Origin of the sequence: Desulfoluna spongiiphila, from assembly GCF_900101345.1 — a bacterium.
Classification (GTDB): Bacteria; Desulfobacterota; Desulfobacteria; order Desulfobacterales; family Desulfolunaceae; genus Desulfoluna; species Desulfoluna spongiiphila.
This window is the reverse complement of sequence record NZ_FMUX01000013.1, coordinates 57,672-115,342: the sequence shown is the minus strand read 5'-3', so window position 1 is coordinate 115,342 and position 57,671 is coordinate 57,672. Positions and strand designations below refer to the sequence as shown.

At 58.2% G+C, this 57,671-nt stretch carries 49 protein-coding genes (2 of these 49 cut by a window edge); 18 read left to right on the top strand and 31 right to left on the bottom strand.

The window, feature by feature from the left end; translation table 11 throughout:
- From BLQ12_RS17115 to BLQ12_RS17100, 5 genes are all read left to right on the top strand, one after another.
- Positions 1–340: the 3' portion of a hypothetical protein gene (locus tag BLQ12_RS17115; RefSeq protein WP_092212284.1), read on the top strand. It extends 200 nt beyond the left edge of the window; the window shows 340 of its 540 coding nt (coding positions 201–540); the start codon falls outside the window, past its left edge; its stop codon occupies positions 338–340.
- Positions 341–839: 499 nt separating this feature from the next.
- The gene (locus BLQ12_RS27510; protein ID WP_175469890.1) at positions 840–1,619 is read left to right on the top strand and encodes a hypothetical protein; all 780 of its coding nucleotides are present in this window, start codon (positions 840–842) and stop codon (positions 1,617–1,619) included.
- A 109-nt stretch (positions 1,620–1,728) separates the two neighbouring features.
- Positions 1,729–2,763, top strand: coding sequence for a DUF2860 family protein (locus BLQ12_RS17110; protein WP_175469889.1), 1,035 nt, complete (start codon positions 1,729–1,731; stop codon positions 2,761–2,763).
- A gap of 417 nt (positions 2,764–3,180) precedes the next feature.
- Positions 3,181–3,558: a pyridoxamine 5'-phosphate oxidase family protein gene (locus tag BLQ12_RS17105; RefSeq protein ID WP_092212280.1), complete on the top strand. Its 378-nt coding sequence runs from the start codon at positions 3,181–3,183 to the stop codon at positions 3,556–3,558.
- Positions 3,559–3,873: 315 nt separating this feature from the next.
- On the top strand, positions 3,874–4,647 hold the full coding sequence (locus BLQ12_RS17100; RefSeq protein WP_092212278.1) for a hypothetical protein: 774 nt from the start codon (positions 3,874–3,876) through the stop codon (positions 4,645–4,647).
- Here the strand turns inward: BLQ12_RS17100 and BLQ12_RS17095 are convergent.
- A complete protein-coding gene (locus BLQ12_RS17095; protein WP_302846795.1) occupies positions 4,599–5,207 on the bottom strand; it encodes a class I SAM-dependent methyltransferase in 609 nt (202 codons plus the stop codon). The genes BLQ12_RS17100 and BLQ12_RS17095 overlap by 49 nt on opposite strands.
- 942 nt (positions 5,208–6,149) lie before the next feature.
- Between BLQ12_RS17095 and BLQ12_RS17090 the strand changes: the two genes are divergently transcribed.
- From BLQ12_RS17090 to BLQ12_RS17080, 3 genes are all read left to right on the top strand, one after another.
- Positions 6,150–8,522, top strand: a complete 2,373-nt coding sequence (locus BLQ12_RS17090) for an ATP-binding protein (protein ID WP_175469888.1) — start codon at positions 6,150–6,152, stop codon at positions 8,520–8,522.
- A 115-nt stretch (positions 8,523–8,637) separates the two neighbouring features.
- Positions 8,638–9,159, top strand: a complete 522-nt coding sequence (locus tag BLQ12_RS17085; RefSeq protein ID WP_092212272.1) for a MarR family winged helix-turn-helix transcriptional regulator — start codon at positions 8,638–8,640, stop codon at positions 9,157–9,159.
- 536 nt (positions 9,160–9,695) lie between these two features.
- On the top strand, positions 9,696–10,691 hold the full coding sequence (locus BLQ12_RS17080) for an aldo/keto reductase (RefSeq protein ID WP_254782073.1): 996 nt from the start codon (positions 9,696–9,698) through the stop codon (positions 10,689–10,691).
- Positions 10,692–11,148: 457 nt separating this feature from the next.
- On the opposite strand, the gene pepN is transcribed toward BLQ12_RS17080, so the two are convergent.
- From pepN to BLQ12_RS17055, 5 genes are all read right to left on the bottom strand, one after another.
- Positions 11,149–13,776: an aminopeptidase N gene (gene pepN / locus BLQ12_RS17075; protein ID WP_092212270.1), complete on the bottom strand. Its 2,628-nt coding sequence runs from the start codon at positions 13,774–13,776 to the stop codon at positions 11,149–11,151.
- A gap of 450 nt (positions 13,777–14,226) precedes the next feature.
- Positions 14,227–15,867 carry a CTP synthase gene (pyrG, locus tag BLQ12_RS17070; RefSeq protein ID WP_092212268.1) on the bottom strand — a complete coding sequence of 547 codons (1,641 nt, stop codon included), beginning with the start codon at positions 15,865–15,867 and terminating at the stop codon, positions 14,227–14,229.
- Between the two features lie 375 nt (positions 15,868–16,242).
- Complete coding sequence (locus BLQ12_RS17065) at positions 16,243–17,109, bottom strand: hypothetical protein (RefSeq protein WP_092212266.1); 867 nt, start codon at positions 17,107–17,109, stop codon at positions 16,243–16,245.
- Between the two features lie 82 nt (positions 17,110–17,191).
- Entirely contained in the window at positions 17,192–18,463 is a 1,272-nt protein-coding gene (gene eno / locus BLQ12_RS17060) for a phosphopyruvate hydratase (RefSeq protein ID WP_092212264.1), read from the bottom strand.
- Positions 18,464–18,793: 330 nt separating this feature from the next.
- A complete protein-coding gene (locus tag BLQ12_RS17055) occupies positions 18,794–19,468 on the bottom strand; it encodes an NUDIX hydrolase (RefSeq protein ID WP_092212262.1) in 675 nt (224 codons plus the stop codon).
- 365 nt (positions 19,469–19,833) lie between these two features.
- Here BLQ12_RS17055 and BLQ12_RS17050 point away from each other — a divergent pair, with 365 nt between their 5' ends.
- Entirely contained in the window at positions 19,834–21,261 is a 1,428-nt protein-coding gene (locus BLQ12_RS17050; RefSeq protein ID WP_092212260.1) for a sigma-54-dependent transcriptional regulator, read from the top strand.
- A gap of 468 nt (positions 21,262–21,729) precedes the next feature.
- Positions 21,730–22,224: a permease gene (locus BLQ12_RS17045; protein ID WP_092212258.1), complete on the top strand. Its 495-nt coding sequence runs from the start codon at positions 21,730–21,732 to the stop codon at positions 22,222–22,224.
- A 98-nt stretch (positions 22,225–22,322) separates the two neighbouring features.
- On the opposite strand, the gene purB is transcribed toward BLQ12_RS17045, so the two are convergent.
- Together purB and BLQ12_RS17035 are read right to left on the bottom strand one after the other, a co-directional pair.
- Complete coding sequence (purB, locus tag BLQ12_RS17040) at positions 22,323–23,684, bottom strand: adenylosuccinate lyase (protein ID WP_092212383.1); 1,362 nt, start codon at positions 23,682–23,684, stop codon at positions 22,323–22,325.
- Between the two features lie 301 nt (positions 23,685–23,985).
- Entirely contained in the window at positions 23,986–24,303 is a 318-nt protein-coding gene (locus BLQ12_RS17035) for a hypothetical protein (RefSeq protein WP_092212256.1), read from the bottom strand.
- 260 nt (positions 24,304–24,563) lie between these two features.
- Here BLQ12_RS17035 and BLQ12_RS17030 point away from each other — a divergent pair, with 260 nt between their 5' ends.
- Together BLQ12_RS17030 and BLQ12_RS17025 are read left to right on the top strand one after the other, a co-directional pair.
- Positions 24,564–25,337 carry a type 2 periplasmic-binding domain-containing protein gene (locus BLQ12_RS17030; protein WP_092212254.1) on the top strand — a complete coding sequence of 258 codons (774 nt, stop codon included), beginning with the start codon at positions 24,564–24,566 and terminating at the stop codon, positions 25,335–25,337.
- 117 nt (positions 25,338–25,454) lie between these two features.
- A complete protein-coding gene (locus tag BLQ12_RS17025) occupies positions 25,455–26,861 on the top strand; it encodes an ABC transporter substrate-binding protein (protein WP_092212252.1) in 1,407 nt (468 codons plus the stop codon).
- A gap of 144 nt (positions 26,862–27,005) precedes the next feature.
- Here the strand turns inward: BLQ12_RS17025 and BLQ12_RS17020 are convergent, their stop codons facing one another.
- From BLQ12_RS17020 to BLQ12_RS17000, 5 genes are all read right to left on the bottom strand, one after another.
- A complete protein-coding gene (locus BLQ12_RS17020; protein WP_092212250.1) occupies positions 27,006–27,401 on the bottom strand; it encodes a response regulator in 396 nt (131 codons plus the stop codon).
- Between the two features lie 393 nt (positions 27,402–27,794).
- Complete coding sequence (locus tag BLQ12_RS17015) at positions 27,795–28,439, bottom strand: histidinol phosphate phosphatase domain-containing protein (RefSeq protein ID WP_092212248.1); 645 nt, start codon at positions 28,437–28,439, stop codon at positions 27,795–27,797.
- Positions 28,440–28,585: 146 nt separating this feature from the next.
- A complete protein-coding gene (locus BLQ12_RS17010; protein ID WP_092212246.1) occupies positions 28,586–29,083 on the bottom strand; it encodes a bifunctional nuclease family protein in 498 nt (165 codons plus the stop codon).
- Between the two features lie 140 nt (positions 29,084–29,223).
- A complete protein-coding gene (gene miaB / locus BLQ12_RS17005; protein ID WP_092212244.1) occupies positions 29,224–30,561 on the bottom strand; it encodes a tRNA (N6-isopentenyl adenosine(37)-C2)-methylthiotransferase MiaB in 1,338 nt (445 codons plus the stop codon).
- Between the two features lie 64 nt (positions 30,562–30,625).
- Positions 30,626–30,862: a DUF4911 domain-containing protein gene (locus BLQ12_RS17000; protein ID WP_092212242.1), complete on the bottom strand. Its 237-nt coding sequence runs from the start codon at positions 30,860–30,862 to the stop codon at positions 30,626–30,628.
- 273 nt (positions 30,863–31,135) lie between these two features.
- Here BLQ12_RS17000 and recJ point away from each other — a divergent pair, with 273 nt between their 5' ends.
- Together recJ and BLQ12_RS16990 are read left to right on the top strand one after the other, a co-directional pair.
- Positions 31,136–32,857: a single-stranded-DNA-specific exonuclease RecJ gene (recJ, locus tag BLQ12_RS16995; protein WP_175469887.1), complete on the top strand. Its 1,722-nt coding sequence runs from the start codon at positions 31,136–31,138 to the stop codon at positions 32,855–32,857.
- Between the two features lie 583 nt (positions 32,858–33,440).
- Positions 33,441–33,866, top strand: a complete 426-nt coding sequence (locus BLQ12_RS16990) for a hypothetical protein (protein WP_092212238.1) — start codon at positions 33,441–33,443, stop codon at positions 33,864–33,866.
- A 152-nt stretch (positions 33,867–34,018) separates the two neighbouring features.
- On the opposite strand, the gene BLQ12_RS16985 is transcribed toward BLQ12_RS16990, so the two are convergent.
- From BLQ12_RS16985 to BLQ12_RS16945, 9 genes are all read right to left on the bottom strand, one after another.
- A complete protein-coding gene (locus BLQ12_RS16985) occupies positions 34,019–35,332 on the bottom strand; it encodes a KamA family radical SAM protein (RefSeq protein WP_092212236.1) in 1,314 nt (437 codons plus the stop codon).
- Positions 35,333–35,831: 499 nt separating this feature from the next.
- Positions 35,832–37,226: a 23S rRNA (uracil(1939)-C(5))-methyltransferase RlmD gene (gene rlmD / locus BLQ12_RS16980; RefSeq protein ID WP_092212234.1), complete on the bottom strand. Its 1,395-nt coding sequence runs from the start codon at positions 37,224–37,226 to the stop codon at positions 35,832–35,834.
- Between the two features lie 223 nt (positions 37,227–37,449).
- Entirely contained in the window at positions 37,450–38,256 is an 807-nt protein-coding gene (gene thiD, locus BLQ12_RS16975) for a bifunctional hydroxymethylpyrimidine kinase/phosphomethylpyrimidine kinase (RefSeq protein WP_092212232.1), read from the bottom strand.
- Positions 38,253–38,642, bottom strand: coding sequence for a hypothetical protein (locus tag BLQ12_RS16970; protein ID WP_092212230.1), 390 nt, complete (start codon positions 38,640–38,642; stop codon positions 38,253–38,255). The genes thiD and BLQ12_RS16970 overlap by 4 nt, the downstream gene beginning before the upstream one ends.
- 88 nt (positions 38,643–38,730) lie before the next feature.
- Positions 38,731–39,582, bottom strand: a complete 852-nt coding sequence (gene hisG / locus BLQ12_RS16965) for an ATP phosphoribosyltransferase (RefSeq protein ID WP_092212228.1) — start codon at positions 39,580–39,582, stop codon at positions 38,731–38,733.
- Positions 39,583–39,636: 54 nt separating this feature from the next.
- Complete coding sequence (locus BLQ12_RS16960) at positions 39,637–39,900, bottom strand: phosphoribosyl-ATP diphosphatase (RefSeq protein WP_092212381.1); 264 nt, start codon at positions 39,898–39,900, stop codon at positions 39,637–39,639.
- A 279-nt stretch (positions 39,901–40,179) separates the two neighbouring features.
- Positions 40,180–40,704: a 3-isopropylmalate dehydratase small subunit gene (locus BLQ12_RS16955; RefSeq protein WP_092212226.1), complete on the bottom strand. Its 525-nt coding sequence runs from the start codon at positions 40,702–40,704 to the stop codon at positions 40,180–40,182.
- Positions 40,705–40,707: 3 nt separating this feature from the next.
- Complete coding sequence (locus BLQ12_RS16950) at positions 40,708–42,000, bottom strand: 3-isopropylmalate dehydratase large subunit (protein WP_092212224.1); 1,293 nt, start codon at positions 41,998–42,000, stop codon at positions 40,708–40,710.
- A 38-nt stretch (positions 42,001–42,038) separates the two neighbouring features.
- Entirely contained in the window at positions 42,039–42,623 is a 585-nt protein-coding gene (locus BLQ12_RS16945) for a helix-turn-helix domain-containing protein (RefSeq protein WP_217640338.1), read from the bottom strand.
- A gap of 558 nt (positions 42,624–43,181) precedes the next feature.
- Between BLQ12_RS16945 and BLQ12_RS16940 the strand changes: the two genes are divergently transcribed.
- Positions 43,182–43,808 (top strand): FmdE family protein, encoded by a 627-nt coding sequence (locus tag BLQ12_RS16940; RefSeq protein ID WP_092212222.1) that lies wholly within the window; start codon positions 43,182–43,184, stop codon positions 43,806–43,808.
- A 24-nt stretch (positions 43,809–43,832) separates the two neighbouring features.
- On the opposite strand, the gene BLQ12_RS16935 is transcribed toward BLQ12_RS16940, so the two are convergent.
- A complete protein-coding gene (locus BLQ12_RS16935) occupies positions 43,833–44,612 on the bottom strand; it encodes a histidine kinase dimerization/phospho-acceptor domain-containing protein (RefSeq protein WP_092212220.1) in 780 nt (259 codons plus the stop codon).
- Between the two features lie 247 nt (positions 44,613–44,859).
- Here BLQ12_RS16935 and BLQ12_RS16930 point away from each other — a divergent pair, with 247 nt between their 5' ends.
- Positions 44,860–45,756, top strand: a complete 897-nt coding sequence (locus tag BLQ12_RS16930; RefSeq protein WP_092212218.1) for a hypothetical protein — start codon at positions 44,860–44,862, stop codon at positions 45,754–45,756.
- 262 nt (positions 45,757–46,018) lie between these two features.
- Here the strand turns inward: BLQ12_RS16930 and BLQ12_RS16925 are convergent, their stop codons facing one another.
- Positions 46,019–46,918, bottom strand: coding sequence for a hypothetical protein (locus BLQ12_RS16925; RefSeq protein ID WP_139164014.1), 900 nt, complete (start codon positions 46,916–46,918; stop codon positions 46,019–46,021).
- Positions 46,919–47,370: 452 nt separating this feature from the next.
- On the opposite strand from BLQ12_RS16925, the gene BLQ12_RS16920 reads away from it, so the two are divergent.
- On the top strand, positions 47,371–48,063 hold the full coding sequence (locus tag BLQ12_RS16920; protein ID WP_175469886.1) for a transglutaminase-like domain-containing protein: 693 nt from the start codon (positions 47,371–47,373) through the stop codon (positions 48,061–48,063).
- 105 nt (positions 48,064–48,168) lie between these two features.
- Here BLQ12_RS16920 and BLQ12_RS27505 read toward each other — a convergent pair whose 3' ends face one another.
- Positions 48,169–48,342: a hypothetical protein gene (locus tag BLQ12_RS27505; RefSeq protein ID WP_175469877.1), complete on the bottom strand. Its 174-nt coding sequence runs from the start codon at positions 48,340–48,342 to the stop codon at positions 48,169–48,171.
- 27 nt (positions 48,343–48,369) lie between these two features.
- The gene (locus BLQ12_RS16915) at positions 48,370–49,767 is read right to left on the bottom strand and encodes a hypothetical protein (protein WP_092212212.1); all 1,398 of its coding nucleotides are present in this window, start codon (positions 49,765–49,767) and stop codon (positions 48,370–48,372) included.
- A gap of 437 nt (positions 49,768–50,204) precedes the next feature.
- Here BLQ12_RS16915 and BLQ12_RS16910 point away from each other — a divergent pair, with 437 nt between their 5' ends.
- Complete coding sequence (locus BLQ12_RS16910) at positions 50,205–51,008, top strand: MYG1 family protein (protein ID WP_175469885.1); 804 nt, start codon at positions 50,205–50,207, stop codon at positions 51,006–51,008.
- 67 nt (positions 51,009–51,075) lie between these two features.
- Here BLQ12_RS16910 and BLQ12_RS16905 read toward each other — a convergent pair whose 3' ends face one another.
- The 5 genes from BLQ12_RS16905 to BLQ12_RS16885 form a co-directional block, all read right to left on the bottom strand.
- On the bottom strand, positions 51,076–52,314 hold the full coding sequence (locus tag BLQ12_RS16905) for a DUF4857 domain-containing protein (protein ID WP_092212209.1): 1,239 nt from the start codon (positions 52,312–52,314) through the stop codon (positions 51,076–51,078).
- Positions 52,314–52,979 (bottom strand): hypothetical protein, encoded by a 666-nt coding sequence (locus BLQ12_RS16900; protein ID WP_092212207.1) that lies wholly within the window; start codon positions 52,977–52,979, stop codon positions 52,314–52,316. The genes BLQ12_RS16905 and BLQ12_RS16900 overlap by 1 nt, the downstream gene beginning before the upstream one ends.
- Before the next feature lie 454 nt (positions 52,980–53,433).
- Positions 53,434–54,342, bottom strand: a complete 909-nt coding sequence (locus BLQ12_RS16895; protein ID WP_217640337.1) for an ABC transporter ATP-binding protein — start codon at positions 54,340–54,342, stop codon at positions 53,434–53,436.
- A complete protein-coding gene (locus BLQ12_RS16890; RefSeq protein ID WP_139164013.1) occupies positions 54,342–56,978 on the bottom strand; it encodes a TonB-dependent receptor in 2,637 nt (878 codons plus the stop codon). The genes BLQ12_RS16895 and BLQ12_RS16890 overlap by 1 nt, the downstream gene beginning before the upstream one ends.
- A 124-nt stretch (positions 56,979–57,102) precedes the next feature.
- Positions 57,103–57,671, bottom strand: partial view of a hypothetical protein gene (locus tag BLQ12_RS16885; RefSeq protein WP_092212203.1) — the 3' portion only. 2,632 nt of this gene lie beyond the right edge of the window; 569 of the gene's 3,201 nt are visible here — the last part of the coding sequence; its start codon lies beyond the right edge, outside the window; it ends in the stop codon at positions 57,103–57,105.

The following is a 57,671-nucleotide window of genomic DNA, read 5'->3' as shown; positions in this document are numbered from 1 at the left end:
GGAGAACCTTGTGCCCCTTCCGGCCATTCCCCCTGTGAAAACCGTGGAGTACCGCATCGCCTACCTTGCCCTGTGCGTTGACAACACGGCCAGAGGAAAACAGCTCATAGAAGCCCTGGCCGTCCTTCCGACCCTTGACCCCGGCAACATCCAGTTTGGCTGCGCCGACTGGTTTTGGGAACGTCAGGTCAACTCCTATGCCCTGCAGGTAGAGCCCCACCGGTTCAGAAAGGAAGACAAGGCCGTGCTCCCCTACGGGGAAGCCCTTGCCATCGAAAGGACACGCGATGAGGTCTTTCGCCGATTGAACATGGACCTCGCAGGCCCCGTTTTCCTGTGATCTCATCTCAGCCGCCATGGTCCGCGGGTGCCTCGCAAGGTTGGCGGCAAAAGTCTCGCAAGCCATGGGACATACAGCCGTATCCAAATCAGCATCCTGAAGGCAGGTCAATTGACTTTGCAGGTAAAACATGAAATAATCGTTAAAATTCAACATATACAGACCTTTTTTTATCCGTATCCCCTCCATACCCAAATCAGCGTAACCTATACTCACACATCCGCCGGCACCATCCAGGGCCACAAGGCTCGGCATGGACCGTATTGAGATGAAGGGCACCGCCAAATCGCGAATTCGCGACATACGAGTAACCATCCACCACAATGGTGACCCTGTAATACGCAGGAAACATCTACACCAACATCATACCGGGGCTGTTGCTACGGACTGAGCCTTTGGGCCGGACCCAGCCCGTTTGACCATGACGGTATCACATCCGGGTATTTAAAGCCGGAATGAACCAGGCGGAAAAGAGCCCCCATGGTACGGGAAAGGGAATATGGCAAAAAATCGAGCATGCGTTCTGACACTTCTCCTTATAGGGTTCCTGATCCCGGTCACCGTTCCCCCTGCTGCCGCCCGGTGGGGTGGTTCCGTCGGGACAGGCTATTCCCGGACCCAGAGGAGCGGAGACCTGGGCCTTGGAACCCAGGGGTTCGGCCCTGTCCTTGTAGATGTGGACCTCTCCCCGAGTGATTTCGATGATGTGACAAACGCCTCCTTCGGCATCGACCTTGGCCTCACCGACGGCACATGGACCATAGATTTTTCACTGGACCTTCTGGAACTGGAAGACAACGCCCCGGAGCGCCTGGCAGACGGTATCACCGTCCGGTCCAAAATGGACTTTGACACGACCTCCGTGGAACTGACCGTGGGGCGCAGCGTTTACAAAACCCGATGGGTGACCCTGGGTCTCCATGGGGGCCTGCGCTACGATCGACAGAAACTCTCGGTTCATCTCTCCCAAGGGACCACCAGCGAGCAAACAGAGGTGGACGAAGCATGGCTGGATCTTCTCATGGGTGGATCGGCTGACGTGCCCTTTGCTGAAAAATGGCTCTGGAGCAACAAGACCAATGTGGGATTCGGGGGCTCCGAAGGGACCTGGTTTGCCTCCACCGCCGTCACCTGGCGCTTTCACCCGCACTGGTCCACCGAAATATATGGTGAATTCACGGCAGCAGACTATGAAAATGGCGGCGAGGAAGACACCGACTGGTACCGCTACGATGTGGACGAAACCATCTGGGGAGCCAACGTGCTTTTCCACTGGTAAGGCGTCCACTTACACATATACCGAAGAGGGGCCCACACGCCCCCCCTCTTTCTCAGGTGCTCATGATTCATACAGGCCCTCTCAACAACCAAGAAAAAAAGGTGAAAAAATGAAACGTTCATGGTTCCTGATCGCACTGGTATTTTTCCTGGCAGCCATCACCATGCCGGCCTACGCCATCCAGCCCATCCCGGAAGAAACCGGTTTCTCCGGGTTCGTCAACGTCGGTATCGGCGCCATGGAGTTCGAGACCAACATGATCGCCGGTAACTCCATGGGCGATACCGGAGACGATACCATCACCTCCCTTACGGACAGCCCCGACTCGGAAAGCAGTGCCACCCCGGTTCTGAACTTTGAAGCATCGTACACCTTCGCCGAAACCCGAACCCAGATCTTTGCGGGCAACAGACTCGAAGACCTGGTCCGGTACGACCTGTCCACCCTTGTCGGCATCCGGCAGGAACTGCCGCGCAAGAGTATTGTCAGCATCGCCTATGTTTTCACTTCCTTTCCCACCGAGGTGTGGGAGGACCCCTATGTAATCAACCAGAAACGGGAGAAGACCGACCGGACCTCCGACGGCCTTCGCCTGGGCTACGACAAGATCCTGGGCTCCAAATTCGAGGCGGAGTTCACCTGGCGCGATGTGAACCTGGACGACGAAACAAGCGGACAGACCCAGCTCATCAGCAGCGGGGACATCACCGCCAATGAAGCCAAACTCCTGGACCGCAACGGAGACGTCTATGTCGGAAAACTCTCCTACCCCTTCGTTCTGAGAGAAAAGCGCCACGTTATCGTTCCCACACTGGATTACACCATGTACGACCTTGATGGGGACGCCATGTCCTTCGACCGGTATGGCCTACTCCTCTCCTATCTTTTCAACACCGAAAAATTCAACCTCATCACCAACCTGTACCTCGGCCTGTCCGAGTTCGATGAAGAGAACCCCATCTACGACAAAACCCGGGAAGACGACGTTGCCGGCGCAACCTTTTCCGCCTTCTGGAAAAAATTCCTCGGGGTTCCCAAGATGAGCCTGGTCGGAACCATCGCATACTACAACAGCGACTCAGACATCGATTTTTACGATACCACCATCACCATGGGGACGGTATCGGTCCTCTACCGTTTTTAGGCAGATCTACACGGCTCACGGAATGTTGAAGATAAAGGAACAACACCCGCCTGTTCACCTACACGCACCGACCGGCATGAGATGTGGTCGGTGCCGCTCCCTTACCCGCAGGGTGCACGGAATGCACCCTGCGGGGCCTGCCGGTCATGCCGGTGCCCCAACCCATGAAACCCCAGGCATGCCGGCCCCCACAAACCACCCCCATCATCGTCTATTGCTTTAACCAAAAAACTATGCTTTGTTCCTGTAGAATTAATTGTCAACCCGGCGCATGTGCCCCGTCACCCCCCTGGGCCTGCTCCGGGATTCATCGGAGATGTGCATCATACAAGCCTTTTTTGTTTGTGCCAGGCCCCCAAAGGGCCGTCGATGTTGTGATGAATTGCCAAAACCATACATTTTATTTAAGGATACACCATGTCTGCTTTACCTGAAAAAGTCAGCAAAGCCTGGGACGAGCACCAGGGCCCCGTCATTTTAACCACCGTGGACGAAGCCGGAACCCCCAACGCCATCTACGCAACCTGCGTCTCAAAATATGACGAAGAGACCCTGGTTGTGGCCAACAACTACTTCTCCAAGACCCTTGAAAACATCCAGTCCGGAAGCAAAGGATCCCTTCTTTTCATCACCAAAGAGGGGGCAGCCTATCAGGTCAAGGGCGCCATCGAGTACCACACAGACGGTGCCGTCTTTGACGACATGAAGAACTGGAACCCTGAAAAGCACCCTGGCCATGCGGCAACGGCGCTCAAGGTGGAATCGGTGTATTCAGGTGCCGAAAAGCTCCTGTAAGACGAAAGACATACCGACCCAGCCACAAAAAAAGCCCCAACCGGCGACTGCATGTTGCCGTTGGGGCCCTTTATTAATAACCTCATCCCGGTGCTTTTCCTCCCCTTCCCGTCCCAACACACCACGCCGCCCGATGCGCTGATTCCCCATAAGGGATCCCAAGAAGGTTGCATGCCACGCCACGACCACGTATGAATGGCCCCTACAGACATGCGCGCCACGCACCTTGTGGGTGGCACTTCACTTCAACGACGCCATATCACGGGCCGCCGGACCGGCTCCCCGAAAGAGCGGCCCAACCCGGATACCAGCGCTATGATCCCCTTTGACATGAAGACGTCCATCTTCACCTACATCCTCGTCAACCACATTTACAGCATTGTGCTCGGGATTACCTGGTACCGGAACAGAACGCGCCGGTGGGGAATTGGCTTTTTTTTCGCCGATTTTGTCTTCAAGTCGGCGGGCATGACCCTGGCTTGCCTGCGGGGCGCGCTGCCCCCTGTCATCTCCATTGTTGCGGCAAACGTCCTTATGTTTTCCGGAACCCTCTTTATGCTCTTCGGCATGGCCCGGTTTCTTAAGGTCCGGCTGCGCCAAAGGCCCTACGGCCTGTACACTCTTTTATTCACAGTGCTCTACGCCATCTGTGCCCTGGTTTACCCGGATATCAGGGCCCGCATCGTGATCTTCTCGGGCATGCTCGCCCCTGTGGTGGCGCACACGGCCTGGCTTGTTTATACCTCCCCCCATAAGGACCTGAGAAGCCATGCTAGTCCGGCGGGGATTGCCTTTGCGCTGTTCGCCGTGGTCTTTGGAGTACGCGTTGCATGTGCCCTCACCGGAGACCCCATCGCCAGCTATTTTCATGCCCCCATCACGGACAGTTTTCTCACCATCCTCTGCCAGGTCCTCTCTGTGTACCTGGCCTACGCACTGCTGCTCATGATCAGCAACAGGATCGCCGACCTTCCGGACAGAGGGACGGTGCCACTCACACCGCAGGGGCCTGGGGCAGGTGCCCCGGGCCCCTGCGTCTGCTACCGCTTGTATCGTAAAATTTTTCCCCGAAAGGGGCTCTTCAGGTAGGACTCGGAATTGACGGGTTTGCTGTGGCTGTGGGAGTACCCCAAAAGGGCCATTTTTTTGCTGAACCGGCCCTGCTCGCCACGGCCCGGATCCACGAGGATCACCTCACAGTGCGGCTTGGCGTGCTGATCGATAAAACGGGACAACAGCTCGGCATGGTCTCGCTCATACAGGAGGTCGCTCCCGGCAATGAGGTCGAATGATCCCAGCCTCGTGTCGTTGTCCTCCCATCCCGTACGGACAAAGGGAATCTTTCGCCCCTTGTTGATTCTCACATTCTCCAGAAGGAAATCAGACACCTCAGGGTGGTAGTCCGTGGCGGTGATGTCCGCGTGACGATGGTTCAGCACCAGGCTCGTCAAGGCAATGCCGCAGCCCACCTCGAGAATACGCTTCCCTTCAATTTCAAAATCCTCCATGAAATGAGCAAGGACCTCACTGGAAGGCCAGATCACACCGAACAGTGGCCATGTGGCGGACGATATGCCCAAGTTTTCTGCGACTCCGCCGACATCTTCATATTGCTGTTTATCACGTAACGTCCGTATATGAATATCCATACCATCGAATTCCATGGTTTGATAACGAACACGTACCGAAGACATAAGGCTCCTACTATATGGATGATACGCAGCACGCTGATCTTGATCGCCGTTTGCTGCGCTTATGTCTACCCTACACCCATTGAAAGTATTTAGCCAATGAATAGCCAAAAGAATGCCCCGCCCGGTATCCGGGATAAATCCCGGCCCAGCCGCCCGAAAAAAACACGTACAGATACCTCACAACAACAAACAGTTACACACAATGCACCGCATATAAACGGCCGCAACACTGGTCCGAGGCTGTTTTCTGTCACCCCGGCGATCAATTACTGAATGTCAACAAACCAGGCACACGTACCATCGTCAAACAGCACACAAAAGCAAGTATTGTTAGACATCACACCGCCCAGGAAAGTCAGCCCCCCCCCCCATGGAATGGTCACACATTTTCTTTGAAAACGCGCAAAGGTTCGGGATCAGCCCCTCACACTGTTCCGCCGGGCCGCCATGAATTTTGCCGCCGGCTCTGTAAAACCGAAGCGGCCACGGCGCCTTTGGACTCCGCAGGGCGTTTCCTGCCCGGGATAAAAAAAGAAAAAAAGCGACCGGTAACACTCAATGCGGGTATGGCGGGGAAGCCCCTGCCTTTTCAAGGAGCTGCCACCGATCTTCCATGGGCCGGGCCTGTGCCCTTGACATCCTCACCTGCCGAGCTATAGTTTCCAAAAAATAGGAATCAAAAACACCAACGGCAGTGGTCGGGTAACGATTTTTCATGCAGACACATGGAGCTGCCGTATGAGCCCTCTTCACTACCAAAACCATACACCGGCCTCCAGGCAGTCCGGTCATTGAACCGTGCAAAGCCAGACTATGAAATACGTTGTTCGTACTGTGTATCTCCTTACTCTCCTGTTACTCCTCATGCCTTGTTCCGGATACGGTTCGGATCTCCCTGTGGCCTTACGCGTGGGGATCTGCGAGGCCCGCCCGTTTTGTTTTACAGATGCAGACGGCACCCCACGGGGCCTTTACCCTGACCTCATCAACCACATCGCCGCCCAGGAACAGTGGGACGTCACCTTTGTTTCCGGCACCTGGGAGCAAGGGCTGGAGCGATTGCAGAGGGAGGAGATCGACCTGATCACCGCCATTGCCTTTTCCCCCGAACGCAGCCTCACCATGGACTTCAACCGGGAATCGGTATTTGAAGAGTGGGGACAAGTCTTTGTAAAACAGGGCAGCCCCATCCGCTCCATTGAAGACCTCAAGGGAAAACGCGTGGGTGTCACGGCCAGGGATATCAGCGGCATCAACTTCCGAAAGACCGCCCAAAAACTGGGCATCACCTGCCATATCAAGGAGTACCCCTCCTCCACAGCGGTCTTTGCCGCAATAAGAGCAGGGCAGGTTTCTGCAGGGGTTGCCACGCAGCTTAACGGTCTCTACCGATCCCACGGGCCATCCCTGGCCCCGAGCCCCATCCAGTTTTCGCCATTTTCCATCGCCTTTGCCGCCAAAAGAGGCCTCCATGGCGACAGGCTTGCCACCCTTGACCGGTACCTGTCCCGCTGGAAAAAAAGGCCTGACTCCTACTACGACAAGCGCCTTGCACACTGGACAGGCCTGACGGCCTATGAAAAAACCGTCACCCCGCGCTGGCCATTCCTGGCGGTGGTGGTCATTGCCATGGGATCTGCCATGCTGGTCTACCTGAACAGGGCCCTGAAGCGTACGGTCCAACACCGTACCCGGGAGCTCCAGTACCGGAAAAAACAGTACAAGGACCTGGTTGAAAGCGCCAACAGCATCATTCTGAGGATGGACAAGTACGGCCGCGTCCTGTTCCTCAACCGATTCGGCCTGGACCTGTTCGGCTATTCCAGGGAAGAAATTTACGGACGCAATGTCCTGGGAACAATCCTCAGCCCGGAGGCGGCCCGGGCCCTTCATATCACCGGCCACGATACAGAAGCCTTCGACCTTCTGGAAACCCAGGCCCTCATTGAAAATGAAAACACCTGCAAAGACGGACGCACGGTCTACATCCAATGGAGCAACCGGGCCATCACCGATGACCTGGGCCGTTTCCAGGAGATCTTGAGCATCGGCATCGACATCAGCCAGCGCCGGCAGCTGGAAACCAGCCTGTACCAGGCCCAGAAGATGGAAGCCATCGGGACCCTTGCAGGGGGAATCGCCCACGACTTCAACAACATCCTGACGGTGATCTTCGGGTACACGGAGCTGGCGCAGTTGTATATCCACTCCCCCGAAAAGATAAAGGAGGCCCTGGAACAGATCTCACAGGGCGGAATCAGAGCCAAGGAGCTGGTCTCCCAGATCCTGACCTTCAGCCGGAAATCGGAACCGGAAAAACAGCCCCTCCAACCCCTTCTGATCATCAAAGAGACCGTCAAGCTGCTCAGGCCCTCCCTTCCGTCGACCATCAGGATAGAGAGCATCATCAAATCCAAGAGCATCATCCACGCAGACCCGACCCAGATCCACCAGGTCATCATGAACCTGTGCACCAACGCCTACCATGCCATGGAAACAACGGGCGGCACCCTGCGGGTCGCCCTGACGGACACCAGCATCAATGCCCCGGGTACCATGCCGGGAGAGCTTCCCCAGGTCCTTGGAGAGTACATCCTGCTTGAAGTCACCGATACCGGCTGCGGTATCGAACCGGGACTCATGCCGCATATATACGATCCGTACTTCACCACCAAGGAGAAGGGCAAAGGCACAGGCCTCGGGCTCTCTGTTGTCAAAGCCATTGTCAAAGAACATCAGGGACACATCTGCGCCAAAAGCCTTCCCGGCAAGGGAACCACCTTTAAGGTGTTCCTGCCCCGTTTCAAAAGCAAAGTAAAACCCATCCTTCCCGGTACACGCCGTGCCCAGGTCTCCGGGGACAATGAAACAATCCTGGTGGTGGACGATGAAAAAAAAATCACGGACAGCCTCTCGGACCTCTTGTCCCTTCACGGGTACACCCCCCGCCCCTTCACCGACGGGGCCAGCGCCCTGGCCTGTTTCAAGGAGGCCCCGGACACCATCGACCTGGTTCTCAGCGATGTCACCATGCCCGGCATGACCGGCACGGAGCTGACCAGGCAGATGACCGCCATCCGGCCGGAACTTCCCGTCCTCCTCTTCTCGGGTTACAGCGAGCCCATGGCTCGCGACGAACTGACGGACCTCGGCAATGCCGACTACCTTCAAAAACCCATGGACACCGACACCCTGCTGACTAAAATCAGGACGCAGCTGACCCGCGGAACGGACGCCACGGGCACGCCCCCCGTAAAAACGGCATCCTGACCACCCTCGGGCTCCACCCCTTTTCGGCAGCACAAGCCATACGACCTACTCCGTGGCATTGCCGATGGCGCAGAAAAGGATTGACTATGATTAGGGCCCTAACTACAATCACCCCATGTTTAACCTACGAGGCTTTCCCAACGACCAGATTTTTTCCCGGATGCAGCAGGACTACCCCCAACTGGACCCGGATGCCGTCTCGGCTTTTTTGCGCCTGCTCGTTGCAGGCAGCGACTTTCTGGGGCGTCTCGATGCCCTTCTTTCCGGTCACGGCATCATGCACGGAAGGTGGCTCGCCCTGATCCAGTTGCGACGCAGGACGATTCAACGCGCCCTCCCCTCGGAACTGGCCCAGGAGCAAGGTGTGACCCGTGCCACCATGTCCGGGCTCCTGCGTCAGCTTGATCGGGACGGACTCATCCGCCGACAGGAAGACCCCGCCGACGGACGAAAGGCCGCCGTGATCCTCACCGACAAGGGGGTGGCCCTTCTGGACCGCATCATGCCCGAGTACTACACCCTCGTAAAGGAACTCATGGCTCCCTTAAAGGCCCCTGAGAAAAAAGCCCTTGCGGGCATGCTGGACAAGCTGCTGATGCGCCCGGCATCCCCCTCCCCGACGGACCCGGCCACCTGAAACACGCCCTAACCCGAATATTTCATGAGAAAACGACCAAGCCAAGTCAACAAGATGTCATTACAAGTAATTATCTAAAAAAAAGCAGTAACTATTCAGCTCAAACAAGCCTCCGGCGGCCCTGTCGGGGGCCAAACGTTTAAAAAGTTTGACAAACAGGTCTTAAGCAAGCCTTTCCAGGCTCAGCCGAAATAATTTCCACTTTTTCGCATTAGAAACGTTTTTTGCGGAGCTTTTTTTCAAAAAAGCGACCCGCCGGAGGCAAGCTGAATAGTTACAAAAAGCAGGCATTTAAATAACACAAATGCCATTTGTCGGGCTAAGCGATATGGCAACACAGGGCCTTTGAATCACTCGACAGACCGCATTGGCTCTGGTCAGCATGGCCAAACCCGCATTTTTTCACTTTGATAGTTAGGGTCCTAATTACACAACCATCCATAGTCCAAACAGAAGCGCCCCCAAAGCGTTTCCGAACACCCTCAACCGGTGTGGTGACGGTCCCGTCCCCACACCCGAATCACAGGAGACTCACCATGATGACACAAGTTGCCTTAGGCAGGACACCCATCCGCGTATCCCGCATGGGACTCGGCTGCATGGGCATGTCCGAATTTTACGGGCCGTCTGACGACACCAACTCCCTTAACGTACTGGAGCGCGCCTTTGAACTCGGCGTAAATTTTTACGACACGGCCGACATGTACGGCCACGGCCACAACGAAAAGCTCATCGGCAGGTTTTTGAAGGGCAAACGAGACCGCATCGTCCTCGCCACCAAGTTCGGCATCGTCCGCAAGGAAAAAGGCACCTATGAACGCACCATCGACAACAGCCCCGCGTACCTGAAAAAGGCCTGCGAGGACTCCCTTGCGCGCCTGGGGGTCGACCACATCGACCTGTACTACGCCCACAGGCTCAACCCTGAGCAGGATTTGGATGCCATGATGGGGGAACTCTCCCGACTGGTGGAGGAGGGAAAAATCCGCGCCGTGGGCCTAAGCGAGGTCTCGGTCGAGCAATTGCGACGGGCCCACGCCATCCACCCGGTGGCGGCGGTGCAGAGCGAGTATTCCCTGTGGACCCGGGACATCGAAGAAAACGGCCTCCTTGCCACCTGCCGGGAATTAGGGGTGGGCTTTGTCCCTTACAGCCCCCTGGGACGCGGGTTCCTCACCGGGACCATCACCGACACCAAAGAGATGGACAGCGGAGATTTTCGGCGCATGTCCCCGCGCTTTGAAGAAGAAAACCTGGACCGCAATCTTGCCCTGGTGGCCTCGGTTCGGGAACTTGCCCGAGAGAAACAGTGCACACCGGCCCAGATTGCCCTGGCCTGGGTCATGGCCCGTGGCGAGGACATTGTCCCCATCCCCGGAACCCGCAGGACCCGCTACCTCGAAGACAACGCAGGTGCCCTTGAGATCATCCTCGAAGCCTCGGACCTCTCCTTTCTCGACGGAATTTTCGTCTCAGGCGCCGTTGCCGGAGAGCGGTACCCCCAGGAGGGGATGAAGGGCCTCTCCTCCTGAATTGTAACCATTCAGCCTGCCGTTGCCTCCGGCGGCCCTTCCGGGGGCCAAACGTTTAAAAAGTGTGACAAACAGGTCTTAAGCAAGCCTTTCCAGGCTCCGCCGAAATAATTTCCACTTTTTCACATTAGAAACGTTTTTTGCGGAGCTTTTTTTCAAAAAAGCGACCCGCCGGAGGCAAGCTGAACAGTTACTAATTATTCAGAATTTCTTCCTTTTCTGCAAAACTGAGTCTACCCTCCATACACGAAAGGCCGTTGCAAACCGCAACGGCCTTTCGTACACAAAATATCCTGATTGTTGACTCAAACCCGTTGGGACGAGCTGAATCGTTACACCACCATCGTCATGAATGGCCGCAGCCCATCAGCACATGTGACGACCCTGAGAAACGAAGGGGCGGAGCATGTGCGAACCTGGGTTCCAAGGGCTCAGCCCTTGACCGTCGGGGGCACCCTTAAGCCAGGGCTTTGGAGACAATTTCAAAAACACCGTTGGCAAGGTTTTCGGTCCCTTTGATCCGCTCCAGTCTTGCCTTCATGAGACCCTGGCGTTTTTCATCGTAGCGTTTCCAGCGGTTGAAGCCGGAGGCCATGCGGGCGGCGATGCTGGGGTTGATGGTGTTTAAGGCGATGACCGTATCGGCGAGGAGGTCATAGCCTTTGCCGTCCAGGCGATGAAAATGCCAGGGGTTGGCCTGGCAGAAAGCGCCGATGAGGGCGCGCACCTTGTTGGGATTTTTGATGTCGAAATCGGGATGTTCCATGAGGGATGCCACCCGCTCCAGGGTCCCGGGACGGTTGGAGAGGGCCTGGGCGGTGAACCATTTGTCCAGGACCAGGGTGTCCCCTTTCCACGCCCCGTAGAACCGGTCCATGGCCTCGTCGCTCTCCGGGGAGTCCATACCGACAAGAACCGTCAGGGCAGCCAGCTCGTCCGTCATGTTGGCGGCCGAGGCAAAGGCGTCCATGACAAAGGCCGGGGACTCCACCCGGGAGAGGTAAGACAGGCAAAGACCCTTGAGGCGGCGCTTGGCCATGGACTGGGTGTCCGGGCGATAGGGGCCGACCTCTTTGCACGCCTCGTACACAGACCGCCAGCTCTCCTTGAGGGCCACGGCCAGGGTGTCTGCCACAAACTCGCGGGCCGCGTGGATCCCGTCCACGTCGATCTCGGCCATGCGGTCCCCCAGCTCGGTTTCCGACGGCAGGGTCAGGGCCTGGGCGATGAGGGCCTTGTCCAGAGTCGGATGCGTGAGGGTCGTTTGGACAGCTGCCACCAGGTCGGTGCTCAGGGCCAGGGGCTCCCCTTTTTTCAGCTCAGCCACCATACCCAGAATGGTATTGGCATAGAGCTGCTGGGCAGCATCCCATCGGTTGAAGGAGTCCGTATCGTGGGCCATGAGGAAAATCAGCTCGGCCTCGGTCAAATCCGTGACCTGGTTAATGGGAGCGGAAAATCCCCTGAACAGGGAAGGCACCGGTTCTTTCTCCACCCCGGTAAAGGTGAAGGATTCCAAATCCGAGGAGAGGCTCAGGACGCGCTCCAAGGGACCGAGAGAGGTTTCCCCTTCAAGGGTGAGGGAGACAGGGGCCCCGTCGTCGCCCAGAAGCCCCATCCTCACAGGGATCTGCATGGCTTTCTTGTTGGCCTGACCAGGGGTATCGGGCACCTTCTGGGAAAAGGTGAGGGTGTAGCGGGAGGTCTCCGCGTCGAAGGCGCGGGTGACGGTCACCTTGGGGGTACCGGCCTGGCTGTACCAGAGACGGAAACGGGAAAGGTCCACACCCGAGGCATCCTCCATGGCCGCGATGAAATCCTCGCAGGCCACGGCGCTGCCGTCGTGGCGGGCCACGTAGAGGTCCATGCCCTTGCGGAAGCCCTCGGGCCCAAGGAAGGTATGGATCATGCGGATCACCTCGGCCCCTTTGTTGTACACCGTGGCTGTGTAGAAGTTGTTCATCTCGATGTAGGACTCGGGCCGAATGGGGTGGGCCATGGGCCCGGCGTCTTCGGCAAACTGGGAGGCCCGCAGTCCCCGGACGTCTGCGATGCGCTTCACCGCCCGGGACCCCATGTCCGAGGAGAACTCCTGGTCCCGGAACACGGTGAGCCCCTCTTTGAGGGAGAGCTGGAACCAGTTGCACAGGGTCACCCGGTTGCCCGTCCAGTTGTGGAAATACTCGTGGCCGATGACCCCTTCGATGCCCTGGAAATCCATGTCCGTTGCCGTCTCGGGCTTTGCCAGCACGTACTTGGAGTTAAAGACGTTGAGCCCCTTGTTCTCCATGGCCCCGGCGTTGAAGCTGTGGGTGGCCACCACCATGTAGGTGTCCAGGTCATACTCCAGGCCGAAGGTCTTTTCATCCCAGGCCATGGACTTTTTCAGGGACTCTATGGCGTGCCCGCACTTGTCTGCGTCCTGGTGGTCCACATAAAACTTCAGGGCCACCTCTCGCCCTGAGGCCGTGGTAAAGGTATCCTCCCGGCAGGCCAGATCCCCCGCCACCATGGCAAAGAGATAACTCGGCTTTTTATGGGGGTCTTCCCAGGTTGCAAAATGACGCCCGCCGGAAAGCTCCCCTTCGTCCACCAGGTTGCCGTTGGCCAGGAGCACCGGGTATGTCCCTTTGTCTGCCGAAACGGTACAGCGATAGCTGCCCATCACGTCCGGCCGGTCCGGGAAAAAGGTAATGCGGCGAAAGCCCTCGGCCTCGCACTGGGTCAGGAAGGTGCCGTCGGCAAAGTAAAGCCCCTCAAGGGAGGTGTTGGTCTCGGGGTGGATCTTCACCTTTGTCGTGAGGACAAAGGCATCGGGAGCCGCCGGCAGGGTCAGGACTTCCCCTTCAAGGGTGTACTCACCGTCGGTAAGAACGCGGCCATCCAGCTCAATGGAGACCAGGTCAAGCTCCCTGCCGTCCAAAAGTAAAGACACGCCGTCTGCTGCCTCGGGACTTTTCCTGACGCCCAGGCTGGCGGTCACAAAGGTTTCGGTTTCGAATATATCCGCATGGAGTTCAACGGTCTCCACATTAAAATCAGGGCGCTTGTAGTCCTTAAGATGGGTTTCGACAGGTTCGGTCATGGGGGTTCCCTTTCGATGGGCAATGAATCATCAGCACACGGGCCTGAAAGGCGGATACGCCCTTCACGGCCTTCAATGATCCAAAGATAAGGAGATTCCGTTAAAAATTCAAGGCTCAGAGAAAAAAACCAAACCATGCTTTCTATGGCTAAAGTGGGACAGGAAAAGCAAGCCTCCGGCGGCGAGGTGAGCCACCTTGAAAGCATATTGCCATTGCAGCTCAGCCTTTCCAGCATGAAACGATATGACGCTGGGGTGATAGTCTCAGGTAGGAGGGATTGTATCAGGAGTGGAGGAAAACCTCCTTGAGACGTCCCCAGGCAGAGCCCGGGGACGAGAGACAAGTAGCCTTCTGGCTGAACGAAATCGTGTAGAAGACCTCAACGGTCCCCCACGGGCGCAACCTGGGGTCCAGGGGCTGTAGCCCCTGGCTGGCTTTTCCTGCCCTTTCTACTTTTTGGCGTTCTTCAACGACGCCCGGATGAAATCCACGAAGAGGGGGTGGGGTTCCATGGGGCGGGACTTGAATTCGGGGTGAAACTGGCAGCCCACGAACCAGGGGTGGTCGGGGACTTCCACGATCTCCACGAGCTCGCCGTTGGGGGAGGTTCCTGAGAGGATGAGCCCCTTGTCGGTGAGGGCCTTTTTGAACTCGTTGTTGAACTCGTAGCGGTGGCGGTGGCGCTCGGAGATGGCCTCGGTGCCGTAGGCGTCCCGGGCGTGTGTTCCCTCTGCAAGGGTGCAGGGGTAGGCCCCGAGGCGCAGGGTGCCGCCCTTTTCGGAGTTCACGTCCCGTTTTTCCATCTCGCCGGTGCGCTCATTGACCCACTCGGTCATGAGGTAGATGACGGGGTGGCCGGTCTTGGCGTCGAACTCGGCACTGTTGGCGTCATCCATGCCGGCCACATGGCGGGCGTATTCGATGACGGCGATCTGCATGCCAAGGCAGATGCCGAAGTACGGCACCTTGTTCTCACGGGCGTAGCGCGCGGCAGCCACCTTGCCTTCGGTGCCCCGGGAGCCGAAGCCGCCGGGAATGAGGATACCGTCGGCATGGCCGAGGAGCGAGGCAGCGTTGGCGTCGTCCACGGTCTCGGAATCGACGAAATCCAGGTCCACACCGCAGTTGTTGGGAACCCCGGCATGGTAGAGGGCCTCGTTGAGGCTTTTATAGGACTCGGTGAGATCCACGTACTTGCCCACGATGGCGATGGTGATGCGCTTTTTGGGGTTCTTGAAGCGGTGGGTGAACTCTTCCCAGTTCTCCAGGCGGGGGGCCCGGGTCCAGATCTGGAGGTATTTGATGATCTTCTCGTCCAGGCCCTCTTCGTGGTAGACCTGGGGCAGCTCATAGATGCAGTCCACGTCCCGGGCGGTGATGACCGCGTCGTCGTCCACGTTGCAAAACAGGGAGATCTTCTTCTTGAGCTCTTTGGGGATCTCGCGATCGGAACGACAGATAAGGATGTTGGGCTGAATGCCGATGCTCCGGAGCTCTTTGACGTTCTGCTGGGTGGGCTTGGTCTTGAGCTCGCCTGCGGCGGCGATGTAGGGCACCAGGGTGAGGTGAACGTACAGGACGTTCTCCTTGCCGAGGTCGGCCCGCAGCTGGCGGATCGCCTCCAGGAAGGGAAGGCTCTCGATATCGCCGATGGTGCCGCCGATCTCAATGAGGGCCACGTCCACGTCGTCCCCCACCAGAAGGATGCTGCGCTTGATCTCATCGGTGATGTGGGGGATCACCTGCACGGTGCCGCCCAGGTACTCTCCGCGGCGCTCCTTGGTGATGACGGAGTTGTAGATCTTGCCGGTGGTGAAGTTGTTGTTCCGGCCCATGCGGGCCGTGGTGAAGCGCTCGTAATGGCCGAGGTCGAGGTCGGTCTCGGCGCCGTCGTCGGTCACGAACACCTCACCGTGCTGAAAGGGGCTCATGGTACCCGGGTCGACGTTGATGTACGGGTCCAGTTTCTGGATCGTGACCTTCAGGCCACGTGCTTCGAGAAGTGCTCCGATCACTGCGGAGGCGAGCCCCTTGCCCAGTGATGAAACAACCCCGCCGGTCACAAAAATATACTTGGTGTTATGCCCCATGAAGTTACCTCTAAAAATCGCACGAGATGCGTTGGATATGGATTATACGAACAGAAACCCGACCCGTCAGACCGACGGGCCCGGAACATCGTGTATACCGCATGCCGGATGCATCAAAAAAAAAGATAAGCCACGGGCGGATCACCATCACCTGCTTATCTTTTATCACAACGGAAAAGGGGTCCGCCATGGATATCACCCGGCTTGTTTTGTTGCACCGGATAGTATCCAATCACCTGGCCGAACGCAAGGTTTGAAAGTCCAAGCCCGTGATTTCCCGCATGATTTTCAGGACAACTCGAAAAAGTACACCAAACTTCAGTTTAAACCAACCCCCCGACCCCATTTGACTCGCCACCGGGAGGCCCTGTCCCTTTAAAACGCCAGGGGGTCGTTGGAAAGAATCCGCTCCAGCTCTTCCATCTGGCGCTGCTTCTCTGTGGCCTCGGGGGTTGCGGTCTCCTCCCTGGGCAGCTCTTTTTTCTTCTCCGCATACCGGGCCGGCTCAAAAAGCTTGGCGGCCATGGACTTGCCGGCAGACACGCCCTTGACGCGGATCTCCCGGAACAGCCTGCCGTCGGCGTAGAACTCAATGCGTGCAGGGTACATGGCCTTTCCCTGCTTGAACCAGTCGTGGTACCAGATCTCCACCCGGTGCGCCCCTTCCTTCTCAAAAAGGATCCAGCGCATGGGCAGGAAACTCTCCTTGTCCACCCAGAACTGGGGCCGGACAGAACCGTCCGTGGACTTGGCACCCATCACCCAGGCGATGCGCCCTGCGTGGCGATTCAGGGAAGTCACCGACAGATCCACGCCGGCTTCGGTAAGGCGCTTTGCCATCAACGAGTCACGGCGGAACTGCAGGGGATCCCGATAGCGATCCGCCGCCCGCTCAGGCCCCTTGTCCAGCACCCCGTCCACCACGCGGAACCAGGTATCAAAGGTGGAAAACTGCTCCACCTTCTTCTGCCCTGCCGTCACCACGGAGTGAAAGCGATCGGGCACGGAAAGGGTCACGACCTCGTCAAAGACCAGGTTCTCCTCCTCGGAGGCCTCGGTGGCCGCGCTGCGGAAAAAAAGCTCTTTCTGCTGAAGGGTCGCCGTCACGGGCTTGCCCAGCTTTTTCACCATTTGGCGGGTAATCTGCGAAGAGGAGAGAAGGTAGGCCTCGGCCGAGCCGGCACAGGCCAGTAGAAAAAGAAGAACAAAGGAGAGAACTCGCCTGTGTGTCACTTGCGTCATCACGGCACCTTTATAAAAAAGCCCTGCGCCCTAAAAGAAGGTCCGCAGGGCTCGATATGTCGCTTAAAAATCAGGCAGTTTCCTACCCGAAGATACGTCCGTTGTAACGTGCGGCAGCCCCCAGCTCTTCCTCGATACGGATCAGCTGGTTGTATTTGGAGACGCGATCGCTTCGGGAGATGGAGCCGGTCTTGATCTGCCCGGCGTTGACGGCCACGGCGAGGTCGGCGATGAAGGTGTCGGCGGTCTCACCTGAACGGTGGGAGATCACCGTGGTAAACCCGGCCTGGGCGGCCATTTCGATGGCATCCAGGGTCTCGGAGACGGTGCCGATCTGGTTCAGCTTGATAAGGATGGAGTTGGCTGCAGAATCAATGATGCCCTTCTCCAGGATGGCGGGGTTGGTGACAAAAACGTCGTCGCCCACAAGCTGAACGCGATCCCCGAGGAGTTCGGTCATTCGGATCCAGCCTTCCCAGTCGCCTTCGGCGAGGCCGTCCTCGATGGAGACCACGGGGTAGTTCTCAATGAGGGACGCATAATAATCGACCATCTCATCGGCGGTGAGGCTGCGGCCTTCGCTCTGGAGCTGGTATTTTCCGTCTTCGAAGAATTCGCTGGCTGCGGCGTCCAGGGCCAGGGCGATGTCTTCGCCGGGGACGTACCCTGCCATCTCAATGGCCTTCATGATGAGCTGGATGGCCTCTTCGTTGGAGCCGAGGTCCGGGGCAAAGCCCCCCTCGTCGCCCACACCGGTGGTGAGGCCTTTGTCCTTGAGGATCTTCTTGAGGTTGTGGAAGGTCTCGGCGCCCATGCGAACGGCCTCGGCAACGGTGGAGGCGCTCACGGGAATGATCATGAACTCCTGGATGTCGAGGTTGTTGGTGGCGTGGGAACCGCCGTTGATGATGTTCATCATGGGAACGGGCATGTTCCGGGCATTGACCCCGCCCAGGTACTTGTACAGGGGCAGGCTGAAAGCGTTGGCGGCGGCGCGTGCGGCAGCCATGGAGACGCCGAGCATGGCGTTGGCGCCCAGGGCCGACTTGTTTTCGGTGCCGTCGATTTCGATCATGTGGCGGTCAAGGCCGGCCTGATCGGCGGCGTCCATGCCCATCACTTCGGGGGAGATCTTCTCCATGATGTTGGCAACGGCCTTGGTGACCCCTTTGCCGAGGTAGCGCCCCTTGTCCCCGTCCCTTAATTCCAGGGCTTCACGGGTGCCGGTGGAGGCACCGGAAGGAACAGCCGCACGCCCCATGGCGCCGCAAGCCAGGGTTACATCCACTTCCACGGTGGGGTTGCCACGTGAATCCAGAATCTCTCGTGCCTTCACATCAACAATAGCGGTCATCTTTTCCTCCAGAAATAGCCCCTTCATCCGTTGGAAGGGGCAGATAAACCTCGTGCACGCACCCGGAGACCGGGTCGGCCGATGTAGTAAAAAAACCTGAACGTTAACACGGGCCTCGAACCATTGGGTTCAAGGCATATCAGCGGTCCCCGCAATCAAGCCGGGCTGGGTGGCGCACCACCTGATGCCAGGCGCATAGGGGACCGACGTTGTTACGTATGCATCTTGGTTGCGGGTGATGATCTCCCGGCGGGACGTCTGATGATGGTTCCGTTCGCATCAAAGGCCCTGAACGGACCAAAAGTAACCTACAACTCCCCTTACGCTCTGTCAAGTCGCCTCGTCCGTTGCCCCTGGGGTTCGCATGATCAGCTCGCGCACCAGCTCTGCGGTGATGCCCCAAAGGGTCCCGTGGGACGTCTCCCAGAGGTACACCTCACGGGTCAGGCCGCCCCAGGGCTTGTGGTACCGTTTCGGCAGGCCCAGGGCCTCAGCAGGAAGCAGGGTGACACGCCCTTTTTTCGGGTGGTCGTAGTGGGGCTCCACCATCAGGCGCACATGATGAATCACCGGGTCCGTCTCCCTGAAAAAGGAGAGAGGCAGGGTAAACCAGCCCGCGACCTCGTCTTCATTGACGGTCATGGTCTCCAGGATGCCGTCTTCAAGCACCCCCACGTAGCACGACACCGTCACGCCCACCGAGGTAATAAGGGTGTCCAGCTCCCCGATCACCGTCACCTTGTCCGGTGCGATGCCCATCTCCTCGCAACACTCCCGCAGGGCCGTGGCCCGGAGGTCCTCATCCTGAGAGGGGTCGAATCCGCCCCCGGGAAAAGAAATCTCACCGCCCTGGCGGATCCCCTCGGTGCGTGTCTGGAAGAGGAGGTGAAGCTCCCCGTCCACCCTCACCACCGGGGCCAGAACCGCGGAATGAATGAAACGGTCCCACCCCAACACCCCGGGGCGACCGGAAAGAGCCTGTCTCAACTGGTCAACGGCATCCATGAACCTTTTTGTCTCCAAGCCTAAATAGTGGTACCGGAAGGGTTTATAAAGCCACCCGGCATGTCTCGTTTACCTATAGGGATGCCTACGTCCTCACCCTTGGATCTGTCAACACAAAACCCGCACCCGACGTTGCGTCGCCCGGCCTGCCGTTCCTCCCCCCCTCCCTTTTTTCCCATTGCCATCTGACGGCACTCTGTGTATTTTTTATCAGATTAATCCAGTAAAAAAGACAGTTCATTCCTTGACAGCCAAGGCTTTCCGGTGTCATGCACGCCTGTTTTGCGCCCTGTCCCGCAAGGAACCATCACGGTACCGTCACCGTGGGCATTTTTTTTATGGGGATGACAGCCGGCAGGAGACACATGGACGTTCAAGAGCAAGCCCTGATCCTCGTGGTCGACGACGACCACCTCTTTTTTGAAAGCATGAAAAGCCTCATCACCCGTATGGGGCACCGGACCCTGGGAGCAGGCTGCCTGGCCGAAGCCCATGCCTGCCTGGACAAAGAAGCCGTGGACATCGTCCTGCTGGACCTCTTCCTCCCCGACGGCCTGGGGGTCGACCACATCGAACGCCTCAGGCAAAGCGCCTCAAACCCCGAGCTCATCATGATCACCGGCAAAGGAGACCCCGATTCCGCCGGACAAGCCATCAAAAAAGGGGCCCTGGACTACCTCGTCAAGCCCTCGTCGGTGCAGGCCACCCGATCGGCCATCACCCGGGCCCTGACCCATCGAAAGGCCATCCGGGATTACCGCAGGCCCAGCCTCTGCCTGGATGCCATCATCGGGCAAAGCGCGCCCATCCGGCGCTGCTTCGACATGGTGGCCCGTGCCGCCGGATGCCACTCCGGGGTACTCATCACCGGGGAAACAGGCACCGGCAAAGAGCTGTTTGCCCGCACCATCCATGAGAACAGCCCGAGAAAGGTCCACCAGTTTATTACCGTGGACTGTGCGGCCCTCACCGAAACCCTGGTGGAAAGTACCCTCTTCGGCCACAGCAAAGGCGCCTTTACCAGCGCAGACCAGGACCGCACCGGCCTGGTCAAGGCCGCCGACAAAGGCACCCTCTTCCTGGATGAGATCGGCGAGATGCCCCTGGCCCTCCAAAAGAACTTCCTGCGGGTACTCCAGGAGAAACGCTTCCGGCCCGTGGGCAGCACAACGGAGGTGGAGAGCGATTTCCGGGTCATCGCCGCCACCAACCGGAACCTCCCCCGCATGGTGGAGGAGGGCCGGTTTCGGCGGGACCTTCTTTTTCGCCTCCGCGCCTTCACCCTAAAACTCCCCCCCCTCCACAAACGCAAAGGGGATCTCATGCCCCTTGCCGTCCATCACGCCCGGGGGCTCGCCGCCCGCTACGGCATGGCCGAAAAACAGTTTGAGCCCGGGTTCTTCGACCAGCTTTCCCGCTGTGTCTGGCCGGGCAACGTCCGGGAACTCTTCAACGTCATTGAGCACGCCTTCTTCGCCGCCGGAGAGTGCCCCATCCTCCGCATCATGGACCTGCCCGAGGAGATCCGCATCGAACTAGCCCAGCTCGCCGTCACCCAAGGCCAGGCCACCGAAGCCGAAGGAGAACCCCACGACAGCCTCAGCCACTTCTTCGCCCAGGGCGAACCCTCCATCAAAGAGGCAAAAAGCCGCCTGGAACAACGCTATCTGGAAGAGCTGATCCAGTACACCCAAGGGGATGTCCAGCGCATGCTCGATATCTCGGGACTCTCACGCTCCCACCTCTACGCCATGTTCAAACGCTTCGAACTCACCCAGTATTTGAAAAAATAAACAGAGAAAAGCCAAAAAGATGCCTTCTATGGTTAAAGTCCGGTGAACCACAGGGCCAGGGATAAAAAACAAAAGCGATGCCTCCGGCGGCGAGGTGTGTCACCTCGAAAGCAAGTTGCGAATGCGCTTTCCCCTTCGTTCCTCAGGGAAAATCACATTCGCTATTGATTCAGATTAAACCGAATCTGTTTTCTAAAACTTGTTTATTAAACTATTTAAAAGTTTAGCCCCCGGCAGGGCCGCCGGAGGTATCTTTAACCGCACTGCCTCCGGCGGTCGGGGATGATCCCCTGAACCCCAGGTTGCGAATGATTATCGCAAAACTAACCACGACCTGTTTGTCTAACGTTTCAAAAGCATGATTCGAATGGCCTTGCCCTCTTTACTCTGCTATTGGTTTGATAGTACTTGTGGTATGTCTATATAAATATATTTTCAAAGCCAACCACAAACAAAGATGAAGGCACAATGACTGCACCGACAATCATCATGGGCATCCTCGCCATATGCCTCGTAAGCTATGGATACACAACGGGAGCGCATATTGAAGGTATGAAAAACACCTTCAACATGTCTATTCAGATTATTCCCCTTCTGTTTTTTTCATTTACCATTGCAGGCATGATGCAGGTGTTGGTTTCCACTGACGGCCTGACCAAATGGGTAGGTCCGGAATCGGGATTCAAAGGAATTTTAATCGGCACACTCGTGGGCGGCCTGACACCGGGCGGACCCTTTGTCAGCCTCCCCATCGTTGCAGGATTCATTCATTCAGGGGCAGGAATCGGAACCGTTGTGGCCTTCATGACATCGTGGTCCATCTGGGCGGTCATGAGGCTCCCGCTGGAAATAGGCATCCTGGGTTGGAAGTTTACTATCGTCAGACTGGCTTCAAGCGCCATACTTCCGATACTGGCCGGTGTTATCGCAAACGTGTTCTTTTCATGGGTTCACATCAACTAAAAACGGACTATTTTTCTTTGTGCATTTCACAAAAAAAGCCCCCACATCATTTGATGCGGGGGCTTTTTCATGTCGACGCAGGACACACACGATGTGTTCTATCCAGCAAAGTAGTGATCCACCTGCTCGGCGGCAAGCCCAACATACCGGGCGGGGGTCAGGGCCTTTAAGCGGGCCTTGGCCTCGGCCGGGACCTTTTCCAGGGAGTCGATGAAGGCGCCGAGTTCGGCTTCGGTGATGCGCACACCGCGGGTGAGGGCTTTGAGCTTTTCATAAGGGTTTTCTTCCCCGTAGACCCGCATGACGGTCTGGATGGGCTCGGCGAGAAGCTCCTGGTTGGCATCGAGGTCTGCCAGCATGGCCGCTTCGTTGAGCTCCATCTTGCCCAGGCCCTTGATGGTGTTCTTCAGGCCGATGATCACATACCCGAAAAGGGCGCCCATGTTGCGAAGGACCGTGCTGTCGGTCAAGTCCCTCTGGAACCGGGAGTTAAGAAGCTTCACGGCAAGGTGGTCCATCATGGAGATGGCGACGCCCAGGTTGCCTTCGCTGTTTTCAAAGTCGATGGGGTTGACCTTGTGGGGCATGGTGGAAGATCCCACCTCGCCTGCCACGGTCTTCTGCTTGAAGTAGCCAAGGGAGACGTACCCCCACATGTCGCGATCCAGGTCAATGATGATGGAGGCGGCACGCACCATGGAGTGAAGGGCCTCGGCAATGTAGCTGTTGGGGTTGATCTGGGTGGTGTAGTACAGGGGGCTGATCTTCAGGTAATCGCGCACGAAGCGTTCCCCGGCGGCAATCCAGTCCACCTCGGGAAAAGCCGCGGTGTGGGCGTTGTAGCCGCCCGTGGCGCCGTTCATCTTGGCACCGATGTCCACGGAGGCGAGATGGTTCATCTCACGACGGATACGCCAGGCAAAGTTCACCAGCTCTTTTCCCACGGTGGTGGGGGTGGCGGGCTGCCCGTGGGTGCGGGACATCATGGGCTTGTCGCGCCAGTTTCTGGCCATGGCCTCCACATCGGAGAGGAGGTCTTTCATCACGGCAAGGACCTCTTCGCGCCCCTTTTCGATCATCAGGGCGTAGGCGGTGTTGTTGATGTCATCGGAGGTACAGGCAAAATGGGTCCACTCACGGATATCGGCAAGGCCCTTTTCGGCCAGCTTCTCCTTGATATAGTACTCAACGGCCTTCACGTCATGGTTGGTGGTGCGCTCAATTTCTTTAACGCGCAGGGCACCCTCTTCGCTAAAGGTATCGGTGATCTCCCGAACCGCTGCCTTCCACTCCCCTTCGGGGGCGGCAAATTTCAGGTCATCGATGATGAATTCCAGCCACCTGGCCTCCACCAGCACGCGATGACGAATCAGTCCGTACTCCGAAAAAATGTCCCGAAGCGATTCGGTGAGCCTTCTGTACCTGCCGTCTAGAACGGTCAATGCCTTCACTTGATCCATGGTGCCTTGTCCTGTTGTGGTTTTGTTATTGGAAGTGTCCGATCCATTCATGGCAACCATGGGGCGGGCCATGGAACCTTTCCGCGATGACAGGGCGATGGTTTTCGAGCCTGCTGCCGGGTGTATGTTTTACGCCTGAAGCTTTAACCCGGATATTTCACATAACAATCTGTAATAATCTTTTTTATTACTTTGCCTTGATCGGTTTTTCATGAAATATCCGGGTTAAGGATTACGCGGGATGTCGTATCACAAGATGCGGGGAAGAGACAACCGGTTTCAAAAACATAGCCGGAGGGCATCACCCGTCCAGGCAGCTCTTCTTGAGCTCCCGCCAGAAACGGCGGCTGCGAAGGGCCAGCTCGTCTTTGTCCCGGCAGAGATGGGGCAGGCCGAGCTCCACGGTGACGGAGCAGTCCACCCAGACGGAGAGATCCACCTGAAAGACAAGCTCGCCGTTATGGGCGGCAATGCCCACGTCCTCCACGTCAAAGGACCGAAGGGACAGGCCGTGGGCCAGGAGCCCCTGCAGTGCGTCTCCGTCCAGCCCTTCCCGGACCCGTTCGATCATGGCCTCTTCGCCGATTTTTATCTCAGCAGGATCTGCTGCTGCGATCATGCCCCCCTCCTTGACTCTCCGGGCAGCCCCCCGGCAACGGTGTGCGTAACAGCGACGGGCTGCACCACAGCCCGGGCAAAAAATCCCGCAAAAAAGTTCCGGGGCAGCTGCATCAAAAGCATCTGACCTCCGGACATCTTCCTTGGAGACTCCCCCACAAAACCACACTTGAAAAATGAGGTCAACTCTGTTAGCCCTTTCCAGTGAAAGGCCCGTCACCCTATCCGATTCCAAATTTTCAGCAACCGGGAGAAAGAGCAGTGCTTCACATCGGATACCTCAACCTCTCCTCCCACACGGATCTGCTGGAGATGACCCGCAACAACCCCTTCCTCGCCAGCCACATGCGCCCCATCAAGTCCGGCAGTACCCGGCGCATCGCCAGGGGCATCCTCAAGGGCTGGCTCGACGGTGGGCTGCTCCCCCTTCCCTTTGCCCACGTGCTGGCACGCTGGCAAAAAGGGATCTGCGTCCTTGCCGCCGTCCAGAACACGGGAAGCGCCCTTGTCACCCCCGGAGCTGAACCCCTTGAAGATTTCCGCGATCTTGCCGGCACCCGCATGCTTTTTTCCTGCATCGGATCCATGGAGTACCTCCTGGCCCATCGCCTCTTCCGGGAATGCGGCCTTGCTTTAAGCCCCGATGCCGGCCCCGACGGAATCCTTGCCGAACAGATGGCCCCGGAGATGATCCCCGAGGCCCTGCGGGTCAACCCGGACGGATCCATCGGCGCTGCCGTCCTGGAAGAACCGGCCCTGTCGGCCATGCTTGACGAAGGCACCACCTCCCAGCTCATTCACTGCCGGGACCTCTGGCCCGAGTACACGGGTGCCGTGCTTGTGGTACGAAACACCGAAGGGCCCGCCCGGGCGAAACTCCTCGACAACCTGGCAAGGGCTCTTATCACCACCGGGCCCGCCCCGACAGCACCCAACGCCCCCAAACTCATCCCCCCCTGCCGTGCAGATTTTCTGACAACAGGACGTTACCTGGACGATGAACAACTCTCACCCATGATCGCCTCCCTCCTCTGACGGTGTTTTTTCCCGACGCTTTTTTTGTCCCGACCTTTAAAAAAGGCTTAAATATTCCCAAAAAAGTGACGATGGTATAGAAAAGTTGACGTGGTTTGGTTGGAAAAGGAGACATAAATGTCTATCGACATGGATATGAACATATTGGCAGTGGACGACTCCGGAACGATGCGCGTGATGTTCCGGCAGTACCTCGAAAAAGCGGGTTTCACTAAAATTTCACTGGCGGTTAACGGAGTGGATGCCCTCAAAAAACTCGAGGCAGAGGGTCCCTTTGATCTCATCATCAGTGACTGGAACATGCCCACGATGGACGGCCTGGAACTTCTCCAGGAGGTCCGCAAACGCGAGGCGCTGAAAAAAATCCCCTTTATCATGGCAACAGCCCAGGGGGACAAAACACAGCAGGAGATCGCCCGAAACGCCGGAAGCAACGGCCACGTGCCCAAGCCCTTCGATGAGGTGGAACTCAAAACCGCCATCGAAAAAGCCTTCGCGCCCACCGAAGAGGCAACCTCGGCAGAAAAACACACCCCGGAAGTCCGGGACGGCAAGGTGGTGATCCGCCTGGGTCACATCCAGATCACCGACCACCTGGCCCTGGGGATTCTAAAGCACTGGATCGACAAGGGCGAGGTCAGCCCCGAGCGTTTCATCCTGGAGACCGATCGCCTCCCCGGCTGGAACCCCGTGCAGGAAAAGCTCGAAAACGGCGAAGTGTCCGGCGCCATGGTGCTGGCCCCCATCGCCATGGACCTTTTTGCCTACAACGTCCCCATCCGACTGGTTCTCTTCGCTCATAAAAACGGCAGCGGGTTTGTCCGCAGCTCCCGGTACGAAGAGGGCCCCTTCAGCGACAAGGCGGACTTCTACAAATACAAGGTGGTGAACATCCCCCACAAGATGTCCATCCACAACATGCTGGCCCACCAGTACCTCACAGGCCTGGGCCTCAAACCCGGCGTGCCCGGCCAGAAGGCCATCAACGTCCGCTTTGAGGTGGTCCCGCCGGTGAAAATGCCCCCCATCATGAAAGAAGACGACTCTGTCGGCGGCTTCATCGTGGCCGAGCCCATCTGTACCCGGGCCGCCTCGTCAGGCCTCGGCTCCATGGAGTTTGTCTCCGGAGGCATGTGGCCCGACCACCCCTGCTGCGTGGTGGCCCTGCGACAGGAGCTTATCGAATCAGCCCCGGAGGCGGTTCAGGAGCTGACGGACCTCCTGGTGAAAGCCGGACGCTTCGTGTCGGAGAACAAAAAAGGCGCCGCCGAGATCGCCCTCTCTTTCCTCGACCCTGAAGGGAAAATGGGCCTTTCTCTGCCCGTCCTCCTCCAGGTCCTCGGCCAGAAAAACGGCATCACCATGGACGACCTCTACCCCTCCGTCGAAGACCTCGATAAAATCCAGAACTACATGTACCACGACATGGGGATCGGCAAGCTCATCGATCTCAACAAATTCGTGGACCTCCGGTTTGCCGACAAGGCCACAGGGCGAGGAGACGCCGCCTCCGGCGCCGCCTGATCCCAGACACCAAATACAAAAAGCCCCGCACCTTTCGGTTGCGGGGCCTGTCATTATCAGGTTCACCCTCTAAAACGGGGCCTCGGACGCGGATGCACACCGCGGAAGATGCCCTGTTTTTTTATGTCCTCTCTTTGGCCGGCCTCAACTCCGAAGGACGCCACCGGAGCGTTGCGCCACCTCCCCTTCCAGGGGCGGTCCCACGAGGAGCCGGATGCTGGAGACAAGGTCCTTCATGGACACCGGCTTTTCCATGACGGCGTCAAAATGCCGGGCATCGGCCTGCCAGGGCGTACCCGACACCCCGATGATGGGGATCACACCCTTTTCCGACCGGCGTATGTACTCTGCCACGCCGTTGCCGCTCATCCCCCCCATGACCAGGTCTGTGATCACCAGGGCGTAGTCGCCGTTTTCGAACATGCGGATACCGGTCTCACCGCTGGCCGCCGTATGGACTCGGTATCCCTGACGCTTAAGCATCAGGCGATACAGGTTCAAGAGGGCCTCGTCATCATCAATCACAAGAAGTGATACCATGCTCACCCCGTTCCAAGGAACAACGTAGAACAACCGTTTATATTATAAACTGAATACCACTCACGAAATCAATGTTTACGAATTACTTCCCAAATATCTCACAGATTCCTGCTAAAATCAAAAGAAATATTCACCCCGCCCCTGGGAAAGGGGTATCGTTGACGGTACGACACGTCTTGAAAACAAGTGTAACTCATGGAGCCACTCCTTAAAAAGCATCGTGTCCAAACCGCTTGCCATGGATGAGTAAGGGCTATGACAAAAATAAAATATACACGTATTGGCGTGTATAGCATTCCATGAATGCCTTACCGATCAGTAAACTCCCGCCACCGACCAAACGGACAACATGTCAGGATGTATAATCATTTTACGGCCGAGCCCTAAACGCCATCAACCCCGCGTCAGAAAAGCCCTTGCATTGGCCTGCATGGTCTCAAAGGCCGACTCGGGAAGGCCCGCCCCTGCGATCACCTTGCGGGCAAAGGCCTCGTCGATGAGGTCCCCCGGGTCGTGGGTGTCGGTATCAATCACCATGGATGCACCGGCCTTGAGCGCCGCCTTGCCCACATGGCCGTTGGTGAGGCTGTGGCCGCCGCGGGCCGTGATCTCCAGAAGCACCCCGTTGGCTGCGGCCAGGGCTGCCTCCTCGTCGGTGATCAGGCCGGGATGAGCCAGTATGTCCACCTTCGCTTCGATGGCGGCCCGGTTGGTCCCCGGGGCCACGGGCTCCACCACGGTCTCCCCGTGGACAATGACGACACGGGCACCCAGGCTGCGTGCCAGGGCCGCCCCTTCGGCGATATGGGCCGGGGGCACATGGGTCAGCTCGATGCCGGGAACCACCTCAAGGCCCATCACCTCGTTGAGCTTGTCGGCCACGGCCACAATGCGGGGAACGATGAAATCGATGTTGGACAGGTCACCGTGATCGGTGAGGCCCAGGGCGGTGAGCCCTTTGGCTTCGGCCCGCCGGGCGAGTTCCGAGGCCACCAGGACACCGTCGCTGAAAAAAGTATGGGCGTGAAGATCAATCATGGTCGCAAGGCTCCTTCTCGTGGAAATGGGGTCCACCCCGCCCTTGCTTAAGGGCCGGGAATACGGGTTACCCATACCACGTCAGGGGGGCCATTTCATGGAAAAAATAGCCCCATGTCCCGCTGCCGAATCAAAACAGGGGGGCCTCACACCTTGTATTTCCCGAAATCTTCCGGGGACAAGCCTTCCAGGTATTCCGCCCAGCGCTTGCCTTCGCTGCTGTCATCGGCCACCTCCACAGAGTCCGCCTCCCTGCGTGCCTCCTCAAGGACATGGTCCTCAACGAAGATGGGGGCGCGAAAGCGAACCGCCATGGCAATGGCGTCACTGGGGCGGGAATCCAGCTCAAAACGCTGCTCCCCTGCGGTAAAGACAATGCGGGCATGGTAGGTATTCTCAACGAGATCGGACACCACCACACGTTCGACAGCGGTGTCGGTCCGGCCCAGGTACTGACAGAAAAGATCGTGGGTGAGGGGACGCTGGCTGGGGGTCTCCTGGAGACCAAAAACGATGGATGAGGCCTCGAGAAGGCCGATCCAGATGGGAAGAAGCCGTCCATCCTTCTCGGACTTGAGCACCAGGACCGGGGTCCTGGTGGTCTTGTCCATCGAGATGGAGGCAATGGTCATTTCATGTGTCATGGTTCACCTCCCTTGGGCGAAACGCGTTGCCTTGTTTCGCTTCGGATGCCGCCGTAATAAACTGGCGACGGGGGTTGGACCCGACAACATCACTCATGGCCGGGTCAGATGCCATGCACCGATAACCGCACGTAAAACGCTTAGACCAGCACCCCCCTTAATGAGTGCGGCAGTCCCACTTCAATATAAACCGGAACCACTTTTCCCACAAGGTTTGCATCGGAGGCCTTGTCCCCTTCGGTAAAGTTCACCACCCGGTTGCAGGAGGAGCGGCCCGTCCACTGAAGGACCCCTTTCACCTCTTTGCGCCCCTCCACAAGAACCTCCACGGTGGTCCCCGCATAGGAGAGGTTGCGCTTTTCCGAGAGCTCCTTTTCAAGATCCAGAAGCGACGCCAGGCGGCGGCTCTTGTCCTCTTCGGAGACCTTGCCCTCATACCCCACGGCAGGGGCATTGGGACGATCGGAGTATTTAAAGGCAAAAATTCCGGAAAAGCCCACAGCCTTGACCAACTCCAGGGTTTCGGCGAAATCCTCGTCGGTCTCCCCGGGAAAGCCCACAATCATGTCCGAGGTCAGGGCGATATCCGGGCGCACCTCTTTCAAGCGATCAATGCGCTGCATGTAGTCTTCGCGGGTGTATTTCCGATTCATCTTCTTGAGCACGGCATTGGAGCCGGACTGCACGGGAAGGTGAATGTGGTTGCAGAGCTTGGGCAGGTCCCGGTAGGCCTCCACCAGGCCGGGTGAGAGGTCCTTGGGGTGGGAGGTGGCAAACCGGATACGTTCCAGACCCTCCACCTCGCTGACACGCCGGAGCAGCTCGGGAAAATCGCAAAGGTCCTCTTTCTTGCCGTAGGAGTTGACGTTCTGGCCCAAAAGGGTCACCTCCCGTGCGCCTCGCGCCACAAGTTCTTTCACCTCCTGCACAATGGCATCGGGATCCCGGCTCTCTTCACGACCCCGGACGTAAGGAACGATGCAGTAGGAGCAGAAGTTGTCGCACCCCCGCATGATGGTGACGAACCGTGAGACCTCCACCTCGGCGTCCATGGCAGGGGTCGGGATCTCATCGGCAACGCCCATGGTCATCTCCACATCCACCACGGGGACCCGGTCGTATTCAAAGGTCTTCACCATGGCCGCAAGGCGGGCATAGGCCCGCGTACCGAAGACGAGGTCCACATAGGGCATGCGCCGGAGAATGGCGGCGCCTTCCTGCTGGGCCACGCACCCCCCGATGGCCACAATGAGCTCCGGGTTCTTCTTTTTCAGGGCACGCATCCGGCCCAGGAAGCTGAAGGCCTTCTCTTCGGCTTTTTTTCGAACGGTGCAGGTATTGACGATCACCAGGTCGGCATCCTCCACCTCATCGGTGGGAATGTAGCCCAGGGGCCTCAGCACTTTTTTGAACATCTCGGAATCGTAGACGTTCATCTGGCAACCGATGGTGTATATATAAACGCACTTCATATTCATCTGACTTATTTACCTCTTGTGGACGCTCCCTTGCGGGGCTCCTTGCTCACGTCGCCTTGCAGGCTCAACGGCTCTCATGAAAATCCGGGGCCTCAATCTCTTCCAGGCAGACCGTGCCCTCAAAACTTTCAAGGACCCTTTCCACCTCATCTTCACACCCCGGCGCAATGCGAAGCACGATGATATCCCGGTCCCTGTTGACGGTGGTCACCACCAGCAGGTTGTCCAGGGCCTCAAAGGTGTACTTCACAAAGACGATATCCCCACGCCTGAGCTTGAAATATCTTTCGATGCACCCCACTTGCGCTCCTTACGTTTCATGACGGGCTCTTCATGGCCCCCGACCCCTGCGGACCGACAGACCAAACCATTGGAAAACGTTATCCTTTACCACATCGTCTTGCCCGGCACCACCCCTTTGTCCCCCTGCCCCCGCCTTCCGAAACCCTTTGAACCCTCCCGGTGGATGGTGTATGGTCTCCCCAACCCGTTACAACGCAACGGCATGCTCGGCTTATGCCAGGCCGCCGCTCCATTCGATCCGGATACTTCCGATTCATCAGAGACACGATTTATGCACACAGACTGGACCACCACCGACATTGACGACTCCCGTGCCAGGGAGCTGGGCACCACCCTCGGCGTCTCACCCGTCACGGCGAGCCTCCTCATGGCAAGGGGTCACGAGACCCCGGAATCCGCCCGGGCGTTTCTCACCCCCACCCTTGCAGGGCTCCGTCCGCCCCAGCGGTTGTTCGGCATGGACACCGCCGTTAAGCGGCTGGTCCGCGCCATCACCGAAGGCGAAGTGATTTTTATCTGCGGGGACTACGATGCCGACGGCATCACCTCCACGGCCCTTCTCGTCACCTTTTTAAGAAGCGCCGGGGCCCATGTGGCCTGGCACCTGCCACACCGGGTAGAAGACGGATACGGGTTCCACGCCTCCCAGGTCACCGACCGCGCCGTTCCGGCACAGGCCAGGGTCATTGTCACCGTAGACTGCGGCTCCACCTCCTTTGAGGCTGTCAACGCAGCCAAGACCTGCGGCATCGATGTCATCATCACCGACCACCACACCACCGGAGACACCCTCCCCGATGCCCTGGCCGTCATCAACCCCAAGCAGCCGGCCTGCGAGTCCGGCATGGAGAACCTGGCCGGGGTGGGCGTTGCGTTTTACCTGGCTGCGGCCCTTCGCACCGCCCTTCGCGACATCGGCCACTGGAAAAAGGGGGGAGAACCCAACCTGAAAGCCCTGTGCGACATCGTGGCCCTGGGCACTGTTGCGGACATCGTGCCGTTAACCGCAGAAAACCGAATCCTTACGCGGGCAGGCCTTGAGATGATCAACCGGGACACACGGCCCGGCATCGCCTCCCTGCTCACCGCGGCCAAGGCGAATAAAGAGAGCGTGGACTCCGAGGACATCGCCTTTCGCCTGGCTCCGCGCATCAACGCCGCCGGTCGCATGGACCACGCCCAGGTGGGCCTGGACCTGATGCTGGCCCCCAGCAAGGCCCAAGCCGCCCCCATCGCCACCGAGCTCTGCCGCCTCAACAGCCATCGCCAGGAGACCGAAGCCCGCATCTTCGATGAGATCGTCACCTACATCGAGGAGAGCCCGGCCATGCTGGACCGGAAATCCCTGGTCCTGGCCAGAAACGGCTGGCACCCCGGCGTGTTGGGAATCGTCGCATCCCGGGTGGTGAGGGAGTACGGCAAACCGGCCTTTGTCATCTCCGTGGACGAACGGGGAATCGCCAAAGGCTCCGGCCGAAGCATCCCCGGCGTGGACCTCTACAAGGCCCTTTCCGCCACCTCAGACACCCTGGAACGTTTCGGGGGGCATCGCCAGGCCGCAGGCCTTCAGCTCCGGGCAGACCGCATCGTGGACTTTCACAGGGAGCTGGAGTCGCACCTGACCGAAACCACCACCCAGGAAGACTACCTGACGGCCATCCCCGCCGACGCCCGCCTGCCCCTCTCCGAGATCAGCCCGGCCCTCATCGACGAACTGGAGACCCTGGCCCCCTTTGGCGAAGGTAACCGGGAACCCCTGTTCATCGCCGAGGACATCCAGGTCCTCTCCTCCACGGAGGTGGGACGGGGACACCGGCGATACATCCTGGCCGCAAAGGGAAACCCCCACCTGGCCAAGTGCATGGCCATCCGCTTCAACCATCCCGGGGGACCACCGGAAAAACGCATCGCGCGATGCCTCTTCTCCCTTCGCTGGAACCGATGGAACGGCGGCAAGAGCCCCCAGATGCAGATCCACGACATGGAAACCTGAGGCAAAAAAAGGAACTATTCAGCTCCAGAAAGCGGCCTTCGGCGGCAAGGTGTGCCACCTTGCAAGCAGGTTGCGAATGTGCTTTCCCCTCGTTCCTCGGGGAAAATCCCATTCGCCTTTAATTTGGAATGACCTGAATCTGTTTTCTAAAACCAGTTTATTAAACGTTTTAAAAGTTTAGCCCCCGGCAGAGCCGCCGAAGGCATAAGCTGAATGGTTACGCAAAAAACGCCCTTCACAAACGTTCGAAATGGCGCTGTTTTCAGGCCTTGCGCCCCTTCAGACCCCCTTTGGAACGGCCCGACAATTCCCTTGATTTCTTCAAGGAGGAAAGCTATGATCCTTGTGCCGAATCCAGAGGAGCCCCAGCCCTATCGGGCCCTTGGACCAAGCCCGCCTGGATGCCGGAACGGGTTGCTGCGAGCACCACGCATCACGGCTTCGCAGGTCCCTTGAAAGGGCCCCGCACCCGTCAGCATCTGCAACACAGTAAATTCATGATGGCTCCGCGCCCCCGGTCAGCGTGCCGTCGCCCGCGACATCAATACCCCATCGGATCCATCAACCATAGACAGGAGGGTGAATGGGAAAAGTATTCCGTACAAACAACAAGGAGTCCATGCTCCTTTCGCGCATAGAGTCGTCCAAGGAGAAAGAGCGCCGCGTTTCCATCGAAACCGCCCGCGACAACCTTGAACCCATGAGCAATGCCATTTCCCAGAAACTCGTGGAAAACAGCCTTGTGGAGACCACAAGCAAAAACTCCCTTCAGGACCAGATCGAAAAGAAGCTTGAAAAGCTGGTCAAACTCGATGACTTTGAGATCGATTACCAGATCGCCCCCTTTCGTGAGCTGGTGCAGAACCCCAATGTCATCAGCCTGGTGGTGACGGCTTTTGTCCTTGAAACCCTCATCGACCACAAGGATGTCATCGACATCTACGGCTCCGACGATGAAATCTACAACTGCATCAACACCCAGGTGCAAAAGTTCATGCCCCCCATGTAATACGGGGAAAAGCCCCTGGACCGGTGCGGTGCAGCACCCCCATTTAAAGCGCACAAAAAAAAAGCCGACCTCCATCGATTAAGGATGGGGACCGGCTTTTTGTTTTTTTGCCTGTGGCAGCCCTTTTTGCAGGGCCGTAAGGGGTCTTTTCGCTACCCCTGTCTTTCGAAAAAGAAACGATCCTCTCCGAAGGCGGGCTTGAGCCCATCCAGCCAGACGGCCTTTTCGTCGTATTCAGCAAAAAAAAGTTTGTTGACCCAGTCAGGATTCCGAGCCTGGATAAACTTCAAGGCCATCACCTTCTCACCGCCCACCTCAGCGATGCCGTCCACCAGCACCTTGCCGGGGGTCGCGCTCATGGAAGGGCCCCGAACGGTCCGGGCAAGCCCCGACACCCTGCTGTACGCCTCGGTGAAGATCCGATAGGCCTCGACCAGGGGCACGCTGAAGTACTCCTTGGGACCGGTATCACGCTCCACAAACATGTAATAGGGAATGGCCCCTAAGGCGACCTGTTTCTCCCACATGATGCGCCACACCTCGGGGTCGTCGTTGATGTGACGAATCAGCGGTGCCTGGCAACGGATGTTGGCCCCGGTTGACAGGATCCGGGAAATCGCGGCCTGCACGGCGTCTGTCTCAAGTTCCCTGGGGTGGCTGAAGTGACTCATGACGGCCAGATGAAACCCGGCGGCAACAATCTCATCGAAAAGCCCCATCAAATCATCGGCATCCTTGTCCGTCAGGAACCGGTAAGGCCAGTAGGCCAGAACCTTGGTGCCGAAACGGATGGACCGGACGTTGCCGGGTCGCTTTTCAAGAATAGGTTCCACATAACGGCGAAGGATCCGGCTCGTCATGATCATGGGATCCCCCCCGGTGAAGAGGACGTTAGTCACCTCGGGATGTGCTTCGAGATAGTCCACCAGGGCCTGGGGATCGCCACAGGCAAACTTCAGGTCGTCGACACCCACAAACTGGGCCCAGCGAAAACAATAGGTGCAATAGGCATGGCACACCTGCCCCTGGGTGGGGAAAAAGAGAACCGTCTCTTTGTATTTGTGCTGGATTCCGTTGATGGACTGACCATGATCGCATTTGGGAACATTAAGCTCCATCTGTCCCGCAGGATGGGGGTTCATCTTCAGCTGAATGTCCCGTGCGGCCGCCTGGAGGGCCGCCTCGGGTTCACCGGCGGCAAATTTCGCAGCAAGGGCATCGTAATCCTCCACACCCATCATCCCCTTCTGGGGGAAAATAAGCTTGAAGATCGGGTCCCCTTCGGGGTTGCTCCAGTCGATGAGCTCATCGATGACGTAGTTGTTTGCCCGGAAGGGCATCACGCGCGAAACGATTTGAATGGCGTCGTGAATCTCGGAGGGAAGCGCTTCAAACTGCGGAATGGTATCAATGTTACGGGTTGTAAACGCTTTATAGTTCTTGGGTTTTATGTTGAATTTACTCAATAGACCTCCTTATGCCTACTCTATTCCTGCGGAAGTACGGAAGGTTACCCTCCTTTTATCTGTGTGTTAACGGAAATTAAACATAGTCGATCAATGACTATCCCCCGTCACCCCGCAATTCATTTTATATTTTCTCTTAAACGCCGTAATATAATAAATTTTAAGGAATTTGTCAATTCCTCCGGTCTCCGATTCACAGACAGCGGAGACCTTTGCTATGGCGCGATTCCTTTCTTCGCAAACCGTCACCCCAAGCGCCTGCCCTGCCACGTCGCAAGCACCAACAGACACAGCTTTACACTGCGGCTTCCCGGTAAAACAAAGGCATACACCTCCACCGGGGGTCGTTACGGGCGATGGTCACGCACCATACGAATTGTCTATATCTTGTTCCTGCAAAAAAACGGGCAGCCCCTGTGATGATGGCAGGCGCCGTCGGCGCCTGCCTCTGGAAAGGGCCCTGCAACGTGAAGGGTGGGCACGCATCCCGGTTTTCCGGCTAATCCCGGCGTTTTTCCAGTCGGGCCACCGCTTCGATATGAAAGGTGTGGGGAAACATGTCAACGGGCTGCACTTCACAGATCTCGTACTGCGCCTTGAGCATCTCAAGGTCCCGGGCCAGGGTGGCCGGGTTGCAGGAGACATAGACGATGCGATCCGGGCTCAGCTCCGCGACCCGCTCGACCACCTCTTTGTGCATGCCGGCACGGGGAGGGTCGATGATCATCACGTCGGGCTTGACGTCTACCCCCGGAAGGGCTTCCCGGATATCCCCCAGCACAAACCGGCAGTTCTCCACCCCGTTTCGGCGGCAGTTCTCGTTGGCGTCTTCGATGGCGCTGGGCACAATCTCAAGGCCCGTGATCTCAGAGGCCCCCTTGGAGAGCCAGATGGGAATGGTGCCCGTGCCGCTGTATAAATCGATGACCCGCTCGGTCCCCGTAAGGCCTGCAAACTTTTCCACCGTGGTGTAAAGGGCCTCGGCACCGGGGGTGTTGGTCTGGAAAAAGGAGTTGGCTGAAATGTTAAACGTGTAATCCCCCAGGCGATCGGTGATGAAGGGCTCACCTGCCAGGCATTTTTCACTCTCCCCAACGGCCACCCCGGCCTTGCGGCTGGTGATGTTGTTGACCACGGATGCCACCTCGGGAAAAGCGGCCACAAGCTCGTCGGCCAGGGGCTGGACCACGTCGGGCCGATCTTCGGCCGTGACGATATTCACCATCCAGCGGTCTTCATGGTAGGAGTGCCTCAGCATGACGAACCGCCAGAAGCCTTCGTGGCTCCTCAGGCCGTACACGGGAAGATCCGACGCCTTGATGTACTCCCGGACCTTTTCCAGGAGGCGGTTCCCCGTCTCCGGCTGGATATGGCACTGCTTGATGTCGATGACCTTGCTGAAGGTGCCGGGGACATGCAGCCCGATGCCCAGCCCTTTTTCAATCTCGGGGTCGTTGAGTTCATGGGGCAGGAGCCAGCGGCTGTCCGAGCAGGAGAACTCCATCTTGTTCCGGTACCCGAACAGATGCGTGGACGGCAGGGTCGGATGAACCGTCACCCCATGGATGTTCCCGATGTGCCCGAGGGACTCCACCACGTGGTCGCGCTTGTACGCAAGCTGCGTCTCGTAATCCAGGAACTGCCATTTGCAGCCGCCGCACCAGGATGCATACTCGCACCGGGGCGCAACGCGGTTTTCCGACGGCTCCAGAAGCTCCAGCGTCCGCGCTTCGGCAAAACTCTTTTTCTTTTTAAAGACCCGCGCCCGAACCGTATCCCCGGCCACGGCGCCGTCAATAAAAAGAGCCATGCCGTCTACCCTGGCAAGGCCGCGCCCACCGAAAGCCATATCGGTGACCGCTATGTCGACCACTTCACCTTTTTTTACCGCCATAATACAAAACTACCCTTTTTGGCTTTCACAAAGCCCTGATGATTCCGATACTCAGACCGGCCCGCAGTGATTTTCGGGCACACGTCACCCCTTTCGTACCGAGTGCGAAGCTGATTATACTATCCGATGTATACAAATCTTGGCAAGGTTTTTCGATCCGGAAAGGACCGGAATGGGAACATCCGACAAGGAGAGGGGCCGTATGGCCCCTTTAAGGAAAGACTCAGAGCAGCCCGGAATGAAAGTGGGCAAGGGGCCCGTGGCCCGAGCCCAGCTGCTGGGATACGGCGCCTTGAAGCGCCCCTGAAGTATACGTTTTGGCCTGTCGGGCCGCCTCGCAAAGGGAGAGACCCCGCGCAAGGTACGCGGCCAGGGCCGAGGCCAGGGTGCACCCGGTGCCGTGATCGTTTCGGGTCTCGATGCGGGGCGCGGCAAAACGGGTGAGCTGCCCCGTCTCCCCTTCAAAAAGAAGGTCCGGGCAGTCGTGCCCGCCAAAGTGCCCCCCCTTAAGGAGCACATTGGAACACCCCATGGCCACCAGGCGCCGGGCCGCGGCTTCCATGCCGTCCAACGAGGCGACGACAAGGCCGGTGAGTTTTTCCGCCTCGGGAATGTTGGGGGTCATCACCGTTACCCGGGGCATCACATGGGCCAAAAGAGCCCGTGGTGTCTCTTCGGCGTTCAGCCCGTCTCCGCTCTGGGCGGCCATGACGGGATCCAGAACCACCGGGACCCCCTTAAGGGTTCCCAGGATCTCACCAACGGCTTCGGCGTTTTCAGGAGAACCCAGCATCCCGATCTTCACGGCATCTGCCCCGATATCTTCAAGGACCGCCTCCATCTGGGCCCGGACCATGTCCGGGGGCACCGGCATCACCCGGCTTACGCCCCGGGTGTTCTGGGCCGTCACCGCGGTCACGGCGGTCATGCCGTAACAGCCCAGGGAGGCCAGGGTCTTCAGGTCGGCCTGAAGACCGGCCCCTGCGCAGCTGTCGGAGCCCGCAACGGCAAGAACCCTGGGCGGCGTCATGGCAGCCGGTTCCCGGCAGCATCGATGATGCGGGCCTGCTTTTCGTTTTCACGACGAAGTTTATCGATCACTTTCTCATTTTCCGTCACCTGGTGCATGTACCCGTTGGTCTTCTCTTCGAGTTCTTTGACCTGGCGATCCAGGGTGTCGATCTCACGGGTGAGGGATTCACACTTCTTCTCCAGGAGCTTTTCCCGGTCTTTTTTCTTTTCCAGGAGTCCCATGTATCGGATGCGTGTGTTCTCTTCGGCCTTGCGCACCACCCGGGCGGAAACCACCAGGTTCACCACCTCCATGGAGATCCCGAGGATAAACCCGTAGATCAGGCCTTGCCGTCCGAAGTTCGACGCCACGAGGAGGGCCAGCATTGTCGAGATAAAGACCATTGCTCACGTCCTGTCTGCTTGTACATGAGAATCGTGTCCGGCCCCCACCACCCATGAGCGGCACCCACGAAGTGTTGAATAGCGAACCTTAAAGCCTGCAGGTCCGGATATCTGTCGCGATCACCCCTTTGGCCCCCACATCCACCAGATGGTCCATGATGGTGTTGAGGTCCTTTTTGGGCGCCATGGCCTTTACGGCAAACCACCCCTCGCGCCGCAGGGGAGCTACGGTGGGGGCTTCGATGCCGGGAGTCACGGCGCAGGCCTTTTCAAGGGACTCTCCGGCCACGTCGTACTCCACCATCACGTACTGCCGGGCCACCACGATGCCCTTGAGACGTTCGATGAACATCTGCTCCGGCGCGGTGAGGGTCTCCAGGCGGCCTTTTCGGGTCACCAGAAGGGCCTCGGAGTCCATGATGGGCTTGCCGCTGATGCGGAGTCCGGCCTCGGCCATGGTGCGCCCGGTCTGCACCACATCGGCGATGGCATCGGCCACGCCCAGGTTGATGGAGATCTCAATGGCACCGTCGAGCTTGATGATCTTTGCATCGATGTTCCGACGCTTCAGGTCCTGGCCCACTATACCGGGATACGAGGTGGCGATGCGCTTGCCGTTGAACCCTTCCGGGGTAAGCAGGCTCTCTTCGGGCACCGCGTAGCAGAACTTGGATCGTCCGAAGCCCAGGGACAGCAGTTCGTCGAGTTCGGACTCGCTGTCCATGGCCAGGTCCCGACCGGTGATGCCCAGGTCGATGATCCCGCTCTGCACATAGACCGCAATGTCTCTGGGGCGAAGAAAGATGAACTCCACCTGGTTTTCCACATCCGTCACTTTCAGTTCACGGCTGTAGCGGCGGCAATTGTACCCGGCTTCGGAAATAAGGGCCCGGGACTCTTCGGAGAGAGACCCCTTGTTGGGAAGTGCTATTTTCAACATCTGACGGTTTTCCTTACTCAACTGACGTGATGCGCTCCGGCGGGCGGAAAGCCATCACAGATATTTGTAGACATCCTCCAGCTCCAGATCACAGGCAATCATCATCACCTGGAGATGGTAGAGAAGCTGGGAAATCTCTTCGGCGGTCTTCTCTTTGCCTTCATACTCGGCGGCCATCCAGACTTCACCGGCCTCTTCGATGACCTTTTTGCCGATGGCATGCTTTCCTGCATGGAGCTCTTTGACGGTCCCGGAATCGGGATCGCCGGCCGCCACTTTCTTCTTCAGCTCCGCAAAGAGCTCTTCAAATCGTTTCATGGAGTGTATCTCGTGGTCTGTTGTCATGATGATGCGCATAAAACACCGGAACGATTCCCGACCAGCGCATGGGGGGGCGGGCATTCAGCACATGTTCTCCGCAATAAACCTTACGCATGGGGTGGCGGAAGGGCTCTTTCCCTTGCGGATTCCGGCAAATTGAGACCATAGCACCTTTTTTCCGCAAACAAAAGGGGACGGCCGCCCTTCGGGCAGCCATCCCCTTTACACTGAGAAGCCCTCACCCCTGTCCCCTGACGGGGAATCGGGGCTCATGGATCAGTAGTTTGAATCCGCATAGCCGACCCAGCCCCCCGCATGCACCAGGGCGCGGTCGAACTCGGAAATCTCAAAGGGAACCTCAAGGGTCTCGCCTCCGGCGGAAAAGCTGAACATGCCCTTTTCGAGGTCGGTGACCAGCTCGGTCTCTTTGCCTGCAAACCGTGCCACCAGATCGTCTAGAACCTCGGCGGACAGCTCCACAGCCATCATGCCGCAGTTGAACATGTTCTGCTTGAAGATCCGGGCAAAGCTCTCCCCGATGACGATGTTGATATCGTTTACCTCTAAGGCCCAGGGCGCATGCTCGCGGGAGGAACCGCAGCCGAAGTTGGCCCGGGTTACCACCGCACCGGAGGGCGCCACGTCCCTTTCCGGGGCAAAGCCTTCCATCTCGAGGTCCTCCAGAAGATAGGGCTTCAAGGCCTCCTTGGTGATCTCGGTTAAATACCGTGCCGGTATGATTTCATCGGTGTTGATATCGGACCGATCCAGAAACAGGACTTTTCCGTTGAATGATTTCATGGCTTACTCCCCGCCCGTGTAGATGTGTGAGTTGGTGATAACGCCGGCAAGGGCCGTGGCCGCCGCCGATGCAGGGCTCATGAGATGCACCATGCCGCCTTTGCCCATGCGCCCGTTGAAGTTCCGGTTGGTGGTGGAGGCACACACCTCCCCTTCGGCCAGGACCCCGTTGCTCATGCCCAGGCACGCCCCGCAGGTGGGGTTGGTCACGCAAAAGCCAGCGTCCATGAAGACCTCGATGATCCCCTCCTTCAAGGCCTGTTTGTACACGGCAGGGGTCGCAGGGGAGACCACACCGCGCACGCTCTTGTGGATGTGCTTGCCCCGGAGCACCTCGGCCGCAACGCGCAGGTCCTCGATGCGTCCGTTGGTGCAGGAGCCGATGTAGACCTGATCAACCTTGTCCCCACCCATCTCGGCGATGGGCTTCACCTGGTCGGGCTTGTACCCGAAGGTGGCCATGGGCACCAGCTCGCCCACGTCAAAGACCATCTCTTCTGCGTACTCCGCATCGGCGTCGGCGGAAAACGCGCCGTACGCCTCAAGGGCCGCCTCTTTTGAGGGGAACTCGTCCTTAATAAAGGGCCAGAGGTAGGAGACCGTGGTCATGTCCGGCGCACAGATACCGCAGGTGCCACCGGCTTCGATGGCCATGTTGCACAGGGTCATGCGGGCCTCCATGCTCATGGCGGAGACCACCGGCCCGGTGAACTCGATGACGCGGTTGGTGGCACCGTTCACCCCGAGCTGGCCGATGACGCCCAGGATCACGTCCTTGGCATACACACCGGGCTTTAAGTCCCCGGTGATGGTGACCTTCATGGTCTGGGGGGCGTGAAAGGCGCACACCCCTTTTAAGATCCCCACCTCCAGGTCCGTGGTACCGACACCGGCGGCAAAGGCGCCGAAGGCACCGTGGGTGCAGGTGTGGGAGTCCCCCATGATAATGGTGTACCCGGGACGCACAAACCCCTTCTCCGGAAAGAGGGCATGGCAGACGCCGTTGTCACCGATGTCAAAAAAATCGATGATGCCGTGGCGCAGGGCCCATTCGCGCAGGATCTTGCCCTGCATGGCCGTCTTGGAATCCTTGGCCGGGGTCACATGGTCGATGACCGCCTTGATCTTTGACGGATCGAACACACGGTCCATGCCGCGGGCCTCAAGGTCCGTGATGGCAATGGGGGTGGTGATTTCATGGCAGAAAACCGCGTCCAGACGAATCACCTGGATGTCGCCGGACGGATTGTCCACAAGATGCGATTCAAAAATTTTCTCCGCGATTGTCTTTCCCATATCTCCTCCGGAAAATGTCTGGTTCATGTGCAAATGGTTTATTTGTGCGAGGCCTGTCGGGGCGGTGAAACGATCCACACCGCCTTCAGGGTAGCCTTGCCGCGGTTTTTTAAAATATGAGGGATTCGCGAGGCAAAAGAGACCGTATCGCCCTTGGCCAGGGCGTAGGTATCGTCCCCGTACAACAGCTCGGCTTCACCGTCTAAGATGATCCCGAACTCGCGGCCGGCGTGCCCGTACTCCAGGTCGCCGGTCTGGCCCTTTGGCGCCACCTCCAGCATAAACGCTTCCACGGTGTGCTCCCCGGGAATCTCCTCCCGGACCGAGAGGCGGCTCATGGTCACCAAACCGTCCCGGGTGACGCTTCGCTCTGCGGTACGGATGATCTCAACCTTGCCCTTCTTGCGGTAGTCGCTGAACAGGTACTCGTAATCGACCCCCAGCACGTCGGCAATGGAGAGAAGGGTGTCTATGGACGGGGAGACCTTGTTCCGCTCGATCTGGGACACCAGGCTCTCGCTCACCCCGGCCCGGCCGGCCACCTGCTTCAAGGTGACGCCCCGGCGCTCCCTGACCGCCCGCAACTTGCCTCCGAATTGATGTTTAGGCTCTGACTTTATCAATACTGCACCTCCTGAAGCATTTATAAAGTCCTGGCCCCGCACTGTCAACCCTTTTCCGGGAAGATTCCAGTGCAAGACCCCACATCCCCGGGTAAAAACAATGAACGCATGCCCAGGATCCATCCGCAGGGCGCAGCGAAAAACGCCAGGCAAAGGCCATCGCATTCACGCTTTTTGCCTCCGGCGGCCCTGCCGGGGGCTAAACATTTAATAAATTTAATAAACAGGTTTAAAAAAACAGACTCCGTTTAATCTGAATCAAAGGCGCATTCGCAATTTGCTTTCAAGGTGGCACACCTTGCCGCCGGAGGCATCTTTTTGGTTTTTTTCTGAGCCCTCTGTGACTCTGTGGTTCATCCGACTTTAACCATAGAAGGCATGATCTTGACCTTTTGACTGGTTGCCAACTACGCTCGCCCTGGCGGGAGCCCCGCCTCCTTTGACAGACCTGAGGGCCTTCCATTATAGTGACCGATACATGTGGGGGACGGATACCCGTCGCCACGACAGTCCCCATAAAGCAAATCCCATAACGAACCCAAAGCGACGCGAGGCCCCATGAACCACACCCATTACGCAAACCTGTCCCTGCCCGACACCTTGAAACCCTGCATCGACTTCCACGGACACCTCTGCCCGGGCCTGGTCTACGGCTACCTGGTGGCCGTGGAGTCCCTTCGCCTGCTTGGCGAAGACCGCAGCGACGACGAAGAGCTGGTGGCCATAAGCGAAAACGACGCTTGCTCCGTGGATGCCCTGCAGGTCCTTTTGGGGACCACCGCCGGCAAGGGCAACCTCACCATCTCCAACATCGGTAAAAATGTGTACACCGTGTATTCGCGTCAGGCGGCAAAGGGGTTTCGCTTTTCCCGCAGGAGCACGTACGCGTACACCGGGGACAACCCGGAGGTCTTTCTCGAACTGGAAAAAAAGGTCTCGGCAGGAACTGCCACGGCAGCCGAAAAAAAACAGCAGAAGCTTATGAAAACCCTGGACCTGCTCGCAAAACCCGTGGAGGAAATCTTCGAAATCACCGACGCCGCCATCCCCGAGCCAGCCTATGCGGAACTGGCCCCTTCGGTGGCCTGCGCCGTGTGCGGAGAGCTGACCATGCAGACCAAAATGATCCGCCAGGGCAGCGACCTCCTGTGCCGGCCCTGCGCCGAAGGCGCACGAAGGGAGTAACCCGCGGTTCGCACCCAGGCGAAATCAATCGCTCCGGTGAATCGGGTCGGCACTGCCGGCAAGATCAAGGATGGGCTTGCATCCTGCGTGTCCCTTGGTGCGGTATCGGGACACGCTCCGGAGTTGAGAGGCGATCTCTTTGATGCGTTCCACCTGGCCAGAGAACCGTCCCACGGTCTCAAGGAGGGACTCGTTGCACGGCCCTTCCTTTGCCTTGAGTTCAATGAGCTCCGCATACCCCAGGGCCGCCTGAAGGGGCTGGCTCAACTCATGGCTGGCAGCCCCGGCAAGGGCCAGGGCTCCTGTGAGGCGCTCGGCATCCATAAGCGGCGTGATATCGGTAAAGACCGTAACAAACCGCTCCCCTCCGGCATAAAACACATTGATGTAAAACCACATCTTAAGGGCATCGGAGTATTCCTTGAGGGTTTTGCCCTCTCCGGTGCGGACCACCTCGGCAAAATGGTCCAGCCATCCCGGTTCGTCCTGATCCACCCCGGGAAACACCTCCGAAAGCCGTTTGCCCTCCACCACCCGCCGGTCCATGGAAAACATCGCCTCAAACGCCGAGTTGACAGCCACATAGAGAAAATCCACAGGACTCCCGCCGTCATCGTACATCATCTCGCCCATGGCGTAGGCGCCGGTCATGTTCTCAAAAAGGTTTCTGTATTTTTCCTCTATGGTCTCAAGGCGCCTGATCTCACGTGACTGTTTCCTGCTTTTTCCAATAAAAATCCCCAGGCTCAGCAGCCACAACACCAGAAAGAAAAACCCCACATAGACAAAGGCCGCGTTCTCCATTCCCACCTCCTGTAGTTACCCCGCCCGGCCACCGCCACCTTAAATACGGCAGGCGATCATCCCTGCTCCGCCAGGGCAAATCCCGCGGCACGATGCGGGCGCCCTGCAGTGGACATCACGTGACCAATACAGTAACATAGTATACGACTCTGGAAAAACCCCACCCCCTTACCCATGCGCCCCAAAGCCTTTGACGGCTTCCCCCCTTTCACCTCTCCGCCCCACCTACCTTACCCAAGGAGCCCCCATGCATGTTGAATCGCCGTTAAAAACAGTAGCCCGTTCCGTTGCGGATGACCAGGGACCGGAACCATCCGCCCTGCCCCTTCTCATTGACCTGCTCTTTGCGGACACATCCATGCCCTTCTGGCATGCGATGAGACGCCCCATGAAAAGCCTTCTCAGCGAAGAGCTTGCCGCACGACAATGGGACGAACTCGCAGCCCCTTTAGCCACTATCGGTGGCCTTCTCAGGGACACAGAGGACGTCGAAGACCCGGCCCTTTCGTCGCGGATATTAAACGCCCTTGATATCCTTGAAGCACACCGCCCCCTCTTTTTCCTTCCCGACGCCACCACGGAAGAACGCCTCGGGCGGTTGCCCCTTTTTGCCCCCATGGCGGTGCTCCACCTCGCTATCCTGGGTCATCTGCACACCCTGGCGTACTCCTCCAGCATTCCGGCAGCGGCTTACCTTAGGTACCTCTGCAACAGCACCGCCCTGACCTATGGGGACTATGCACGGCAATCCGTGGCCGATGCCCTGGCCTGGCGTACCGACCAGCTCAAGATCACCTGCACCCCCATGCGAAGCGCGATCCCCGGCGGGCCGAACCTCCAGGTCACCTGCGTGGACTCCCACACAGGCCGCACCATTGTGGATGAAATGTGCACGGCCTATCCGGGTGTGATAAACACCCTGCTGCAGCGCACAGTGGACCAGGTGAGCCTCTACGAGGAGCAGCTCCACTGGAAAATTGTCTTGTTCTGGGAACATGAGGTGCTGGATGTATTGTCCGAATGGACCGAAGAAAAACCGGAGGAAAAACGCCCCGCCCCGAACGACATGATATCCGAGCGATTAGACGATGCCCTCTTCCTGATCATGCAGGATATCGGCAATGCCATGACAGGGCAGAAGTAAAACACTTAAAAAAGGGACCATTCAGCTTTTAAAAAGCAGCCTCCGGCGGCAAGGTGTGCCACCTTGAAAGCAGGTTGCGAATGCGTTTTTCCCCTCGTTCCTCGGGGAAAATCACATCCGCCTTTAATCCAGATTGGCCTGAACCTGTTTGTTAAACTTTTTAAAAGTTTAGCCCCCGGCAGGGCCGCCGGAGGCATAAGCTGAATAGTTACAAAAAAAAGAGGAAGGCGCACCCAGGTGCCCCGCTTAGGGGCCGGCAGGGTCAGGACCCTGCCTCGGGTGCAATCACCTTTTCCGGGGCAAACTCGCCGACAAACTCGCTCACCCCTTCCCGGGTGGATGTCACCACGACCTTGACCACCTTGATATCCTGGAGGTGGGAGCCCAGGTAGGGCGTAAGGATCCGGATGAAATCAGCCCGGACCTCGTGGAACCGTTTCAAGCTGCGCACGTCCCGGTACGAGAGGCGGCTCATGTGCAGCACCAGGGCTTCAAGGAGGCTCGGGTGCAGGCGGTAGGCGCCGGGGGCCCCTCCGACCGACGTGTCCTCGGGCTCCACATAGCGCAGGCCCTCGACGTCATTGACCGTAAGGATCAACTGCACGCACAGGTAGCGGTTATCCTCATTCAGGCGCTCTTTGGTCAGCCCCACCACGAGCGGCCCGGTGGGCACCTGCGTCAGGGGTATGCCGTCCTCTTCCTCCGGTGCCTTGGTGCTTCTCAGACGATCCCAGGTGATGCGCTCACCGCCGGACGGGCGAAGCAGCATGCTGTTCCGTGTGAGCCGCTCGATGAGGTAGGTCACCGGAGTGTCCACCGCCCAGGGCGTATCGCCCACCACCATCTCCGGTGTCATGATCAAAAGCAGGGGGTCCCCTTCCATCTCCGGCGGCAGAAGCTTCCACTTGCCGTCGACTTTCACCCTCTCTGCCTTCTCGTCAATCTTGGAATGCTGCCCTTCCACGAGCCTGATGATGCCAAAGCTCCCGTTGGACCGAAAGGAGATGATGGTGTGATAGCTGGCGATGGTGTCTTTCCACGGCCCCACAATCATGTCGCGCTCCGGGGGCTCTTTGTCGCAGGCAACAAGAACAAGGGCCACCAAAACCCACATCACCCGCCTTGCATCACGCTTGAATCCGTTTTTCATACCCGTTCCCATACCCTTTCCCAAGGCATCCTGATCAATTAAGGGGCACTCACCTGCTCTTCTATTTTATCGCCTTTCCTGAACAAAACTTTAATGGCCCGTCCCCGCCTGGTGTAAACGGGCCGGGGGACCGCATGTACCGGGTACCATGGCGCCCTGCAGCTTCCCCGGAAAGCAACACAGGGCATGTCACCTGCATTTTCCTCCGGCAGGACCGGTTCGTCACCGCCCAGGGAACCTGCCGCCAAAAACAAGTAATCACTCATAAAATCAAATCTTTAGAGCACCATCACCACCCAACCTTTCCCCAAAAAAGGAAAAAAGGCGATACCACAGACGGCATGTATTGTGAAATACTGGCAAAAGGTGGCCGATTCCCCGCAGGTGGGGCCATCGCCACATCCGTAGCGCAAGAAGTCAGGGATCGAATACATACACATCACACAGAAAACATGGTGACCAAGATGAGACTCTCCGACGAAGAACGTACCCGCTATCTGTCCCCCACCCACCACATCGACTGCGACTCAGAGACCATCGCCAGCTACGTCAGCCCCCGTATCAAAGGGCTCACGTCCGACAAAGAGAAGGCCATGGCGCTCTTTGATTCCGTTCGCGACGATGTCCTTTATGATCCGTACTACTACGACCTCAGCCCGGACGGCATGCGAGCCAGCTCCGTCCTGAAAAAAGGCCGGGGATACTGCGTTGCCAAAGCCCTTGTGTTCACGGCCGCCGCACGAGCCGCAGGGATTCCCGCGCGCCTGGGGTTCGCCGACGTAAAAAACCACCTGAGCACCCGGCGCCTGAGGGAGCTCATGGGCACAGACCTGTTTGTCTACCACGGCTATTCGGAAATTTTTCTGGACGGCCGCTGGATCAAGGTCACCCCGACCTTCAACGCCTCCCTGTGCTCAAAATTCGGTGTCCACCCCCTGGAGTTCGACGGGGAAAACAACTGCCTTTTCCACCCCTTTGACTCAGAAGGCCGTAAACACATGGAGTATGTCCTGGACCGGGGACCCTACGACGACATCCCGGTGGATGAGATCATCAACGCCTCACTGGCCGCCTACCCCACCCTGTTCAAAACCCTGGAAAGCCTGGGCGGAGAAACCGTCCTCGGTGATTTTTCAAGGGAAGCCGAAGCGGAGTAGCCACTCGCCAGCGTGCCTTACATGGCCTGAAAGCAGGCAAAAACAAAAAACGCCCTTCAGGACCCGTCCTGAAGGGCGTTTTAAGGTTGTCGTGGTGCGGTGCGGCTACTCAGCCCCTGAAGGCGGGGCCTCTTTTTTCACCGCAGAGGCCACCGAGCTGTAGATCTGTTTGAACGCCTCGTCAAAGCCCGTGGGGGAGACCCGCCCCACCTCAATAAATTTTACGACAATTTCCTTCGCTGCGCGAAGGATCTGCTCATCCGTCGATGCCATCTTCATCAGCTTCCCTCCAGTGTTCGTATCGCTCTACTGAGAGGCACCAGAAGTTCCTGGGCCCTGGTCCGCAGCCGTCACCGGCTGCCCGTTTGCGTACCTGACAGACTGGGTGGTCCCGTCCGATGTGCGTGACGTCATCACCCCGTCGGGCTTCCCTTGAACCCACGTTCCGCTCAGTTCGGTGCCGTCGATGAGTTTTCGCGACCCCTCCCCGTCAAAGAGCCCCCCGGCAAAAAGACCGGTATAGCTGCCCCCGTCGGCAAAGGTCATGGTGCCGACGCCATGGGGTTTCAAGTCTTTGACCTCTCCGGAGTATCGTGCCCCGTCGGAATAAAAGACACTGACCACACCCCGCATAAGCCCCTCATGAAATGAGCCCTCATACCGTGTTCCCTCCGAGGTGGTGAGGGTGCCCTCCCCCTCGAAGAGGTTTTCATGGAAACGGCCGTCGTAGCGGGTCCCGTCGGGCGACGTGTACACGCCCTTGCCCTCCATGACCCGGGCGTCTTTCATGTACCCGAAAAACCGGGCTCCGTCGGTAAATGTCCACTGTCCCTTGCCCGCAATTTTGTCTTCAATAAAGGGCCCGGTAAACGTGGCACCGTCCGGATAGGTGACGGTGCCCTTCCCATGGAACCGGTTGTCCTCGAACATCCCTTCGTACCGGGTACCGTCAGGCTCCACAAGAACCCCTTTGCCCTGCATCTTCTCATTGACGATGCTGCCGGTATAAAGGGTCCCACCGGGAAAAGCGATCTCCCCTTCTCCCTCTAAGTGCCCGTCCACGAACTCCCCTTTGAGGGTGCTGCCGTCCGGAGCGGTCAAAACGCCGTTCCCGTTCATGGTGTCGTTGGTAAAGGCCCCCACGTAGACATGGCCGTCGGCATAGACAAGGGTCCCTTCCCCCTCCATGCGCCCTTTGTGGAACTCACCGCTGTAAACGGCGCCCTCAACAAAAAAAAGCACGCCCTGCCCCTGGGGCACCCCCTCTTTGAAGGCACCCGTCAGGCGCTTTCCATCTTTAAAGATGAGGGTTCCATGCCCGCTGGGCCGACCGCCGGCAAAGGAGCCGGTGAACCGCCTGCCGTCTCCGTAGACCACGGTCCCGTGGCCCACCTGCAGGCCGTCGTCAAAGCCCCCCATGTAGCGGGTGCCGTCGGGAAAGATCATCTCCCCCACACCCTCGGGAATGCCGCCTTCCACCTGACCCACGTACCGGGTACCGTCCTTGAACACCCGTACCCCGCTGCCCGAGGCGACACCCTTTTTAAAGGCGCCCTCATAACTTCCGCCGTCAGCGTAGTGATACACGCCCTGCCCGCCTTCGCAATCACCGCTTTCACAGGTACCGGAGCCATCGGCGTATGCGGCGGAAGCACCGGCAAGAAAACAGATGGCCAGTGCGTTCACCGTCAATTTTTTTATCATCAATTGTCACCCTTTTGAGGTTCTGCCCTGGATGAAGCCCCGCATGCCCCATGAAAGCCATGCACGACCCATTGGGCTGGCATAAGTAAATTCGTTTTAATATCCCATAGGCCAAGGGTTTGTCAAACCGCCAACCGTGCCGACATCTCTGTATCCTTTGAATTCCGGCAGACTCCGTCTGATACCTTCCCCATTCTTTTATTGCCATTTATCACTGCATGAGGTAACGTCTAATCTTTTTTGAGTTTCCAACCAGCAATACACTCGGCTGACAATGCCTGACATCCATAACAATCTTTGGTGGCTTGGAAGAGAACCGTTCAGCAGTGCGGAACGGACCGACAGCGGTGTGTGCCGCGCCAGGCCCCTTCCTTCGTACGCTTCCCGACCGACCCCAAATCACCAAAGCGACCGATACGATAAAAAGGGAGACCGCTTTGACCGAGCTGATCATCACCCACCCGGGTTCCTCACATTTTGACGAATTTTTCGCCCTCTGCCTTATTCTGGCCGCACACCCCGACACCGACTTTACCATTGAGAGACGAGAGCCCACAGCCGAAGAGGTGGCCGATCCCGCCACCTGGGTGGTGGACATCGGCGAAGACTACGACCCGGCAAAACGCAACTACGACCACCACCAGAACATCGAACTCTCCGCAAGCTTCGTGCTGGTGGCCGAGGCCCTGGGATGCGCATCCTCCCTTTCCGCCCTTCCCTGGTGGCGTTTTAAAGACCGCATCGACCGCTTCGGCCCCGCAAAGGTTGGGGCAGAAATCGGCACCACTGAATTGCGCACCACCTACAGCCCCATGGAAGGCTGGATGCTCGACATGTTCGCAGCCGACCCCGACCCTCTGATTCCCATCATGCGCCGGTTCGGCCGAAAGGCCCTGGACAGCGCACAGAGGCTCACGGACCAGCTGGCCCTGTGGTCCAGGGCAAAACGGGTAACCATCAACGGTTACGGAATCCTCATCGGCGACACCGACGATTCGGAAGGAGCCCAGGAGTTCAACTTCCGCCAGGCAGACCCGGCTGCGGTCTGCATCACCCGGGACAGCCGGGGGGACGGCTGGAAACTCATGCGCTTTGACAACGCCCCGGAGGTCAACTTCGCCAAACTCCAGGGACGGCCCGATATCCGGTTCACCCACAAGACCGGCTTTGTGGCCAAGACCAACGAGAGGCTCCCCGAAGCAGAGGTCCTTGAGCTGGTGCGTCTGGCCCTGCCCGAATAAAGACCTGCACAACACCAAAAAAGGCCGCAGCATATGCTGCGGCCTTTTTCGTCTTCCGGGCACACCGTCAACGCACGACGTCCCGGCTCGGCAGGCAGCCCGCCAGGGCCACGGCCAACAGCCCGCAGCCGCCTGTCAAGAGAACAAGCAGGAGGTCTTCGGGGTGACGCGCCCCCCGATGTTGCCTGACCCGCCACCCCATCATCAGGGCAACACAGAAAAGAGACATTGCCCACGCCTCAAGGCTCCAGTTGAAATCCAGAAGCGCGAAGCCACTCTCACCCGTTGCCCGGACAACCCGGAGCGGAAAGAGGCGCTTCATGAGCTCCCGGCCCTTTTTCTCCGCCAGAAGATATGTATGGGAGGCCGTGGGGCGGTACTGCCGATCCGTCACCCAGACCCGCACGGCCTTTTTGTCCGTCACCACAAAGCTCCGCTTCAGAAGGTCGCAGTACACGGCAAGGCTCATGGTGTCCGGATCGTAGCCTTTAAGGGGAAGCACAATGGGCGTGTAGGTATCCCAGGAGAGAAGGCTTGCCGTGCCGTTGCCCTCGATCATCAGGCCGTAAAATTCCCGCCGGGGGTTTTCGTCCATGCCGATATAGCGAATGCCGCTGGAAGGAGCCAGGCCGGTGTTTTTCACCCAGGGGTTGCCACCCACCATCTTCAGATGAAACAGGCTCCCCTTTGCGTCGGTGATAAAATACCCCTCGTCAAAGGGCTTCCGGGCCGTGGGGTTGCCGAAAATGCCCTGTGCAGGAAAGACAAACCCCTTGCCTGCCAAGGCCCCGGTAAAACGAGCCGATCGGTTTTCATCCACCGCGTTGGTCTCGGCATCGATGAACTCAAAGGCCCCTGTCACCCTAAACATGGAATCGGGTTCCTCCAGCTGGGTAAACCCCGAGGCGGACTCATACAAAGGATAAAGGGGCGCCACCGGACTGTTCAGGGTGCGCGGCCGAAGACTCAGCACCTGGCGATTCATGGCCACCTTTTTATAGGTCACCTTCACCCCGTCCACGGATTCAGGCAGGCAGCCCCAGGCAGCCAGATCCTTATAGAAAAACATGGGCAGGGCCGTCTCAAACTCTTTTCGGGTGTACTCCTTTCCGGAGAGATCTGTCATCCGGGGCTGCCCGGTGTCTTTATCCCTGTCACGAACCAAAAATGTCTTCAGGGGTGAACTGTAGAGGATAAACGGAGAAAACGACCTCTCCACAAGCAGCCGCCGCACCTGCTCCGGGACGTAGATGGCACACACCAGCGTCATGAGAAGGAGTATGGCAATTCGTGAAACCTTGAGCATCAGACAATCCCCCTTTTAAAACGATGGGCGGGCAGAAGAACCGTGGGCAGGTAAAGGGCAAACGCCAGGGCATACCAGCCCAGTGACCATTCAAAAAAGCCCATGGTCTCTTTCATCATCAAAAGCACCAGCCCGTAAGCCACCACCCCATAGACCACTTTGCGCCACCAGGCCGTCTCCACCATGGCCAGCACCGTCCCGAAATAGGCGGGTACCGAGGCAAGAAACCAGGGTGCGGCAGTCACCAGAGCGCTCATGACGAGCTCCGGGGGAAAGTAGGTCCCCATGGTCACGGCAAGGCACAGCGCGCTGACCCCGCAGAGCCCACCCACCCAGAGGCACCCCACCCCCAGCATGCAGACAAGGGACACATCATGGGGCAAGGGAAGATGAAAAAGAATGCGAAGCCGACTTTTACCCGTCTCCGGCACGAATTGCGCAAGGGCAGTCACCAGCCCGATGAAAGGCGCCAGCCACATGATGTCCCCGTAAAAAACGGCCTGCTTCACGGCTGCCATGTACCAAAGATGGTACGCCCCTTTGGCCACCACGGCCGACCGGAGCATGATGAATATCTTCAAATGAACGGCCAGGGTAATTCCCAGCATGATCAGAAGGAACCAGCGCAGCTTGATCCACTCCTTATATACAATCGCCTTGTACATATGTTTTCATATCCTTGTTTTATTGGCACCTTCTATGGTTTAGGTGCATGGAAAAGCCTGCCTCCGGCGGCCCGGGAAGGATCCTCTGGGCCCCAGGTTGCGGAAGCACTTTACCCCTCGTTCCCCGGGTCAAATCACATCCGCCTTTAAATCAAACGTCGGCCTTCATCATCGTTTGGACCATCGGCATATTTCCATAACCGCCCAACCCCCCTTATCCCCTGGAGCGCCGCACTCCTGCGCGGCACGGGCAGCGACGGACTAAAAAGCCGCACCGGAGTGCGGCGCTCCGTTTCAGTCGATCTTTCTCGGTTTTTTCGAAGGTCGCGGCCCAAACGATGCCCAAAACCCCAACGTCATTCAAAACGGACCATTAAGGACTATTTATTCAACGTTTAAAAAACTTAACCCCCAACAGAGCCGCCGGATCATACGTTTAATCGCTACCTGCGAATCAATATTTCCCGGTCAACCCGATAAAGGCGTCCTCCAGGGTCATGGAGACCGGCGCAAGCCCTGTGGCATCCATGCCCAGGGCGTCCAGATGAGTCCGCACGTCATTTTCGGATTCAAAGCTGTAGAGATATTGCCGATCGCCAAGGCTCTCCGTGCGAGCTATGACCCCGTCGGCTGCCATGGTCTCTCCCCCGTTGCCGGGAAGCCCGTAACAGCGAAATCCTTGAGTAAACCGGTGGAGGCTGCTGCTCACAAGGGTGCGTCCCTGGTCCAGGATCACGATATCGTCCACGAACCGCTCCAGGTCCTGGACAATGTGGGAGGTAATGAGAATGGTGGTGCCGTACCGTTCCGCATAGGCCACAAGGTAGTCGAGAAACAGGCGCCGGTACCCGGCGTCCAGCCCCAGGGAGTAATCGTCTAAAATCATCAGCTCAGGCATCTGGGCCAGGATAAGCGCCAGGGTCACCTGGGACCGCTGGCCGCACGACATGCGGTGGATCTTGCGGTTGTCCGGGAGCCCCAGCCGGTCCATGAGATCCCGGAACACCCCGTGGTTCCACGTCGGGTAAAACGAGGCGTAAAATCGTTCGGCCTGCCCGATGGTGAAAAATTCGTACTGGAGAAAGGTTTCGTGCAGCAGCCCGATGCGGGCCCTTGTCTCCGGCCGCAGGCTGTGGGAAGGCTCGCCAAAGATCCGGCACACCCCCTCTTTGGGAGACAGAAACCCCATCATGATATTGATGGTGGTGCTCTTCCCCGCCCCGTTCTTCCCGAGGAGCCCGAAGATGCGCCCCTTCTTCACCTCAAAAGTCAGGCCCCTTAGCACATCCTTGCCCCCGTAACTGTGGCACAGGTTGTCCACCTGGATCACCGTGTCCGACATGGTCTCGTTGCTCCTTTTCATTAGAAACTCACCTCACCACCCAGCCAGAACTGGCGGCCCAGCTCGTAGTTCTTGCCATCGGCCAGGACTTTTTTGTTAAACAGGTTGTTTACCTCCAGGGTGCTGGTAAAAACACTCTGCCCCCACAAGGGAAGCTTCCAGCGGAGCTTGCAGTCCACCACCACACTGGAGGAGCGGTCCCGCTCTGCATAGACGGGAAGATCTTCAGAGACCTTCTCCCCCGTCAAAGGGTTGATCTGGGCCTGATCATCGGGCACCTCTCTGGTATTGCCCGTGTTCTCCACCTTGGTGTAGGAACCCCGGTACCGGGCGATGGTGGTCAGGGTCATGCGCGCGGGCAGGGAGACAATGGCCGTGGCGTTGGCCATCCAGGGTTTGTTGAAGGTGCTTCTGGGCAATTCGGCCTTGTAGGTCACCTCGTCCCCGTACCAGACGCGATCATCGTCCACCTCGCTGTCGTAGGACCCGTTGGAGGCGTCGGTATCCTGATATGTCATGTTGAGGTTAAGGCTGTGGGCGCCGAAACGGCGTCCCCAGGCCACGCGATGGCTTTCGTGGTCGTAAAACCCGTCGTTGGTCATGGTGTAATACTTCAGGCCGTCGGGCTGCACCGCTCCGTAGGTCCGCGCGAACTGATTTCGCCCTTTTCGGCGGACATACTTGTACCCCAGGGTCCCGCCCCCGACTCTCTGGTCCACACCGACCTGAAATTCATCGGCATAGGGGGTTTTAAGGGACGAAAAGGTCTCCACGTTGTTCCCGGCATCCGACACCGGCCACCAGAAACCACCCAGGGTGCCCGAGGGATCGCTCCCGGAAAAGACCATGTCCTGATACGGTTTTCGTACCTCGGTGCGGTAGGGCTTTTTTGCCTCTCGAAGCTTGTAGGTAATGAAGGTGGCGCTGTGGTACCGGTTAAAGCCCGAGGTGAACACCGTACCGCCGTCCCCGAAGCTGTCCCAGGATGCCGACATCCTCGGGGCCAGGTCCAGATTGTCCATGAAATCGTTGGCGGCCACGCGGAGCCCCGGCCTCAGGGTCACGCGCCCGCACACCATCTCGTCTTGACCATAGAGGCTCAGGGCGTTGACCACAGCTGACGAATCATCGGCGTCATAGACCTTGCGCATGCTGAAGTACTGCTGGTTGTCATCGCAGTCGTAGCTGTTGCCCGGGGAGATCACCGTATCGGACGTCACCGGGTCCGTGTAGATCATGGAGGTCTCCTTGCGGTCGAAGGTCCCCTTGGTCAGGTCGTAGGCAATGCCCGTGCTCAGGGTATGGCGCCCACCCCACCCGTTAAAGGAGACCTCCGACAGGTCCGCGCGGGTGGTAAAGCTCTCCTGGGTCTTGGAGATATCCCCGTACCCGCCCTCCTTGGAGTACTTCGAATTGGCATCAGCCCCCCAGGGCTTTGAGGCTGTGGCGGCCCATTGGCGATAATCCTTCGGGGCCTCCCGCTCGTTCACGCTCTTTCGAAACGCCCCGGTGACCTCCAGGGCCCCGAACCCAAGCCCCCGGTTCCACCGCCCCTGGATGCGATCCCCGCCCCCCTTGATGGTATAGTCGCTGTTTTTGATATCCGAGAGGAAGCGCTCCTCTTCATAGGGAGAGTGAAACAGGCTCAGCTCAAAGGCGTTCAGGTAGTCCGGGTCCCAGGAAAGCTTGGTCATGATATTTCTCAGGTGCCGTTTTTCATCCTTCCACCCCTTGAAATGACGTTTGGAGATGGTGGAGCGCACCTCGTTCACAGACCCCAAGACCCCCAGGGTATCGCCCAAAGGCATGCTGAGGCTGCCGCCGTAGATATGCTTTTCGAACCGGGGGTCTTCGTCGACGTCGTCGTCGGATGACGGCGGGGCAGTAGAGACGTCATCTTCGTCTTCGGCCTCCTCCTCTTCCCACTGAAAAAAATGGGTCCACTGGCTCCGGGTGGTCCGGTAATAGAGCTTGCCCTTGGGCTTGATGCCCGCTTTAACGGTCTTGGCATCCACCACCCCGCCGGAAAAATCACCGAACCGGGCAGGGACGTTGCTGTCGTATACCGCCACCTCTTCGACCAGGTCCGAATCCAGGAAAATCTCCTGGGGGTGGCCGGGCACATCATTAACCACCTGGTGGCGCTCGGACCCCGGATCCAGAAGGCTGTTGTTGGAGATCCCGTCCACGGAAAAATTGTTCTGGTAGGCCTTGCCCCCGGAGATGGAGATATTCACGGGCAGGATCTCCCCGGCTGTCTTGGCAGAACGCCAGGAGTCGTCCGGCTGGATATCCGGAAGCACCAGGAGAAGCTCGTTTAAATCCCCGTTGCCGCCTGAGAGGTGCCGAAGCATCCGATTGTCCATGATGGACACGCCGGAGGCCTTGCTCTCCAGGGTGCCCGTCACCGTAAGGACCTCTCCTTCAACCGCCACCTCATCGTTCTTTTTCATCTCTGTTTCATTTACGTCTCGGCCTGTTGTTTCAGGGGCCGAAACGTCCATCGGGGCCTTTGCAGTGGTGTCTTCAGCCCATGCCGTTGCCGCAGCACCAGCGACCATCAGAGCCATGGCCACCACCAGCCACGCAGCACGCCCGCTGCCCGGACGACGCCCTCCGTCGAGGCCGACGCATCGCCTCACACATCCTCGTATCATTGCATTACTCTTTCATCTGAAAGGGGCCCTTCCCTGGGAAGGTCTCCTTGGGTACAACCGGTAAGCCGCCCCGCCGCACATGCAGCGGCACCGCATAATTCAACCAAACACTCGACAGGGGATCTCAATCGGCATACAGGGGCCGGGTGTCCGTCGTATCCGGTATGCCGTCTCCGTCGCTGTCCGGGTCCAGGGTCAGGCCCGATGCGGCGATGTCCTCAGGGGAAGCCAACGGGCTGAAAAAATCGGGCAGACCGTCACCGTCGGTATCGACCTGGGCGACCCAGTGTTCAGGTTTGGGGCTGTATGTTGATTTTTCAGGGAAATGATCCCGATCTGTCAAGCTAGCCGCAACCGCTTTGACTCCCCGATTAATTTCCGAGATCACACCAAGGCTCCTGGCCGCGTCAACGGCCTTTTCAACTGCACCAGCACAGGCATAGGTATACACAAGACAACCCTTATCCGCAGTGCTGGACACCTTGCCGACACAAAGATCGACACATTCACCGTCATCATAAAATGCCTCTTTAGTGGCGATGACACTGTCCAAAAGGGCCTCGGCGTTATCTAATCGTTCGAATGCAATCAGTACCTTTGCCGCCTTGATAAGGTTTCTTCCCTGATCTTCCAGAAGCTTGTCGTGCTTTCCATAGCTTCCCGTGGCCCACTGATCGTCTGTTAGAGACTCGT

Excerpts from the sequence above, each read along its gene's own strand:
- BLQ12_RS16970 (WP_092212230.1), bottom strand. The coding sequence starts at position 38,642 with ATGGTCTTTATCTCGACAATGCTGGCCCTCCTCGTGGCGTCGAACTTC.
- BLQ12_RS27510 (WP_175469890.1), top strand. The coding sequence starts at position 840 with ATGGCAAAAAATCGAGCATGCGTTCTGACACTTCTCCTTATAGGGTTC.
- BLQ12_RS17080 (WP_254782073.1), top strand. The coding sequence starts at position 9,696 with ATGATGACACAAGTTGCCTTAGGCAGGACACCCATCCGCGTATCCCGC.
- BLQ12_RS17045 (WP_092212258.1), top strand. The coding sequence starts at position 21,730 with ATGACTGCACCGACAATCATCATGGGCATCCTCGCCATATGCCTCGTA.
- BLQ12_RS16895 (WP_217640337.1), bottom strand. The coding sequence starts at position 54,342 with ATGAAAAGGAGCAACGAGACCATGTCGGACACGGTGATCCAGGTGGAC.
- BLQ12_RS17050 (WP_092212260.1), top strand. The coding sequence starts at position 19,834 with ATGGACGTTCAAGAGCAAGCCCTGATCCTCGTGGTCGACGACGACCAC.
- BLQ12_RS17020 (WP_092212250.1), bottom strand. The coding sequence starts at position 27,401 with ATGGTATCACTTCTTGTGATTGATGATGACGAGGCCCTCTTGAACCTG.
- BLQ12_RS16890 (WP_139164013.1), bottom strand. The coding sequence starts at position 56,978 with ATGATACGAGGATGTGTGAGGCGATGCGTCGGCCTCGACGGAGGGCGT.
- eno (WP_092212264.1), bottom strand. The coding sequence starts at position 18,463 with ATGACCGCTATTGTTGATGTGAAGGCACGAGAGATTCTGGATTCACGT.
- BLQ12_RS16955 (WP_092212226.1), bottom strand. The coding sequence starts at position 40,704 with ATGAAATCATTCAACGGAAAAGTCCTGTTTCTGGATCGGTCCGATATC.
- BLQ12_RS16920 (WP_175469886.1), top strand. The coding sequence starts at position 47,371 with ATGAGACTCTCCGACGAAGAACGTACCCGCTATCTGTCCCCCACCCAC.
- BLQ12_RS17100 (WP_092212278.1), top strand. The coding sequence starts at position 3,874 with ATGATCCCCTTTGACATGAAGACGTCCATCTTCACCTACATCCTCGTC.
- recJ (WP_175469887.1), top strand. The coding sequence starts at position 31,136 with ATGCACACAGACTGGACCACCACCGACATTGACGACTCCCGTGCCAGG.
- BLQ12_RS16990 (WP_092212238.1), top strand. The coding sequence starts at position 33,441 with ATGGGAAAAGTATTCCGTACAAACAACAAGGAGTCCATGCTCCTTTCG.
- BLQ12_RS17010 (WP_092212246.1), bottom strand. The coding sequence starts at position 29,083 with ATGACACATGAAATGACCATTGCCTCCATCTCGATGGACAAGACCACC.
- BLQ12_RS17110 (WP_175469889.1), top strand. The coding sequence starts at position 1,729 with ATGAAACGTTCATGGTTCCTGATCGCACTGGTATTTTTCCTGGCAGCC.
- miaB (WP_092212244.1), bottom strand. The coding sequence starts at position 30,561 with ATGAATATGAAGTGCGTTTATATATACACCATCGGTTGCCAGATGAAC.
- BLQ12_RS17085 (WP_092212272.1), top strand. The coding sequence starts at position 8,638 with ATGTTTAACCTACGAGGCTTTCCCAACGACCAGATTTTTTCCCGGATG.
- purB (WP_092212383.1), bottom strand. The coding sequence starts at position 23,684 with ATGGATCAAGTGAAGGCATTGACCGTTCTAGACGGCAGGTACAGAAGG.
- BLQ12_RS16935 (WP_092212220.1), bottom strand. The coding sequence starts at position 44,612 with ATGGAGAACGCGGCCTTTGTCTATGTGGGGTTTTTCTTTCTGGTGTTG.
- BLQ12_RS16925 (WP_139164014.1), bottom strand. The coding sequence starts at position 46,918 with ATGGGAACGGGTATGAAAAACGGATTCAAGCGTGATGCAAGGCGGGTG.
- thiD (WP_092212232.1), bottom strand. The coding sequence starts at position 38,256 with ATGACGCCGCCCAGGGTTCTTGCCGTTGCGGGCTCCGACAGCTGCGCA.
- rlmD (WP_092212234.1), bottom strand. The coding sequence starts at position 37,226 with ATGGCGGTAAAAAAAGGTGAAGTGGTCGACATAGCGGTCACCGATATG.
- BLQ12_RS16960 (WP_092212381.1), bottom strand. The coding sequence starts at position 39,900 with ATGAAACGATTTGAAGAGCTCTTTGCGGAGCTGAAGAAGAAAGTGGCG.
- BLQ12_RS17025 (WP_092212252.1), top strand. The coding sequence starts at position 25,455 with ATGTCTATCGACATGGATATGAACATATTGGCAGTGGACGACTCCGGA.
- BLQ12_RS16950 (WP_092212224.1), bottom strand. The coding sequence starts at position 42,000 with ATGGGAAAGACAATCGCGGAGAAAATTTTTGAATCGCATCTTGTGGAC.
- BLQ12_RS16900 (WP_092212207.1), bottom strand. The coding sequence starts at position 52,979 with ATGTACAAGGCGATTGTATATAAGGAGTGGATCAAGCTGCGCTGGTTC.
- BLQ12_RS16930 (WP_092212218.1), top strand. The coding sequence starts at position 44,860 with ATGCATGTTGAATCGCCGTTAAAAACAGTAGCCCGTTCCGTTGCGGAT.
- BLQ12_RS16905 (WP_092212209.1), bottom strand. The coding sequence starts at position 52,314 with ATGCTCAAGGTTTCACGAATTGCCATACTCCTTCTCATGACGCTGGTG.
- BLQ12_RS17105 (WP_092212280.1), top strand. The coding sequence starts at position 3,181 with ATGTCTGCTTTACCTGAAAAAGTCAGCAAAGCCTGGGACGAGCACCAG.
- pyrG (WP_092212268.1), bottom strand. The coding sequence starts at position 15,867 with ATGGGGCATAACACCAAGTATATTTTTGTGACCGGCGGGGTTGTTTCA.
- BLQ12_RS17035 (WP_092212256.1), bottom strand. The coding sequence starts at position 24,303 with ATGATCGCAGCAGCAGATCCTGCTGAGATAAAAATCGGCGAAGAGGCC.
- BLQ12_RS17065 (WP_092212266.1), bottom strand. The coding sequence starts at position 17,109 with ATGACGCAAGTGACACACAGGCGAGTTCTCTCCTTTGTTCTTCTTTTT.
- BLQ12_RS16915 (WP_092212212.1), bottom strand. The coding sequence starts at position 49,767 with ATGATAAAAAAATTGACGGTGAACGCACTGGCCATCTGTTTTCTTGCC.
- BLQ12_RS17055 (WP_092212262.1), bottom strand. The coding sequence starts at position 19,468 with ATGGATGCCGTTGACCAGTTGAGACAGGCTCTTTCCGGTCGCCCCGGG.
- BLQ12_RS27505 (WP_175469877.1), bottom strand. The coding sequence starts at position 48,342 with ATGAAGATGGCATCGACGGATGAGCAGATCCTTCGCGCAGCGAAGGAA.
- hisG (WP_092212228.1), bottom strand. The coding sequence starts at position 39,582 with ATGTTGAAAATAGCACTTCCCAACAAGGGGTCTCTCTCCGAAGAGTCC.
- BLQ12_RS17015 (WP_092212248.1), bottom strand. The coding sequence starts at position 28,439 with ATGATTGATCTTCACGCCCATACTTTTTTCAGCGACGGTGTCCTGGTG.
- BLQ12_RS16940 (WP_092212222.1), top strand. The coding sequence starts at position 43,182 with ATGAACCACACCCATTACGCAAACCTGTCCCTGCCCGACACCTTGAAA.
- BLQ12_RS17095 (WP_302846795.1), bottom strand. The coding sequence starts at position 5,207 with ATGGATATTCATATACGGACGTTACGTGATAAACAGCAATATGAAGAT.
- pepN (WP_092212270.1), bottom strand. The coding sequence starts at position 13,776 with ATGACCGAACCTGTCGAAACCCATCTTAAGGACTACAAGCGCCCTGAT.